The sequence below is a fragment of the Massilia eburnea genome (genome assembly GCF_009720745.1).
Taxonomy (GTDB): domain Bacteria; phylum Pseudomonadota; class Gammaproteobacteria; order Burkholderiales; family Burkholderiaceae_D; genus Rugamonas; species Rugamonas eburnea.
The window spans coordinates 224,160-280,773 of the sequence record NZ_WNKX01000006.1 but is presented as its reverse complement, the minus strand read 5'-3'; the positions used below and the strand labels follow the sequence as shown (position 1 = coordinate 280,773).

52 protein-coding genes and 1 pseudogene (2 of these 53 only partly in view) are annotated in these 56,614 nt (G+C 61.9%); 21 read left to right on the top strand and 32 right to left on the bottom strand.

What is annotated here, in order from left to right; genetic code table 11:
- Nucleotides 1-120: the end of a flagellar biosynthesis protein FliQ gene (gene fliQ / locus GM658_RS10610; RefSeq protein WP_155454004.1), read on the top strand. The gene continues 150 nt to the left of window position 1, outside the view; only the last 120 of its 270 coding nucleotides appear in the window; its start codon lies off the left edge, out of view; it ends in the stop codon at nt 118-120.
- A 3-nt stretch (nt 121-123) separates the two neighbouring features.
- Entirely contained in the window at nt 124-957 is an 834-nt protein-coding gene (fliR, locus tag GM658_RS10605; RefSeq protein ID WP_155454003.1) for a flagellar biosynthetic protein FliR, read from the top strand.
- A gap of 60 nt (nt 958-1,017) precedes the next feature.
- Here fliR and flgL read toward each other — a convergent pair whose 3' ends face one another.
- From flgL to flgG, 6 genes are all read right to left on the bottom strand, one after another.
- Entirely contained in the window at nt 1,018-2,259 is a 1,242-nt protein-coding gene (flgL, locus tag GM658_RS10600; protein WP_308612965.1) for a flagellar hook-associated protein FlgL, read from the bottom strand.
- Between the two features lie 21 nt (nt 2,260-2,280).
- The gene (gene flgK / locus GM658_RS10595) at nt 2,281-4,233 is read right to left on the bottom strand and encodes a flagellar hook-associated protein FlgK (RefSeq protein ID WP_155454002.1); all 1,953 of its coding nucleotides are present in this window, start codon (nt 4,231-4,233) and stop codon (nt 2,281-2,283) included.
- A 62-nt stretch (nt 4,234-4,295) separates the two neighbouring features.
- A complete protein-coding gene (flgJ, locus tag GM658_RS10590) occupies nt 4,296-5,201 on the bottom strand; it encodes a flagellar assembly peptidoglycan hydrolase FlgJ (RefSeq protein ID WP_155454001.1) in 906 nt (301 codons plus the stop codon).
- Nucleotides 5,202-5,211: 10 nt separating this feature from the next.
- Nucleotides 5,212-6,318 (bottom strand): flagellar basal body P-ring protein FlgI, encoded by a 1,107-nt coding sequence (locus GM658_RS10585; protein ID WP_155454000.1) that lies wholly within the window; start codon nt 6,316-6,318, stop codon nt 5,212-5,214.
- 2 nt (nt 6,319-6,320) lie between these two features.
- Nucleotides 6,321-6,974: a flagellar basal body L-ring protein FlgH gene (locus tag GM658_RS10580; RefSeq protein WP_155453999.1), complete on the bottom strand. Its 654-nt coding sequence runs from the start codon at nt 6,972-6,974 to the stop codon at nt 6,321-6,323.
- 15 nt (nt 6,975-6,989) lie between these two features.
- Complete coding sequence (gene flgG, locus GM658_RS10575; RefSeq protein ID WP_155453998.1) at nt 6,990-7,772, bottom strand: flagellar basal-body rod protein FlgG; 783 nt, start codon at nt 7,770-7,772, stop codon at nt 6,990-6,992.
- Nucleotides 7,773-7,937: 165 nt separating this feature from the next.
- Between flgG and GM658_RS10570 the strand changes: the two genes are divergently transcribed.
- The 5 genes from GM658_RS10570 to GM658_RS10550 are packed head-to-tail and all read left to right on the top strand — an operon-like array spanning nt 7,938 to nt 14,800.
- On the top strand, nt 7,938-10,790 hold the full coding sequence (locus tag GM658_RS10570) for a type VI secretion system Vgr family protein (RefSeq protein WP_155453997.1): 2,853 nt from the start codon (nt 7,938-7,940) through the stop codon (nt 10,788-10,790).
- A 1-nt stretch (nt 10,791) separates the two neighbouring features.
- A complete protein-coding gene (locus GM658_RS10565; RefSeq protein WP_155453996.1) occupies nt 10,792-11,664 on the top strand; it encodes a DUF4123 domain-containing protein in 873 nt (290 codons plus the stop codon).
- 17 nt (nt 11,665-11,681) lie between these two features.
- Nucleotides 11,682-12,209, top strand: a complete 528-nt coding sequence (locus tag GM658_RS10560) for a DUF3304 domain-containing protein (RefSeq protein ID WP_211841843.1) — start codon at nt 11,682-11,684, stop codon at nt 12,207-12,209.
- Nucleotides 12,210-12,264: 55 nt separating this feature from the next.
- Nucleotides 12,265-12,813 carry a DUF3304 domain-containing protein gene (locus tag GM658_RS10555; RefSeq protein ID WP_155453994.1) on the top strand — a complete coding sequence of 183 codons (549 nt, stop codon included), beginning with the start codon at nt 12,265-12,267 and terminating at the stop codon, nt 12,811-12,813.
- On the top strand, nt 12,794-14,800 hold the full coding sequence (locus tag GM658_RS10550; protein ID WP_155453993.1) for a T6SS phospholipase effector Tle1-like catalytic domain-containing protein: 2,007 nt from the start codon (nt 12,794-12,796) through the stop codon (nt 14,798-14,800). Before GM658_RS10555 ends, GM658_RS10550 begins: the two co-directional genes overlap by 20 nt.
- Before the next feature lie 9 nt (nt 14,801-14,809).
- Here the strand turns inward: GM658_RS10550 and GM658_RS10545 are convergent, their stop codons facing one another.
- From GM658_RS10545 to flgB, 6 genes are all read right to left on the bottom strand, one after another.
- Complete coding sequence (locus GM658_RS10545; protein WP_170298763.1) at nt 14,810-17,140, bottom strand: EAL domain-containing protein; 2,331 nt, start codon at nt 17,138-17,140, stop codon at nt 14,810-14,812.
- Nucleotides 17,141-17,320: 180 nt separating this feature from the next.
- Nucleotides 17,321-18,064, bottom strand: coding sequence for a flagellar basal-body rod protein FlgF (gene flgF / locus GM658_RS10540; RefSeq protein ID WP_155453991.1), 744 nt, complete (start codon nt 18,062-18,064; stop codon nt 17,321-17,323).
- A gap of 21 nt (nt 18,065-18,085) precedes the next feature.
- Nucleotides 18,086-19,627 carry a flagellar hook protein FlgE gene (locus GM658_RS10535; RefSeq protein WP_155453990.1) on the bottom strand — a complete coding sequence of 514 codons (1,542 nt, stop codon included), beginning with the start codon at nt 19,625-19,627 and terminating at the stop codon, nt 18,086-18,088.
- Nucleotides 19,628-19,651: 24 nt separating this feature from the next.
- Nucleotides 19,652-20,347 (bottom strand): flagellar hook assembly protein FlgD, encoded by a 696-nt coding sequence (locus GM658_RS10530; protein ID WP_155453989.1) that lies wholly within the window; start codon nt 20,345-20,347, stop codon nt 19,652-19,654.
- 2 nt (nt 20,348-20,349) lie between these two features.
- The gene (gene flgC, locus GM658_RS10525) at nt 20,350-20,754 is read right to left on the bottom strand and encodes a flagellar basal body rod protein FlgC (protein WP_155453988.1); all 405 of its coding nucleotides are present in this window, start codon (nt 20,752-20,754) and stop codon (nt 20,350-20,352) included.
- A gap of 2 nt (nt 20,755-20,756) precedes the next feature.
- Complete coding sequence (gene flgB, locus GM658_RS10520; protein ID WP_155453987.1) at nt 20,757-21,173, bottom strand: flagellar basal body rod protein FlgB; 417 nt, start codon at nt 21,171-21,173, stop codon at nt 20,757-20,759.
- A 128-nt stretch (nt 21,174-21,301) separates the two neighbouring features.
- Between flgB and flgA the strand changes: the two genes are divergently transcribed.
- The 4 genes from flgA (at nt 21,302) to GM658_RS10500 (ending at nt 24,481) form a co-directional block, all read left to right on the top strand.
- Nucleotides 21,302-21,985, top strand: a complete 684-nt coding sequence (flgA, locus tag GM658_RS10515; protein WP_155453986.1) for a flagellar basal body P-ring formation chaperone FlgA — start codon at nt 21,302-21,304, stop codon at nt 21,983-21,985.
- A 95-nt stretch (nt 21,986-22,080) separates the two neighbouring features.
- Entirely contained in the window at nt 22,081-22,404 is a 324-nt protein-coding gene (flgM, locus tag GM658_RS10510) for a flagellar biosynthesis anti-sigma factor FlgM (protein ID WP_170298762.1), read from the top strand.
- 6 nt (nt 22,405-22,410) lie between these two features.
- The gene (locus tag GM658_RS10505; RefSeq protein WP_229416849.1) at nt 22,411-22,875 is read left to right on the top strand and encodes a flagella synthesis protein FlgN; all 465 of its coding nucleotides are present in this window, start codon (nt 22,411-22,413) and stop codon (nt 22,873-22,875) included.
- Nucleotides 22,876-22,918: 43 nt separating this feature from the next.
- The gene (locus GM658_RS10500) at nt 22,919-24,481 is read left to right on the top strand and encodes a hypothetical protein (RefSeq protein WP_155453985.1); all 1,563 of its coding nucleotides are present in this window, start codon (nt 22,919-22,921) and stop codon (nt 24,479-24,481) included.
- Nucleotides 24,482-24,577: 96 nt separating this feature from the next.
- On the opposite strand, the gene motD is transcribed toward GM658_RS10500, so the two are convergent.
- The 8 genes and pseudogenes from motD to GM658_RS10460 all read right to left on the bottom strand — a co-directional run bounded on the left by motD (nt 24,578) and on the right by GM658_RS10460 (nt 33,639).
- Nucleotides 24,578-25,339: a flagellar motor protein MotD gene (motD, locus tag GM658_RS10495; RefSeq protein ID WP_155453984.1), complete on the bottom strand. Its 762-nt coding sequence runs from the start codon at nt 25,337-25,339 to the stop codon at nt 24,578-24,580.
- A 1-nt stretch (nt 25,340) separates the two neighbouring features.
- Nucleotides 25,341-26,087 (bottom strand): flagellar motor protein, encoded by a 747-nt coding sequence (locus GM658_RS10490; RefSeq protein ID WP_155453983.1) that lies wholly within the window; start codon nt 26,085-26,087, stop codon nt 25,341-25,343.
- Entirely contained in the window at nt 26,069-26,800 is a 732-nt protein-coding gene (locus GM658_RS10485; RefSeq protein WP_155453982.1) for an RNA polymerase sigma factor FliA, read from the bottom strand. The genes GM658_RS10490 and GM658_RS10485 overlap by 19 nt, the downstream gene beginning before the upstream one ends.
- 17 nt (nt 26,801-26,817) lie before the next feature.
- Nucleotides 26,818-27,618: a MinD/ParA family ATP-binding protein gene (locus GM658_RS10480; protein ID WP_155453981.1), complete on the bottom strand. Its 801-nt coding sequence runs from the start codon at nt 27,616-27,618 to the stop codon at nt 26,818-26,820.
- Nucleotides 27,611-28,975, bottom strand: coding sequence for a flagellar biosynthesis GTPase FlhF (gene flhF, locus GM658_RS10475; RefSeq protein ID WP_155453980.1), 1,365 nt, complete (start codon nt 28,973-28,975; stop codon nt 27,611-27,613). Before flhF ends, GM658_RS10480 begins: the two co-directional genes overlap by 8 nt.
- 269 nt (nt 28,976-29,244) lie before the next feature.
- Nucleotides 29,245-31,374 (bottom strand): flagellar biosynthesis protein FlhA, encoded by a 2,130-nt coding sequence (gene flhA, locus GM658_RS10470; RefSeq protein ID WP_155453979.1) that lies wholly within the window; start codon nt 31,372-31,374, stop codon nt 29,245-29,247.
- 12 nt (nt 31,375-31,386) lie between these two features.
- Nucleotides 31,387-32,526: a flagellar biosynthesis protein FlhB gene (gene flhB, locus GM658_RS10465; RefSeq protein ID WP_155453978.1), complete on the bottom strand. Its 1,140-nt coding sequence runs from the start codon at nt 32,524-32,526 to the stop codon at nt 31,387-31,389.
- A gap of 81 nt (nt 32,527-32,607) precedes the next feature.
- Nucleotides 32,608-33,639 (bottom strand): annotated as a pseudogene (locus GM658_RS10460) (fumarylacetoacetate hydrolase family protein).
- Between the two features lie 87 nt (nt 33,640-33,726).
- Here GM658_RS10460 and GM658_RS10455 point away from each other — a divergent pair.
- Complete coding sequence (locus tag GM658_RS10455; protein ID WP_155453977.1) at nt 33,727-34,134, top strand: DUF2061 domain-containing protein; 408 nt, start codon at nt 33,727-33,729, stop codon at nt 34,132-34,134.
- Here the strand turns inward: GM658_RS10455 and GM658_RS10450 are convergent.
- Nucleotides 34,131-34,577 carry a hypothetical protein gene (locus GM658_RS10450; RefSeq protein ID WP_211841842.1) on the bottom strand — a complete coding sequence of 149 codons (447 nt, stop codon included), beginning with the start codon at nt 34,575-34,577 and terminating at the stop codon, nt 34,131-34,133. The genes GM658_RS10455 and GM658_RS10450 overlap by 4 nt on opposite strands.
- Entirely contained in the window at nt 34,549-35,130 is a 582-nt protein-coding gene (locus GM658_RS10445) for an Rpn family recombination-promoting nuclease/putative transposase (protein WP_170298761.1), read from the bottom strand. Before GM658_RS10445 ends, GM658_RS10450 begins: the two co-directional genes overlap by 29 nt.
- A 162-nt stretch (nt 35,131-35,292) precedes the next feature.
- Here GM658_RS10445 and GM658_RS10440 point away from each other — a divergent pair, with 162 nt between their 5' ends.
- Entirely contained in the window at nt 35,293-35,670 is a 378-nt protein-coding gene (locus GM658_RS10440; protein WP_155453974.1) for a VOC family protein, read from the top strand.
- 9 nt (nt 35,671-35,679) lie between these two features.
- Nucleotides 35,680-36,108: an EF-hand domain-containing protein gene (locus tag GM658_RS10435; protein WP_155453973.1), complete on the top strand. Its 429-nt coding sequence runs from the start codon at nt 35,680-35,682 to the stop codon at nt 36,106-36,108.
- 53 nt (nt 36,109-36,161) lie between these two features.
- Here GM658_RS10435 and GM658_RS10430 read toward each other — a convergent pair whose 3' ends face one another.
- Nucleotides 36,162-36,878 (bottom strand): pseudouridine synthase, encoded by a 717-nt coding sequence (locus tag GM658_RS10430; protein WP_155453972.1) that lies wholly within the window; start codon nt 36,876-36,878, stop codon nt 36,162-36,164.
- A gap of 143 nt (nt 36,879-37,021) precedes the next feature.
- Here GM658_RS10430 and GM658_RS10425 point away from each other — a divergent pair, with 143 nt between their 5' ends.
- Nucleotides 37,022-37,315 (top strand): hypothetical protein, encoded by a 294-nt coding sequence (locus GM658_RS10425; RefSeq protein WP_155453971.1) that lies wholly within the window; start codon nt 37,022-37,024, stop codon nt 37,313-37,315.
- Between the two features lie 130 nt (nt 37,316-37,445).
- Here GM658_RS10425 and GM658_RS10420 read toward each other — a convergent pair whose 3' ends face one another.
- Genes GM658_RS10420 through GM658_RS10405 form a run of 4 tightly spaced genes read right to left on the bottom strand, consistent with a single transcriptional unit; the run spans nt 37,446 to nt 40,498 of the window.
- Nucleotides 37,446-38,447 carry a S49 family peptidase gene (locus tag GM658_RS10420; RefSeq protein WP_155453970.1) on the bottom strand — a complete coding sequence of 334 codons (1,002 nt, stop codon included), beginning with the start codon at nt 38,445-38,447 and terminating at the stop codon, nt 37,446-37,448.
- A complete protein-coding gene (locus tag GM658_RS10415; RefSeq protein ID WP_155453969.1) occupies nt 38,444-38,809 on the bottom strand; it encodes a Rieske (2Fe-2S) protein in 366 nt (121 codons plus the stop codon). Before GM658_RS10415 ends, GM658_RS10420 begins: the two co-directional genes overlap by 4 nt.
- Nucleotides 38,809-39,468 (bottom strand): HAD-IIIA family hydrolase, encoded by a 660-nt coding sequence (locus GM658_RS10410; protein ID WP_155453968.1) that lies wholly within the window; start codon nt 39,466-39,468, stop codon nt 38,809-38,811. The genes GM658_RS10415 and GM658_RS10410 overlap by 1 nt, the downstream gene beginning before the upstream one ends.
- A 10-nt stretch (nt 39,469-39,478) precedes the next feature.
- A complete protein-coding gene (locus GM658_RS10405) occupies nt 39,479-40,498 on the bottom strand; it encodes an RluA family pseudouridine synthase (RefSeq protein WP_155453967.1) in 1,020 nt (339 codons plus the stop codon).
- 569 nt (nt 40,499-41,067) lie between these two features.
- Here GM658_RS10405 and GM658_RS10400 point away from each other — a divergent pair.
- The 4 genes from GM658_RS10400 to moeA are packed head-to-tail and all read left to right on the top strand — an operon-like array spanning nt 41,068 to nt 48,630.
- On the top strand, nt 41,068-44,253 hold the full coding sequence (locus GM658_RS10400; RefSeq protein ID WP_155453966.1) for an Rne/Rng family ribonuclease: 3,186 nt from the start codon (nt 41,068-41,070) through the stop codon (nt 44,251-44,253).
- Nucleotides 44,246-45,607: a chromate efflux transporter gene (chrA, locus tag GM658_RS10395; RefSeq protein WP_155453965.1), complete on the top strand. Its 1,362-nt coding sequence runs from the start codon at nt 44,246-44,248 to the stop codon at nt 45,605-45,607. Before GM658_RS10400 ends, chrA begins: the two co-directional genes overlap by 8 nt.
- Nucleotides 45,608-45,620: 13 nt before the next feature.
- Nucleotides 45,621-46,733: a GTP 3',8-cyclase MoaA gene (gene moaA / locus GM658_RS10390; RefSeq protein WP_155453964.1), complete on the top strand. Its 1,113-nt coding sequence runs from the start codon at nt 45,621-45,623 to the stop codon at nt 46,731-46,733.
- A 7-nt stretch (nt 46,734-46,740) separates the two neighbouring features.
- On the top strand, nt 46,741-48,630 hold the full coding sequence (moeA, locus tag GM658_RS10385; RefSeq protein ID WP_155453963.1) for a molybdopterin molybdotransferase MoeA: 1,890 nt from the start codon (nt 46,741-46,743) through the stop codon (nt 48,628-48,630).
- A 13-nt stretch (nt 48,631-48,643) separates the two neighbouring features.
- Here the strand turns inward: moeA and GM658_RS10380 are convergent, their stop codons facing one another.
- The 3 genes from GM658_RS10380 to GM658_RS10370 are packed head-to-tail and all read right to left on the bottom strand — an operon-like array spanning nt 48,644 to nt 51,270.
- The gene (locus GM658_RS10380) at nt 48,644-49,585 is read right to left on the bottom strand and encodes an ABC transporter substrate-binding protein (protein WP_155453962.1); all 942 of its coding nucleotides are present in this window, start codon (nt 49,583-49,585) and stop codon (nt 48,644-48,646) included.
- Between the two features lie 33 nt (nt 49,586-49,618).
- Nucleotides 49,619-50,878 carry a DNA recombination protein RmuC gene (locus GM658_RS10375; protein ID WP_155453961.1) on the bottom strand — a complete coding sequence of 420 codons (1,260 nt, stop codon included), beginning with the start codon at nt 50,876-50,878 and terminating at the stop codon, nt 49,619-49,621.
- On the bottom strand, nt 50,878-51,270 hold the full coding sequence (locus GM658_RS10370) for a group II truncated hemoglobin (protein WP_229416848.1): 393 nt from the start codon (nt 51,268-51,270) through the stop codon (nt 50,878-50,880). The genes GM658_RS10375 and GM658_RS10370 overlap by 1 nt, the downstream gene beginning before the upstream one ends.
- A gap of 91 nt (nt 51,271-51,361) precedes the next feature.
- Between GM658_RS10370 and GM658_RS10365 the strand changes: the two genes are divergently transcribed.
- Together GM658_RS10365 and GM658_RS10360 are read left to right on the top strand one after the other, a co-directional pair.
- Nucleotides 51,362-52,597 carry a sensor histidine kinase gene (locus tag GM658_RS10365; RefSeq protein WP_155453959.1) on the top strand — a complete coding sequence of 412 codons (1,236 nt, stop codon included), beginning with the start codon at nt 51,362-51,364 and terminating at the stop codon, nt 52,595-52,597.
- Nucleotides 52,594-53,598: a response regulator gene (locus GM658_RS10360; RefSeq protein ID WP_155453958.1), complete on the top strand. Its 1,005-nt coding sequence runs from the start codon at nt 52,594-52,596 to the stop codon at nt 53,596-53,598. Before GM658_RS10365 ends, GM658_RS10360 begins: the two co-directional genes overlap by 4 nt.
- Here GM658_RS10360 and GM658_RS10355 read toward each other — a convergent pair.
- Nucleotides 53,595-56,120 (bottom strand): ABC transporter permease, encoded by a 2,526-nt coding sequence (locus GM658_RS10355; RefSeq protein WP_155453957.1) that lies wholly within the window; start codon nt 56,118-56,120, stop codon nt 53,595-53,597. The two genes, GM658_RS10360 and GM658_RS10355, sit on opposite strands and share 4 nt — an antisense overlap.
- A 3-nt stretch (nt 56,121-56,123) precedes the next feature.
- Nucleotides 56,124-56,614, bottom strand: the 3' end of a protein-coding gene (locus tag GM658_RS10350; protein ID WP_155453956.1) for an adenosine deaminase. Its footprint extends 523 nt past the window's final position; only the last 491 of its 1,014 coding nucleotides appear in the window; the start codon falls outside the window, past its right edge; the stop codon is at nt 56,124-56,126.

The window sequence follows — 56,614 nt, the reverse complement described above, 5'->3', positions numbered from 1 at the left end:
TTCATTCCCAAGCTGGTGGGCGTGTTCGTCACCCTGGTGGTGGCGGGGCCGTGGATGCTGTCTGTCATGGTCGACTACATGCGCCAGGTGCTGACCGGCATTCCATCGTTGGTCTCTTGACCGATGCTGGTCGTCACCTCCGCTGAACTGAACACCTGGATCGCCGCCCTGCTCTGGCCGGCGGCCCGCATCCTGGCACTGATTGCCACCTCCCCTATTTTCGGCAATGCCCGCATCCCGAACGAGCTCAAGATCGCGCTCGGCATTCTGACCGCGCTGGTGGTGTCGCCGACGGTGCCAGCGATGCCCGCGCTCGATCCTGCCGGCTGGGCCGGCCTGTCGGTGCTGGCGCGCGAAATCGTCATTGGTACCGGCATGGGATTTGCAATGCGCCTGGTGTTTGGCGCAGTAGAAATGGCGGGCGAGATTTCCAGCCTGACCATGGGCCTGGGTTTCGCCAGCTTCTTCGACCCCATGTCGCAAGGCCGCTCATCGGCGGTATCGCAATTCCTGGTATGGGTGGTAACGCTCGCGGTGCTCGCAGTGAATGCCCATCTGGTGCTCGTGGAAGCGCTGGCCGAGAGTTTCTACACGCTGCCGATAGCCGCCATCTCATTCCGCAACGACGGCTTCTGGGACCTCGCGCTATGGGGCTCCAAAGTGTTTAGCGCCGGTCTTCAACTATCGCTCCCGATTGTCGCCGCGCTGCTGATCACCAACGTCGCCCTCGGCATCCTGACCCGCGCCGCACCACAGCTGAACCTGTTCGGCATCGGCTTCCCCATCACGCTCGGCGTCGGCTTCCTCACGCTGATGATGACCTTGCCCTACATGAACATGCCGGTGCAAGCCCTGGTCAACGAAGGCATAGAAAAAGCGCGTCAACTGCCGCGCGAATGGGATAGCCGAAGCACCAAGCCCCCGATGCCGGGGAAGCCTCAGTTAGAACCAAAATAAAAGTCGGGGTCAGCTCTGGCAATCGGACAAATGTCCGATTGCCAGAGCTGACCCCGACTTTCAAATCAGATTGAACAGGGACAGGCCAGCCAGGGCTTTGTAGGATTTCTGGGCGGCTTCCAGCGTGGTTTGCTGCTGGGTGAAGCGGGAAATCGCTTCCACCGGATCAAGGTCGACCAGGTCGGAGATCTGGCTTGAGTATTGCAGGTTCAAGTCGTCGCCGGCGCTGTCGAGGTGGTCGACTTCGCTCAGGCGGGCGCCCACCGAGGCGCGCACCGACAGCACATTATCCAGCGAATTGCTGATGTTCTGGTTGGCCAGGTTCAGTGCGTTGGTCAGTGCTGCGCCTGCCTGCGGCGAGCCGGACGGGCCGCGCAGTGCGCTGATCAGGTCGGTCATGGTCTGGAACACCGACTGGTTCTTGCTCGGGTCAACGTTGAAGATATCGCCGTTGGCCGGGACGCCGCTCACATCCATCGACATGCCATCGAATGCAATCGGCTGGCCCGCGACGTATGGCTGGCCGCTCAATACCGCGGTGCCGGTGGTGACGTCATTGACGGTGTAAGTCGTCGTCGAAGGCGCGCCGGCCGCCCCTGGGACCACGGTGAAATTCAGCGTGTAGTTGTGGCCCGTCAGCGCAGCCGTATTTTTCACAACGCCCGGCGAAATGATGCCGGTGCCGCCGCGCGTGTAGTTGTTGGGGTCGACGCTGGTCTGGAAGGTGCCATTGCCGGTCAGGTTGTTCTCAAAGACTGCGGTGCCGGTTTCGCTGGTGGCCAGCGTGCGCGAGGATGCCACTTGCAGCTCGCGCTGGCCCTGGTCGCCGTTGTAGGTGGCGCCGGTGGTAGTGCGGGTGAAGGGCTGGGTGTCGCTCTTGTAGCCGGAGAACAGGTAGGCGCCGGAACCGTCGGTGGCATTGGCCTGGCCCAGCAAGTCCTGCAGGCGGCCATCCAGTTCCTTGGCCAGCGCTTCGCGGTCGGCCAGGGTGAAGCCAGGGTTGCCGGCGGCGACGATCTTGCTCTTCACTTCCTGCAGCAGGTCGTCGGTATTGGCCAGCGTATTGTCGACCAGGGACAGCGAACCTTTGGCGCTGCTGCGGTTGGAAGCAAACTGGACATTCATTTCCTTCGACTGCGACACTTCCAGCGCGCGGGCGGAAGCGACGGGGTCGTCGGACGGGGTCACGACGCGGCGCCCAGTCGACAGCTGCATCTGCGTTTTTTGCAGCTGCGCTTGCAGGGTGTTCAGCTGGCTGACACCGTTGTCGTAAATCGTCTTGGTGGCGATACGCATGACCATGATGCTATTCCTTCAAAAATCCTATTGATTCAGCGACAGCAGGGTATCGAACAAGGTGTTTGCCACCTGCATGATCTTGCCGGCAGCCTGGTAGGCTTGCTGGTAGCGCAGCAGGTTGGACGCTTCTTCGTCCAGGTTGACGCCGGAGACCGAATCGCGCGCGGCCTGGGCCTGCTGCACGGTGGTGTCGGCGGCGGTGCTGGCGATCTGCACTTCGCGCGCCTTGTTGCCGACGAAGTTGACCATTTGTGCATAGCCGGCCTGGAAGGTGGCGTGGCCGCCGTCCAGGATGTTTTTCGATTGCAGGCCTGCCAGCAGCGTACCATTGCGCGCATCGCCCACGCCGCTGCCGGGCGAAACGGTGAACGTGTCGTTATTGGCCGGATTGCCGGTGATGGAAAACTCGATGCCCTGGAAAGTCATCGTGGCGCCATCCGTGTAAGGCACCGGGGTGCCGGCCGGATAGGTCGTCGTGGTGCCGTTGACCGTGACGTCCACCGCCGCAGTCGCCGGGAAGCCGGTGAACGTATTGGCGGCCTTGTTGTAGGTCAGCGTGACCGGTGCAGCCAGCTGGTTGCCCGGCAACAGGTAGTTCGCGTTGACCGCGCCGGCGCTGATCTTGCCGGTGCCGGTGTTGGTGTTCGGTACCGAAGTGCTGATCGGCGCCGCCAGCGCAATCTTGTTCTTGTCCTGCAGCTCGACGCCGAAATCCTGGGCCGCGTTGTAAGTCGGGCGTACCAGGAAGTGGTCGGGACCGCCAGCGGCGCCCGTGATCGAGAAGGCTACGCCATCGATCACTTGCGGCTGGGTTTGCGGGTACGGATTGATCGTGGTGGTGGCGCCATCGCTGGCGCGGGTCACGATGAAGTCGGTGCCGTTGTAGTTGATGTCGTAATCCGAGGTGGTCAGCGCAGAAGCATCAACGATGGTCGCGTCGACTTTCACCGTGCTCGATGGCGAGTTGCGGTTGTCGTAGCCGACGTAGGCGTGGATATCCTTGAAGAAGTTGCCGCCCATCTGGCCGTTCAGGTCCACGCCCAGCTTGTGCTGGTCGTTGAAGGCATCCGCCAGGCCTGCCGCCACTTTGCCGAGGTTGGCATTCGCTACATCGAGGCCGCTGTTGCGGAAATCGATCAGGCCGCCGAGCTGGCCGCCGGTGATCACGCTGTCCGGCAGCGGTGAGAATTTGCCCTGGGTCTGGTAGCCGACCACGATGCGTTCCGGGTCGAATGGCGAGTTCTGCGTCGCCAGCTCCTGCGCGCGGTTGCCGATCACCAATGGCTGGCCGGTGCCGAAGGAAATATTCAGCATATTGTTTTCGCCCGGACGCACGGTCAGCGCGACCTGCTTGTTCAGCTCAGCAATCAGGGCGTCGCGCTGGTCCATCAAATCGTTCGGCAGCGCGGAGGGATCGACGGACAAGCCGGCAATCGTATTGTTCAGGTCGGCGATGCGGCGCGCGAAGGAATTGACTTCGTTGACGCTGGCGGTAATGCCGGAGTTGACGCCTTGTTGCATTTCCTTCAGGCGGCCGGCGATGCCGTTGAAGCGCGAAGCCAACGATTGTGCAGACGACAACATCGCCTGGCGCGTCGCCGTCGATTGCGGGTTGGCATCGGCGGTCTGGACGCTTTTGAAGAAATCCTGCAGCGCCGGCGACAAGCCGACCGTGGTGTCGGCCAGCAAGTTGTCGATCTGGTTAATCTGGTTCGAATACGTCTCGAGCGAAGCCTGGTTGGTCTGTGCGCCCAGCAGTTGGCGGTTCAGGAAATCGTCGTAGACGCGCTTGATCTGCGCCACTTCGGTGCCGGTGCCGATGAAGCCGTCGCCGGTCTGCAGCGGCGGCGTGGTGCCCTGCACGACCACCTGGCGGTTGTAGCCCGTCACATTGGCGTTGGTAATGTTGTGCCCAGTGGTGGCCAGCCCCGCCTGGGCAGCCAACAAACCACTTTTACCGATGCTGAGTAAGGACATATTGATAATTACCTTCGCTAGATATTCAGTTTACGGCACATCCGGACAAAACTTGATGTTCGTCAGGCAAGAGTGCGCTGGATAATGCCGGCCAGCTTGGTGGCATAGTTGGGATCGGTGGCGTAGCCGGCCTTCTGCAGGTGGCGTGCAAAGCCCGCCGCATCGGTGCTGCCAGCGGCGGCCAGCGCTTTTTCATAGCGTGGATTGCTGCTCAGCAGGCGGGCATAGTCCTTGAAACTGTCGGCGTAGCTGTCGTAAGCACGGAATTTCTCGACGCGGGTTTGCGGTTTGCCGTTGACGTATTCGGTTGTGGCCGTTTCGACAACACGGCCTTTCCAGTCGGGACCGGCCTTGATGCCGAACAGGTTGTGGCTGTTGGTGCCGTCGCGGCCCTTGATTTCGCGGCGGCCCCAGCCCGATTCGAGCGCGGCCTGGCCCAGCATGAACTTGGCAGGGATGCCGGAGGTGCGGCTGGCCTCTTCGGCGTCGCCGGCCAGCTTGTCCTGGAAGGCGCGCACGTGGGCCGGCTTGCCGGCGTTACTGGCGGCAGCCATGGCGGACGCGCCGCCGCTGGCTTCGATTGAGCGTTGCAGCTTGGCCTGTTCCATCAAGGCGCGCGCCATGGCAGGGTCGGTCGGCACGCCATCTTGCGGCGGCAGGGTCTTCGACAACTGGCGCACCAGCACGTCGGCCAGGCCCATGCCCTTCTTGGCGATGCTCTGGCTGGTTTGCTGGTCCAGCATGGTGGTGAACATCTTGGTTTGCTGGCTGTCCATCATGCCGTCTTGCGGCGTGGCGTCGCGCATGCTCTTCATCATCATGTTGACGAACATGGATTCGAACTGTGTCGCCGCAGTCTTCAATGCTTCGGGCGAACCGGCGCGCGCCGACTGGCGCAGCTCGGACATGCCCTTGCTGTCGATGGCAAGGTTCGAGCTCAGGTCGGTGGGAGCGGTGCGCACGATCATGGCTGCATCCTTAAATGATTTCCAGCTCGGCGCGCAACGAGCCTGCTGCTTTCATCGCCTGCAGGATGGCCAGCAGGTCTTGCGGCGAGGCGCCGATCGCGTTCAGGGCCTTGACCACTTCGGCCAGCGAAGCGCCCCCCTTGAGCATGATGACCTTGCCGGAGTCTTTCTTGATGTCGACGCTGCCCTGCTGCGAAACGACAGTCTGGCCTCCGCTCAGTGCGTTCGGTTGGCTGACCTGGGTGTCGGCATTGACGGAGACGGACAGGTTGCCGTGCGAGATGGCGCAAGTCTCCAGCGTGACTTCCTGGTTCATCACCACCGAGCCGGTGCGCGCGTTCATGATGACTTTGGCAGCTTGGCGCGCCGGGCGCACGTCCATGTTTTCCAGGTCGCCGATGAAGGCCACGCGTGCATCGCTCGATGATGGGGCTGTCACGCGGATGGTGCGGCCGTCCTGGGCATAGGCCACGCCGGCGCCGTATTTATCGTTGATGGCCGTGACCACGCGGCTGGCGGTGGCAAAGTCCGTGTTGTTCAGTTCGAGGCGGATCTGGCCGCCCTCGCCCAGCGTGGTCGGCACGGCGCGTTCCACCGTGGCGCCGCCGGAAATGCGGCCGACCGACAGGTGGTTGACGACGACGGCTGCGCCACCGCCCGGCGCCTGCGCGCCAACGCCGCCCACCAGCACGTTACCTTGCGCCATGCCGTACACCTGGCCGTCCGCACCTTTCAGTGGGGTCATGAGCAGCGTGCCGCCACGCAGCGATTTGGCGTTACCCATCGAAGACACGGTGACGTCGATCTGCTGGCCAGGCTGTGCAAATGCCGGCAGGCTGGTGGTGACCATCACGGCAGCTACGTTCTTGAGCTGCAGCGTAGTGCCGGCCGGCAGCGCAATACCCATCTGCTGCAGCATCGATGCCACCGATTGCACGGTGAACGGGGTTTGGGTGGTCTGGTCGCCGGAGCCGTCCAGGCCCACGACCAGGCCGTAGCCCATCAACTGGTTCTGGCGCACGCCGGCGATGCTGGCCAGGTCTTTCAGGCGTTCAGCCTGCACGGCTGGAGCCAGGATCATTGCGGCACACAGGGCCAGGAGTTTGAAAGTCTTCATGGTCAGAATGGCAGCAGGCTGAGGAAGAAGCGCGACAGCATCGACTGTACTTCCGCTCCGTCGATATTGCTCTTGGTGCGGTATTCGACGCGCGCATCGGCGATGGAGGTGGACGCCACCGAATTGCCGTTGATCGAGTCCGGGTTCACCATGCCGGAAATGCGGATGTATTCGGTGGCCTTGTTCATGCCGACCTGCTTTTCGCCGGCGATGATCAGGTTACCGTTCGACAGCACTTCCACCACGGTCGCGCCGATGGTGCCGCGGAAGCTGTTGCTGAGGGATTGGCTGTCGGCGTCCGCGAACTTGTTGTCGGAACTGGTGGCGATATTGGTGCCAAATTTGCCCTGGAGCAGGCCAGGCACACCGAAGTTGACGCTGCCGGACTTGTTGCCGGCGCTGGCGCCGTTCTTGACGGCGGAAGTGCTTTCCGTGATGACGACATTGATCACGTCGCCCACATGACGCGCGCGGCGGTCTTCGAAGGCCGGACGATAAGTGCTGGCCTGGTAGATCGAGCCATTTGTCACCGCTGCAGGCGGATAGGAAGGCGGCAGCGGGCGCGCACTGGTCGGCCCCTGGACGATGGAAGTCGGCGCGCCGGCACAGGCGGATAACAGCGTGGCGGCGAGGACGGAGACAGTGGCGTTACGCATGGCTGGCTCGCTCGATTACAGCTGCGTCAAGCGCTGCAGCATCTGGTCGGAGGTCGTGATCGCCTTCGAATTGATTTCGTAGGCGCGCTGGGTCTGGATCATGTTCACCATTTCCTCGACCACGTTGACGTTGGAGGTTTCCACGTAGCCCTGCAGGATCACGCCGGTGCCATTGGTGCCCGGCTGGTTCTGGGTGGCGGCGCCGGACGAGCCGGTTTCCACATACAGGTTCTCACCCTTCGACTCCAGGCCGGTGGGGTTGATGAAGGTGGCCAGCTGGATCGCGCCGATCTGCTGCGGCGCCGCCTGGCCCGGCAGCGTGACCGAGACGATGCCGTCGCGCCCGACCGTGATGCTGGTGGCATTGATCGGGATGGTAATGGCCGGCTGCAGCACGAAGCCGCTGGACGTCACCATCTGGCCATTGTTATCGCGCTGGAAGGAGCCGTCGCGGGTGTAGGCGGTGGTACCGTCCGGCAGCAGTACCGGGAAGAAGCCGTTGCCGTTGACCATCAAGTCCTTGTCGTTGCCGGTCGATTGCGGGTTGCCCTGGGTGTGGATGCGTTCGATGGAAACCGGACGCACCCCAGTACCTACTTGCATACCGGAAGGCAGTTGGGTCTGCTGCGACGAGGCCGCGCCGGGCTGGCGGATGTTCTGGTAGAGCAGGTCTTCAAACACTGCACGCGACTTCTTGAAGCCATTGGTGCTGACGTTCGCCAGATTGTTGGACACCACGTCCATCTGGGTCTGCTGCGCTTCCATGCCAGTCTTGGCAATCCACAGTGATCGAATCATTTGCCTGCTCCAAAAACGGTTTTCCTATGCAGGCATTATCCAGTGGGCCGGGTCAAGTCAAAGCTTGGATCTGGCCGGTTTTCACCCGCCTATTCAACCGTGTGGCAAGAATAATTCACCTCTGCTATTGTTTGCGTTTTGCTAATTATTGCCTTGCAGATAGATATGAGGACTGAACTCCTGGCCCAGGTGGCGGCCTCCCTCGCCCAATTCACCAGCGAAAGCCGGCTCTATGAGCTCAGCCTTAAGAAGGATGGGGACTACGGTTCCGGCGGATTGCTGGTGGAAGCATTCCTGACCGACGACTGCCTGCAGGAAATCACGACGCGTGACGTCATCGTGCTGTCGACCAGCGCCGCCATTCGCCCCGCCGAGCTGCTGGGCCAGCAAGCCACCCTGAAGGCCAGCCTGGCCGATGGCAGCCGCACGGCTTTCCACGGCTATATCAGCCATGCCGCCATGCTGGGTAGCGAGGGCGGCTTTGCACGCTATCGTCTGCGCCTGTCGTCCTGGCTCTGGCTCGCGACACAAACGCGCAATAGCCGCGTGTGGCAGGACAAGGGCGTGGCCGACATCGTCGATGCCGTGTTCTCCGATTACGCGCCCTACGCCAAATGGCAATGGAGCGACGACGCACGCTCTTTGCTCGACGCCCTGCCGGCCCGCAGCTACTGCTGCCAATACCGCGAATCCGACTACGATTTCGTGCGCCGCTTGCTGACGGAAGAAGGCGTCGCCTGGCGCTTCGAAGACGGCGAGGAGGAGCAAACGCTCATACTGTTCGCCGACAGCAGCCAGAAGTCGGCCACGCCGGAAGACGCCAGCAGCGCCGCGGGTCACGGCCTGCGCTACCACGCCGCGCGCGCCGGTGAAAAATTCGACACCATCCAATCGCTGCACACCATGCGCCAGCTGGTGAGCGGTGCGGTTGCCGTCATCAGCTACGACTACAAAGCCAAGGCCGCTGTCGGCGCCACCGTGCCGACACGCGTTAATGACCTGGGCAAAAATGCCCCTCTGCTGGAAAGCTACGACTACCCCGGCCAATACTTCTACACGGACAGCGCCGAGGCCGAGCGCTACGCCACACTGCACATGCAACTGCTGGAGGCACGCAGCCAGCAATGCCAGGGCCGTTCCACCGTGCGCACACTGCGCGCGGGCACCCGCTTCACCATGACCCAAGGCGCCCTGTTCGGCGCCGACGAAGACCCAAGCTACATCACGCTGCGCGTGCTGGGCGTAGGCGTCAACAACCTGCCGACGGCGGCCAAGCGCGGCCTGGCGGAACTGTTCGGCCCTATCCCCGAGTTGCTGGAAACACTCGCGGCGCCAGTACGCGACATGCCCGAAGACTTCCGCACCACGCTGGAAAAAGCTTCTTCCAGCGGTTACGCCAACAGCTTTACCGCACTGGCGGCGGAAGTGCCTTGGCGCCCCGCCCATCACGGCGGTGAAGGCCGCCAGCACGCCAAGCCCACCGCCATGGGCAGCCAGAGCGCCATCGTTGTTGGCGCGGACGGCCAGGAATACGCACAGGGCAACAACGAAATCTACTGCGACCGGCTGGGCCGCGTACGCATCCGCTTCCACTGGCAGGAGAGTGCCGATGCGACGTGCTGGGTGCGCGTGGCGCAGCGCTCCGCCGGCGGCGGCATGGGAAGCCAGTTCCTGCCGCGCATCGGGCAGGAAGTGCTGGTGCAGTTCCTGGAAAACGATATCGACCGCCCGATCATCATCGGCGCCCTGTACAACGGCCAGGGCGAAGGCGGCATGCCGCCAACGCCGGGCGGACAAGTGGCAGCGAATGATGGCCAGCCCTTCGCCAGCGCCCACGACCACGCGCCTTCCGGCCAGGGCAATCTCGCCGCCGGCAACAGCCCGGTATGGCACGGCCTCGCAGCGGGCAGCGGCGACCACCGCAACGCCTCCGCGCAATGGGGCGTGCGCAGCAAGGAATTCGGCGGCAACGGCTACAACCAGCTGCTGTTTGACGACACCGACCAGCAAGGCCGCATCCAGCTGCGCAGCACCCTCGCCGCCACGGAACTGAACCTCGGCCACCTGGTGCACAGCGCCGACAACTACCGCGGCAGCCTGCGCGGGCAAGGCGCCGAACTGCGCACCGACGCATATGGAGCAGTGCGCGGCGGCGCCGGCCTGCTGGTGAGCAGCTACGCCCTGCCCCACAACGCCAGCCAGCGCGGCCTCGCAGGCGACAATACTCCCGGCATCGCGATGCTGAAACAGGCCGTCACGCTTGGCGAAACCTTCCACGACGCGGCCACCAAGCACAAGACCGTCGGCCTTGCCGCGCATGCCGGCGCGACCGGCGACAAAGACGAAGAGCCGCCGCTCAAGCAGCTCCTGACCTCCGTCTCCGGCATGGTGGGTTCCGACAGCCTGGATGCAGCGCTGGCCGACGCAGGTGAACGCAATACCAAACCTGAAGCAGGTAAGCTGCCGCATTCCGTCGCCCCAATCGTCGCTATCTGCGCCAAGGATGGCATGTCGATGAGCGCCGCACACGACCTGCAGATCGTCGCCGGCAAGGTAGCCACGGTCATGAGCGGAGCCGACACCCAGCTCGCCACAGGCGGCCAGATGCGCCTGCACACGCGCCAGTCCATCGGCATGCTGGGCGGCGCCGTGAAGCCTGGCGAACAAGACCTCGGTCTGCAGATGATCGCTGCCCGCGACAACATCGACGTGCAGGCGCAGGCCGGCACCATGTCCGTCATGGCGCGCGACACCATCAACGTGAAGAGTTCCAACGCCCATATCGATTGGGCCGCCGCGAAGAAGATCAGCCTTTCGACCGCAGGAGGCGCGAACATCACCATCGATGGTGGAAACATCACGGTGCAGTGCCCCGGCAAGATCGAGATCAAGGCGGGCAAGAAGTCCTTCGTCGGCCCTGCAAAGCAAGATTATGTGATGCCAGATCTTCCAGCATCGGTGTGCATACCGTGCCTGCTAAAGGCACGTGCACAGGGTGCGCCTTTCGCAATGAAATAACATGCTGGCACTCTCTGATCTTGAACAGATTTATGCGAGCCATTGCAGGCATGGTGAGGAACGGCTCTACCTGCTGGCGGACCACGCAGGATTGCCCGAGCTTTCTCATAAGCTGCGAGCAAACGGTGTCTCATGGACCAATCTCCTGGGCGATGACAAGCGGCCAGCGCTAACTGCTGCCTCGCCATTACTGTTTGAAGTGAGCTTTTCCAACGGACGGCTAGTCAAGCGCCAACTAATGCAACGCCTGCACGATATTGGTCAGCATTCGTTTAGCCTGCTGATGATTGCAACACCGTTGGAGCCTCAAGTGCTTGCAAAGTCGCTCGCCAAACGCATGGACGGCATTTTGAGCGAAGGTGAAGAGATCGTCCTCAGATTTTTTGATACCAGGGTGCTTCCGCAATTGCTTGAAGTGATGAATGAGCACGAGCAACGCATTTGGCTGTCTGTCGCAACTGGCTGGTGGTACAGCAATCGCGATGGTACGACGGCCCACATTTCGTCGGAATTCCAGCCCCAAGACGCGCATCTCGCACCGCAATTGATTTCTGACGAACAGCTTTCGTACCTATTGGAGGCGAGCGAAATCGACCAGATTGCATATCTGCTTGAGAGCAACCTCCTGGAACAATTTCACCGCATGTGCCCCATCGAGCGATATCGGCTTTTACAAAGCAAAATAACCGCGGCACGCGCGCTGCGGCTAGCGAATCTGGGGGACCTAGCACTCTTTTGTGGTCTTGCGTTCCTTCACGGTGCTCAATTTGATACACAAGCACCGTGGTGCGACATCCTGGCCCGCGTAAGAGATGGCGAGTTAACATTGGACCAAGCGGTTGAACTGGTCGATCAAAGAGAGGAACTGCATTGAAAATAATTCGATTCGCATTGGCATTGCTGCTTTTTCATGCGCTTTGCGCCTGCAATGCCAATTCGTCCACCACATCAAGCAAGCCTGCCAAGAAGGACAGATATGACTTGTCCATTAACGGATATAACTACACGTCTCGCTACATTGATCAGTTTTCCGTCAATGGAGCAGGCGGTGGCAACATTCAGGCTAGTGGCCCTACGAGCGGCGGAGGCGGCAGCGTTTGTTGCGCAACCTACTACGCTGATGTGCCAGGCCTCAAATACAAAGTGCGCTGGCAATCCGATGCATGCCGTTATGTCTCGTTCGTCTCGGACAGCGGCGAGAATGTGTGGTCCCATCACTTGTTCTATAAGGAACGGGAGGTAACGCCAGTTGTCCGTGCTGTAGGCAAACCTGCGTTCATGGAAGTTCACATCTACCCGGACGATCATGTCGAGACGTTTATCACCAATACGTTGTCGGCCCCTCGCCTTAAACTCAACAAAGAACGAAGCGACAAATCGGAATACCCCAGGTGTCCTAATGACCAAAAACCAGAATAGCAATTCGGCTGTTGGCGATGTTGTCGCAAGTGTGTGAACAGGTAAAGGTGGATCAGTGAAAATTCCTCGAACTCTGCTGGCTCTAGTCATTGCTTTATTGGCGACTGCATGCAATGCGAATTCGTCAAATGACACCGGCAAATTGGCAAAAAAAGAAAAATACGGGCTCACAATTGTCGGATATAACTACACCTCGCGATACATCGACGAGTTTAGCGTCGATGGTCAAGGTGGCGGCAATCTACATGTAAGCGGGCCAAATGGTGGTGGTGGCGGCTTAGCATGCTGCGCGGCATTCTGGCCAGCAGTAAAAAAGGCGACAGTGACGGTACGTTGGCAATCGGACGCTTGCCGCTATCTTGACTCAGTCGATGACGATGGTACAAAACATTGGCTGCATCACAGTTGGTACAAAGAGCGCGAGGTGCCAGTTACTGTTCACGTGAATGGCGAGCCGGCGTATATGGAGATTCACATCTACCCGGATGACCGCGTGGAGGCCATTGTCACCGACGCCATTTCCGAGCCGCGCCTAAAGCTCAACAAAGAACGCGAAGACCGAACCGAATATTCCAGGTGTCAGAATGACAAAGAGCCCAAATAAAGAATCGTCCGTCGGAGACTCCAAAGCACCAGCCTTAGCGCCCCACGAAGATACGCTTCGATATGCTGCCGACAGTGCGAAAGACGTACCGGCGACACGCGCGGATCCTGCGCTAGCTGCCTCCGTTAATGGGACACTGGCTTCTGCACTAAACGGCCACACTGGCAATGTATCCCCGGGAAGTTGTTTGCAGACGCTATGGTTTAGCTTCTTTTTTGACGGTACTGGAAACAACTTGGACGCTGACGTTGGTACTAAAAAGCACAGTAACGTGGCAAAGCTATTCAGAGCACACCGAGACATTGATACAAAAATTGGTATATACCCAATATATGTTCCAGGTGTCGGAACATATTTTAAAGACGTGGGAGACGACGGTGGCACTACGTTAGGGCTTGGTACCGGCGACAAAGGTGATGTTCGCGTTGAGTGGGCCCTCAAGGAATTTGACCGCCTGTTGGCTCCGCATGCTGCGAGGGCGAAAAACCCATCAAATGCGATCACTGAAATCAACTTTTCCGTGTTTGGCTTCAGTCGAGGGGCTGCTTTAGCAAGGGCCTTCACCAATGAACTTCTGAAGCAACGCTGCAAAGAACACGGGCAGGTATGGAAAACCCAGTCAGGCGGATATAGAGTCCGCGTGCGATTCCTAGGTTTGTTCGATACTGTAGCTTCAGTTGGACTGCCTATGAGTACCAACAATGTCGACAGCCGTTCGATCCCATTTGGTTATAAGACCAAAGTCTGGTGGCGCCTGGATGAAAAAGACATCCGTCCGGAGGAACTGGCATTCGAAAAAAATGCGTCTCCTGGTGCCGACCCTTCGCCTGGACGATTTGACGGGCATGTAGCCTATGGCGGAAAAATGGCGATCCCAGAGATGGCTGAAGAAGTTCGTCACTATATCGCTGCACATGAAATTCGTAACTCATTTCCAGTTGAGAGCGTTTGCACTTTCAAGGACGGGCGACTTCTGAAGCCAGCCCACTTTTACGAATACGTGTATCCCGGCGTTCACTCAGATGTCGGCGGAAGTTATCTCCCTGGTGAAGGAGGGCGAAGCAACAGTTCGATCAATAAGCTCGGCCTGATCCCCTTACAGCATATGTACGATGCGGCCGTCAATGCGAAAGTCCCTTTACTGCCGAGGTCGGCATGGGCGGCACGCCAAAAGGACGATTTTGAAATGGGTAAAGCGATCGTTGACTCCTTTAACCATTACCTCAGCAAGGTGCCAAAATCGAATTCATTGGGCCAAATTATCAATGCCAACATGGGGCTGTATTACGCATGGCGGTTCCGTGATATCAGGCGCAAACTGGATGGAAATAAGGAGGAAGCAACGACCATCGCGAAGAATGAAGTCGGGTTCAAAGCCGACGGTGAGAAGCTTGATACTGAGATTGATGCGCTGGAAAAGAAAGACCATGCCGCACGATCGAAACTTGATGCTTTACTTCAGCGGCGCCAAGCGATAATCCAAAGTAATTATGGTAATCCGAATGTGAATGAAAAGCTCGCTGAAACTGACGAGGAGATCAAAGCCGCTGGTCTGCTGCGCGAGAAAACTCGAGATGCGGTGTTAAGAGCCAAGGCAAAGAAAGATGCTTTGCCGTCTGTGGGCGAACTGAGTGAAGCAATCCAATATTACGATGAGCGCCTTTTGAAGGACGCGAAAACAATCTACGACAAATACCGACCTTCGTTTTGGTCGAAGCACGTCGATGAAAAACAACGTCGGAAGCTTCGCCCTCACTATCAAGCCATGATGACCGCATACGAGAACGAATTCATTCACAATAACGGACTCAAGGATGAAAAAATCATCGACTTCTTCGATAACTACGTACATGACTCGCTTTCCGGGTTCGCCAAAGATGCCACGATGCCATCGGACCCTCGCGTAGTGTACGTAGGCGGAGATGAGAAGTTCAAATATGCGCTGAACGAACATGACAAGCAACGACAGGAGCTGGAAGCCGCGTAGCCTACTTCGCTAACTCACCGCATCAGCAGCCTGCGCAACGTGCAAGGGCTGCGGCCGCCCCACCCCGTAACCTTGCGCGAAATCGACGCCCATAGCGCGCAGGCATGCCAGCACCGCGTCGTCCTCAACAAATTCGGCGATTGTCTGCTTGCCCATCACATGCGCAATCTGGTTGATCGATTCGACCATCGCGCGTTCGGTCGGGTTGTGCAGGATGCCGCGAATGAAGCTGCCATCGATCTTCACGTAATCCACCGGCAGGTGCTTGAGGTAGGCGAAGGAGGACATGCCGGCGCCGAAGTCGTCGAGCGCGAAACGGGCGCCTTGCGCTTGCAGGTCCTGGATCAAGGTGGCGGCTTGCGCCAAGTTGGCCACGGCCACAGTTTCCGTGATTTCGAAGCACACGTTTTCCAGCGGCACGCCGGTCACGCGCTGCTGCTCCAGCACAAATTCCAGCAAACCCTCGTCGCATACCGAAGCGCCGGACAGGTTAATGGCCCAGCTGGTGCCGGGCGGCTGTTCGGCCAGCGCGGCGAAGGCGTGGAAGATCACCCAGCGATCCAGCAAGGGCATCAGGTCATAGCGTTCGGCGGCGGGGATGAAGGCCATTGGCGGCACCAGGCCGCCGTCGTCGTCCAGCATGCGCACCAACACTTCGGCGTGGGGGCGCAGGCCCGGGCGCAGCGGGGCGATGGTTTGCAGGTGCAGGCAGAAGCGGTCGTTCTCCAACGCTGCGCGGATGCGTGAGACCGCTTCCATTTCCGTCTGCCGCACCGACAGTTCGGCATCGTCGTCGCTGTACAGGTGGATGCGGTTGCGGCCTTTCTCCTTCGCCATATAGCAGGCAGCATCGGCGGATTTCATCACTTCCTTCAGGCTGCTGCTGCGGCTATCGAGCAGCACTACGCCGACGCTGACACCGATGCGGTAGCTGCGCACGCCCCAGGCGAAGTGTAAGTCGACTACGGCCTTGCGTACCTTCTCCGCCACGCGCAGCGCATCGCCATGGCTGCACTGGGTCAGCATGATGCCGAATTCGTCGCCGCCCAGGCGGCCCACGATGTCGCGCTCGCGCAGCGTGGCCTGCAGCAGCTGGCTTACTTGCTTGATCAATTCGTCGCCGGCCGCGTGGCCGCTGGTGTCGTTGACGATCTTAAAGCGGTCCAGGTCCAGGTACAGCACGGCGTGTTCCCCGCCGCTGCCCTGGCGCAGGGCGGTCAACAGCTCGCACAGGCGGCGTTCGAACTCGCGCCGGTTCAGGATGTCGGTCAGCTCGTCGTGCGTGGCCTGGTAGGACAGCTGGGCAGCGTGGCGGCGCGCTTCGCTGGCGTCGTGCAGCACGATGACCTGGCCGATGGCCGTGCCGTCCGGTGCGTGGATGGGCGCCAGCGAGCGGTCGACCGGTAGCCGGCTGCCGTCGGCTGCCACGAGGTGCAGGGCCTTATCCTCGCCTTCCATGCGGCAGACTTCTTCCAGCGGACGGCCAAGGATGGAGGATTGCGGCATACCCAGCATCTGTTCGGCATTGCGGTTGCAGTAGCTGACGCGGAGCGCGCTGTCGGTGGTGATGACGGCGTCCGCGATTGAGCCGAGCGTCACCTGTACCAGTTCTTTTTCGGCGAAGGCTTCGGCCTCGCTTTGGCGCAGTTGTTGCAGCAGGCGCTCTCGGCGCGCGAAGGAGCGGCGAAGGTAGCCGTGGCCGCTCCAGGCCAATAATGTCGCGGCCAGCAGCAGAACGGCCAGCAAGGCATTCGACACCTGGCGCGCGGCGTCGTTGATGGCTGCCGCAAAGCCGATGGCGAGTGGCGTCAAGCGGCGGTCGATTTCCTGGATTTCCAGCAGCACCACGGGGGCGCGTCGCTCGGCTGGCGTCATCGCATGCACTTCCAGGCCCAGGTCGCGCAGGCGCAGCAGGTGCTGGTCGCTGTGTTCCCAATAGGAGATGGCGCGCGCCATCAGGTAGATATCTTTGCAGTAGCGGTAGAGCCAGACCATGCCGCGCACGTCTTCGTCGGCGTTACGGCCGCCGAGGAAACCTTCGCGTACGACTTCCCAATCCATATTGGGCTGGTCCATTTCGCGGCGGGCGCGCAAGTCGGAGAGGGGCACGTCCAACTCGGACTGGAACTGGGCGTAATCCTGCTCGTCGGCGGTGACCAGATAGCGCTGGAGCGAGGCGATGGCCGCCTTCTGGCCCTTGGACCAATGACTTTCGCCGCTGACGTATGCGCGCAAGGTAGCCGCCATGGACAGGCTGAACACCGCTACCAGGGTGAGCGCAGCCACGGCCAGCGCAAATGGCAGGACCACGGCAGCATAACGTTCCTCGCGAGGAGCCATGATTTCGACTGCTGGGCTGAAAGATTCAATGATGGGGAATCCGAGCGCCGCACGCAAGCCGCAATTCCACAGCGTTGCCAATGGGCAACAAAATTGCAGCAATATTAATTTAACGCCAATATTTGCTGAGCACGTGTCCCGTTTCGGGTGTGACCCCATGGTGGGACACGGCCTCGGCAATTAGTTCAGGGCTAAGATTTGCGTGGCTTTGGTGGCGTTGGCTTCGGCGTTCTTCAGCAGGCTCATCTGCGTTTCGAAAGAGCGTGCCAAAGCAATCATATTGACCATGGCGTCGATCGGATTGACGTTGCTGCCTTCCAGCGTGCCGTCGGCCAGGCGTACGTTCTGGTCGGGGTCGGCGGGCAGGCCGCTCTGGTTGCGGAACAGGCCGTCGTCGCCGCGCACCAGGCCTTTCACGTCGGGGTTCACCAGCTTGATGCGGCCGAGCACATTCGATGGCCCGGGCTTGGTCTGGGTGGTGTCAATGGCGGAGACCGTGCCGTCGGCGGCTATCGCTACTTCGGTGTCGGGCGGGACGGCGATGGGACCGTTCTCGCCGACCAGGGTCAGGCCGGCGGAGGTTTGCAGCATGCCATTGGCGTTGACCTTCAGGCTGCCATTGCGGGTGTAGGCTTCCGAGCCGTCGGTGGACTGCACGGCAATGAAGCCATCGCCGCGCAGGGCTACGTCGAGCGGGCGGCCCGTGGTCTGCATGGTGCCGGCGCGGAAGTCTGAGCCGACCGTGTTGTCGACGACGAAGGTGCGTGTCGGCAGGCCTTCCGCCACCACAGGCACCGCGCGGAAGGAGTCGAGCTGGGCGCGGAAGCCGGTCGTGGTGGCATTCGCCAGGTTGTTGGACGTCGTGGCCTGCTGCTCCAGGATATGGCGCGCTCCGGTGGCAGCTGTGTAAATGAGGCGGTCCATCGCTTAGCTCGCTTTATCCGGTTAGCGCAGGTTGACCAGGGTTTGCAGCACCGAGTCCTGCGTCTTGATGGTCTGCGCATTGGCCTGGTAGACGCGCTGCGCTGTGATCATGTCCACCAGCTCTTTGGTCAGGTCGACGTTGGACGATTCCACCGACGAGGAGCGCAACTGGCCGTTATTGCCTTCGCCCGGCGTGCCGATCTGCGGCTGGCCGGAGGCCGAGCTTTCGGCCCATGCGTTGTTGCCGAGCGGGATCAGGCCGTCCGGGCTGGCGAAGTTGGCCAGCACGAATTGCGCCAGTGGACGCGATTTGCCGTTGCTGTACTGGCCCACGATCACGCCGCTCGGGTCGGTCGAGAAGCGCTGCAGGCTGCCGGAGGAGTAACCGTTCTGGGTCGATTCCTTTTCGCTGGTTGGCGAGCCGTACTGGGTGGTGCCGACGAAGTTGGTTGAAATCGTCATCAGCAAGTCGGCGCCGTTGTCCGGGAAGATCGGCAGGTTGACAGAAAATGGCAGGGTCTGTGGCGGGGTCAGCAAAGCCATGCGCGCCGCGCTCAGGTTGCCGTTCTGGTCGAATGCCAGGGTGCCGACTTTTACTGCCGGCACTTCGATGGCGGCCGCCAGTTTTTCATTGATGATGTCAGGGTTGTTGCCGGGAATGGCGCCGACGTCGGTTGGCGGCGTGTACACGGCAGCCAGTTTTGCCAACTGGGCTGGGGTGGCGCCGGCCGCAGTTGCTGCGGCGGTCATGGCGGCGCCAGCCGCTGCCGAATATTGCTGTTGGGCCGTCAGCATGCCGGCCGCATTGCCGGCCGCCGCTGCCGCGTCATACGCGGCGCGTGCTGCGATCGAGGCCGGATCGGTCAGAACGGCTTGCGCGACTTTCTTGGCGTCGACTTCGACGCCGTCGCTGCCGGCGTAGACGTCCCAGACGCCGCTGCCTTTGTTGACGTAGAAGGTCGACATGGTGTGGGCGTTGCCCAGGCTGTCGAACACGTCCATCACGGTCTGCTTGGTATAGGTCAGCGGGTCGGTGGCGTCGAACGGCACCTTGGTCGGCACCGGCGAAGTGGACGACAGGTTGATCTTGAAGTTGGCTTCGGTGGTTTCCACCGGGGTCAGGTCGGCGGTGTCGATCTTGATCGGCACGGGTGCGCCAGCCAGGATCACGCCATCCTTGTTGGACAGATAGCCGGTAATCGCATTGCCTTGGGCATTGGTGATGATGCCGTTCTTATCGAGCAGGAATTGGCCATTGCGCGAATACTGCACTTCGCCGCTTGGCGCCACGGTGCGGAAGAAGCCGCCGCCGTTGATCGATACGTCCAGCGGGTTATTGGTGGTTTCGATATTACCCTGGGTGAATTGCTGGGCGATGCGCGAGATGCTCACGCCGATACCCGGGTTGTTGCCCGCCACGCCGTTCAGGGAGTTGGCATACAGGTCGGCGAATTGCGCCTGGGATCCTTTGAAGCCCACCGTGCTCGCATTGGCGATGTTGTTGCCGATAACATCGAGCGACTTACCTGCGGCATTCAGACCGCTGAGACCTTGTTGAAACATGGTATTTCCCCTATCAGGTTGGGCTTACAAAACTTGTTTGATGTCGTTCATGGTCAGCTGGCCGAGCGCTGGCACGTTCAGCTTGACGCCGCCGGCGCCGGTGGACACGCTGGCCACGGTGCCGAAGCTCAGTGCCTGCACGCCGGTGTCGGCCTTGCCACCCACGGTGCCGCTGACGTCGACGGTGTACATGCCGTCCGGTGCGGTGGTGCCGTCGTCCAGCTTGCCATCCCAGGTCAAAGGCAAGGTGCCGGCGTCGACCGCCTGCAGCGACAGCGAGTGCACCACTTTGCCGCTGGAATTCTTGATGTCGATCTGCAGCGTATCCACCGCATTGGCGAGGTCGATGCCGAACAGGCCCTTGCCGCCAGCCAGTTGCATGTTCTTGCCGGGCGCCAGCACGCCATGGTTGATCAGGTTGGTCGCCTGCAGCGAGGCGGAGGTCGCATAGTCCGACTTGAGCGAGTTGATCGTCTCATTCAGCTTGTTGATGCCGGTGACGGTCTGCAGCTGCGCCAATTGGCTGGTGACCTGCGCGTTATCCAGAGGATTCAGCGGATCCTGGTTTTTCAGCTGCGTAATCAGCAGCGTCATGAACTTATCCTGGTCGGCCGATACGCTCTTGTCGGAAGAGCCATTGTTGCCGCGGGTATTGACCGCGTTAAGCAAGGCTTGCGAAGGCGCGCCGCCGCCGGTGACTGGGGTGTTGGTGATGGCCATGGTTACTGTCCGATCGTCAGGGTTTTCAGCAGCATGGTCTTGGCTGCATTCATGGTTTCTACATTGGTCTGGTAGGAGCGCGAGGCGGACAGCATGTTGACCATCTCGTCGACCACGTTCACGTTCGGCATCGTCACGTAGCCTTTTTCATCGGCCAGCGGATGCTTGGGGTCGTAGACCTGGCGCATCGGCGACGGATCTTCTACTACCTGGCTCACGCGCACCGCGGTGGCGGCGCCGTTGGCGGTCGGGGTTGCTTCGAACACGACCTGCTTGGCGCGGTAGGCTTCGCCGCTGGCGGAAGTCGCGCTGTCGGCATTGGCCAGGTTGGAGGCGGTCACGTTCAGGCGCTGGGCCTGGGCGCTCATGGCCGAACCGGACACATTGAAAATACTGAACAAGGACATGGTTAGCCTCCCTGGATCGCGGCCAGCAGGCCTTTGATCTGGCCATTGATAAAGGTCACGCCTGCTTCATAGCGCAGTGCATTGTCGGCAAAGTTGTTACGCTCGACATCCATATCGACCGTGTTGCCGTCCACGGCGCCCTGCGCCGGGTGGCGGAACAGCAGCGGCGTGCCGTCGGGCAGCGCGTTGCCGTCCTGCGGCCCGCTCGGGAAATGCTTGGCGGCGGTCGTGTTCAGCGGCTGCGGTGCGCTGGCGCGCTGCAGGGCAGCCTGCAGGTTGGCGGAAAAGTCGATGTCGCGCGCCTTGTAATTGGGCGTGTCGGCATTGGCAATATTCGAAGCCAGCACGGCCTGGCGCTTCTCGCGCAGGCTGAGGGCCGTTTCGTTGAACTGCAGGTAGTTGTCGAGTCTGCCTAACATGGCGCTTCTCCGCTTGATGACAGGTTCGATGATACGGAGCAATGCTGCCACTTGATCGGAAGAGAAAGGCGGGGTTTTTGCCCTTATTCGCGGCTTGCCGGTTTCGCGCGAGGGCTAAGATGGCTAGCATGAAACATATTCTCATCACGGCGTCCCTGCTCGCGGCAGGTGTTGCCAATGCCGCCGAACGCATGGAGCCAGCCGCTGTGCGCCAGGTGGCCGAACAATTCCTGCAGGTGCAGACCGCCGGACTGCCGGGCAAGGTCACTGTCAGTGTCGGTGCGCTCGACCCGCGCCTGAACCTGGCGCCCTGCCCTGCGCCGGAAGCCTTCCTGATGCCGGGCGCGCGCGCCTGGGGCAAGACCACGGTGGGCGTGCGCTGTGCGGCGCCTTCGGCATGGACGGTATATATTCAAAGTACGGTATCGGTGCTGGGGAATTATGTCGCTGCCGCAGCGCCGCTGGCCCAGGGCCAGGCTATCGAAGAGGCACAGTTGGCGGTAATGCAAGGCGAATTGACCGCCCTGCCCGCCGGGATCGCAACCGACAAGGCACAGTTGGTCGGCAAGACCAGTAGCCTGTCCATTTCCGCCGGCACGCCGCTGCGGGTGGACATGGTGAGGGCCAAGCCGGTCATCCTGAATGGCCAGCTGGTGAAGCTGGTCACCAAAGGCAACGGTTTCTCTGTGTCGGCCGAGGGCAAGGCTGCCGGTTCGGCAGCCGAGGGCCAGGTGGTCGCCGTGCGGACCGGTAATGGCCAGCAAGTCAGCGGGATTGCCCGCCAGGGCGGCCTGGTAGAAGTAGCTTTTTGAACAAGTTTCACGATGCCAGCTAAAGTTTGGCCGAAGGTTGCCGTAAAAGACTCGTATGCCGGGGTAAAGTACTCCAACCAGACGAGGATAAAGCTGTGAAGATCAACGATACATTGAAGAACACGCCGGGCTTGCCAAGTTCGCCCGCGACGAGCTCGAACGCGCGCGGCGCGGACAAGGCCGCCGCAGCAACTTCGACCGCACCACAGGCAGGTACCGACAATGTGCGCCTGTCCGCGCAAGGCCAGGCGATGGCGGCCAGTGGAGCTGCCGCCAGCAACGCCGTGTTCGACACCAAAAAAGTCGAACGCATCAAGATGGCGATTGCTGACGGCCAGTTCCAGGTCAATTCGGAAAAAGTGGCAGACGGTTTGCTGGACACGGTCCGCGACCTGCTGAACGCACGTAAGCAACGCTAAGGAAGCATGATGGCCGCTGTCTCCCCTAAACACAGCCTGCAGGCTGAGTTGAACAAGATCACGGAATTGCTGGATATCCTGAAACAGGAACAGCAAGACCTGGTCGCGGCGGACATCGACCACCTGACTTCGCTGACTCCGCAAAAGTCGGCCCTGGTCAATGAAATGGCCACGCTGGCCACCGGGCGCCACAACGCCCTGGCCGAAGCGGGCTATCCAGCAATGGAACTTGGCATGGAATCGTGGCTGGAAGCCGCGAATGACGATGCTGCCAATATCCTGTGGCAGCAGTTGCTGGACCAGACGCGCGAAGCAAAAGAACTGAACCGCCTGAATGGCGTGCTGATCAACAAGCACCTGGGCCACACGCAAGGCGCACTGCAGGCGCTGCGCCCACAGCAGACAACCGTCTACGGCCCAAGCGGCATGACTTCCGGCGGCGGCACCCGCCGCGGCTTCATCGCCGGTTGAGATTTCGCAACCGGCGAGCCGCCGGTTATTGCATAATGTGCAAATGCGCACATTTCTCCCAGGAATCATTCTAGCGGGCATTACGGCCCAAGCCGGAGCCACGTCCATCCATTCCGCTCTTGGCAGCGAAAATTTCGGACTTCAGTCCGCCAGCCAATTCCGTCTGGCCGATGGCCACTGCGATGGTTGCGGCCAGAAGCAAGCCCTCTGGTATTTCCAGGACGAGGTCATCGCCCTGCCCTCCGCGAGCGCCACCGATGCGCCGGGTCTGGTCTGGGTCGGTTCGCCGCAACTGGTGCCCCAAGCGCGTTTCGACGGCGAGTTCCTCCATACGGCCGACGGCAGCACGCTGAACCTGCGCCTGGCGCCCAAGATCGCCACCAACCGCTCCTATTTCAACGCCAGCTCGGAAGCGTTCTTTCGCCAACGGGAAGTACGTGTGCGCGGCCAACTGGATGAAAAGAGCGGGCAGTTTGTAGCGCGGACCATCTGGCCGAGCGACTTCGTGATCGATTCCGGACCGCCGCTGCAGCCGCTGGCCGGGGACGATAACCTGCAAGGCTTTGTGCGGCATGCCAATGGCGGCGCCCGCAGCGGCTATGCGGTACGCAAGGTGTGGCAGCGGCCAGGCGCCGCATCTCCCGCCCTGGCCGGCAAACCAGTGCTGGCAATCGTGCTGAGCGGCGCCCAGGGTGACGACGATGAAGCCTTCGGCGGCCATTTCGCCATCGCCACCGGCAAGCTGGGCCAGAAAGGTGAATGGTCGGACTGGCTGGTGAATAACTTCTACAACCTCGATTCGTTCAGCGAAAAAGGCATCGTCGCCTCGGCGGTGCCAATGGATAACTACCTGATGGACTTGAACAGCGGCCAGCAGTATTACCGGCCGTCGTACATGCTGGTGGCGGTGCTGGATGATGCGCGCACGGCGCAAGCCTTCCAGGGCAAGGTGAACCAGGTTTACCGTGAGTTTTATGCCCACCATTTCAGCTACAAGCACGCCGCCGACAATTGCGCGGGGATCAGCGTGGATGTGTTGCGCAAGCTGGGCTGGCAGTGGCCGTTCCAGGGGCCGACCAATCGTTTGAAGGCGCTTGGGGCCTTTGCCTACATGGGCGCGAAGGAGATGAGCTTTGCCAGCGGGCGCAAGGCATACGAGTATTTCACCGAGGAGCAGACGCGCTTGCACCCCGCAGTGGCGTTTGACGCGCTGGGCAGGGATTTGCTGGCGATGCTGGTTGGCGACCCCGGGCGCGAGCTGAGTGGTTTTGAACAGCAACTGAAATCCGATGTGGCAGCGGTGATGCTTGTGCGGATTCCCCAGGTGCCTTCGAGCCGTGCGTTCGGGTCCGCGCCCGCGTATTCGATCGATGAATTCATGGCGCGGGCGCCAGCGGACCGCAGCAAGTGGCAAGTGGTGCCGACGGAACCGAGGCCGTTTCCGGAGGCGTTGATGGATGCGCAGGCGCGGGCGAATATGCGCTCGTCGGCTTGGCCGGTGGCGGGAGTGCTGGCTTTGCTGGGCGCGATCGGGACGGCCTGGAGTTGGCGACGCAGGCAGCGTTTGCGGGCGGAGATGGCGCATCCGGAGCGGCTGCGCGCCTGAACCCGGTAAACCCGGGTCAGACCCAAGGGTCTGACCCTGTCAGCGAGGCGTGCGGTGGAAGGGTCTGACCCTTGGGTCTGACCCAGAATTACCGGGTTACTGATTTGGAATTTCGGTAGCGGGATCGGGGATGCCTGACAAAATCGTCACCGCCACCCTGCGATTCCTCGCCCGCGACTCCGGGTCCGTATTCGGCGCCACCGGCTCATTATCCGCATGCCCCACCGCCGTCATGCGCGACGGCTTGATCCCCGCCTCAATAAACAAGCGCACCACCGTCCCAGCCCTCACCGCCGACAACTCCCAGTTCGACGGATACGCCGCATTCCTGATCGGCACATTGTCGGTGTGCCCCTCCACCTGCACCGCATGCGGATCATCCTTCAGCAAGGAGGCCACCGCCGTCAGCGCCTCACGCGATTCCTCGGTCAAGCTTGCATCGCCGGCGCGGAACAGCACCGACGCATTGATCTCCACGCTCACCCCGCGGCTATTCTGCGTCACGCGCACCTTGCCTTCCTTGACCAGCGGAGCCAGCGTGCTGGCCAGATCCTTGGCCAGGCGAGTCATCTGCTCCTTCTCCTTCTTGATCGCCTCATTGCGCTTGCGCGTGGCCGGATTCGGGATCGGCAAACTCTGAACCTCGGTATTGGTCGGGACGGCGGAACCGGCGCCGCCAAACGCATCCCCTAAAGCATCGGAAAACACCTTGTACTTGCCGAGGTTGACGGAGGAGACCGCATACATCACCACAAAGAACGCGAACAGCAGCGTGATGAAGTCGGCGTAGGAAATCAGCCAGCGTTCATGGTTCTCCGGTTCGTCATCGAATTTGCGGCGCGCGCGGCGGTTCTGCATATCACGGCTCCCGCATCAGGGTCGCGATCCGCTCGTCGATAACGCGTGTGAAGTCGCCCGTGGCGATGTCGTACATCACCGCCGCCGTCAGCTCCTGCAGGTAGACCTGGCGCGTGACGATGGTCTTGAGCTTGTTGGCGATCGGGTAGAAGAACAGATTGGCCAGGCCGACGCCGTAAATGGTCGACACAAACGCGACCGCAATGCCGGAACCAAGCTTGTTCGGATCGGTCAGGTTTTCCATCACATGGATCAGGCCCAGCACGGCGCCCAGGATGCCGATCGTCGGCGAATATCCCGCCGCCGACTCCCAGATGCGCACCGCCTGGCGTTCCGCCGTTTCGAAGGCAGTGATTTCCATGTCCAGCATCTGGCGCATCTTGTCCGGATTGATGCCGTCGACGATCATGCGCAGGCCTTTGGCGACGAATTTGTCCTTGGCGCCGAGCATGGGGCGCTCCAGCGCCAGCAGCCCGTCGCGGCGGGCCAGCATGCTCCAGTTATTGATGTCGCGCGCCAGTTGGGCGCGGCTGTCCGGCGGCGGTTTGAAGACCCAGCGGATCATCGACAAGCCACGGCGCAAGGTCGGCACCCGGGTTTGCAGCATGACAGCGCCGAAGGTGCCGATCACCACGATGGCGAAAGCGGCCGGCTGCAGCAAGGAAGTGATCTTGCCGCCTTCCAGCCCCTGGCCGACGATGATGCCGGCCAGCGCCAGCAGGACGCCGGCTACGCTGGACCAGTCCATGCCTGCTCCCGCAGCGAGGCACGCAGGCGCGCCACGGCTTGTGTGTGCAATTGCGATACGCGAGATTCGGACACGCCCATCACGGCGCCGATCTCTTTCAGGTTCAGCTCTTCCTCGTAGTAAAGGCCCATCAGCATTTTCTCACGTGGTGGCAGCGCATCAATCGCATCGATCACAGCCTGGCGGAAGTCGGTGTCGAGCAGCGCGCGCAGCGGATCGGCATCTTCATCATGGGCGTAGCGGTCGAGGAAGCTGTCGTTGCCGTCTTCCTCGTGAAAATCTTCGTAGTACACCAGCTGGTGGCCGCCGCCTTCGGACAGCATTTCCTGGTAATCGGCCAGCGACAGCTTGAGCGACTTCGCCACTTCCGACTCGGTCGGCGGGCGGCCCAGGCGCTGCTGCAGCGTGGCCATCGCGTTTTCAATTTTCCGCATGTCCTGCCGCATCGAACGCGGCATCCAGTCGGAGGAGCGCAATTCATCGAGCATGGCGCCGCGGATGCGCATCACCGCGTAAGTCTCGAACTGGGCGCCGTGCGTTTCTTCATACCTGTTAATAGCGTCGAGCAAGCCGATCATGCCTGCCTGTACCAGGTCATCCACTTCCACACTGGGCGGCAATTTTGCCTTCATATGGTGAGCCAGGCGCTTGACCAACGGCATGTGCTCCGTCAGCAAGGAATCCTTGTCCACCTTCCCTTTGACCGTGTACATAAAGGTTCTAATTCTTTTCAGGCTCTAAAATGGTTGCAGCTCCCCATCGCAAAACGCCCTGCCAGCTGGCGGAAGGCCACTGAAGCCCCGGCCAATGGGAAGGCGTCCACCACCGCACGTCCCAGCCGGGCTGCACGCTGCAGGTATTCGTCGGCCGGGACAGACCCCATGGAAACGAGGTTGACTGCCAGGTAACGGCTTGCCGCATGCGCCATATTATCGTAAACCACCCTTGCTTCGGCCTCCGAAGCGCCGGTGACCAGGATGCCAAAGGGGCGGCGGCCCAGTTCATGGTTGAGCCGCTTGATCATCATATAAGCATTTTTGATGGAAGTGGCGCTGTTCGACACTTGCACCACGATCTCGGAACTCGCCATCAGCGGCACAGGGAAGGCCTCGCCGTCGAATTCGCCATCCACCAGCACGATGCCGGACTGGCTGGCCAGCACGCCGAAGGCTTTCGCCAGGCGGCGCCCTTCTTCGGGCCCGCGGCGCGCTTCGCCACGGGTCATCGACACCACGTTGAAGCCTTGCGGTGCAGCATGCAGCACCTGGTTCAGGCCGCAGCGCTGGCGCGCCACGTCCAGCAGGCTGGTGCCGTGGTCCAGGCCAAGGCGGGACACCACGCCGTGGGCGCTGGCGCAAGCATCGACGACCAGTACGTCGTTGCCGGCCTGCGACAGCGAAGCGCCCAGGTTAACCAGCATGGCGCCTTTGTCGTCCTGCGGCGTGGCCGAGAGGAAGGTGATGATGCGTGGCCGGGGACCGGCCAGCATCCGGCGCAGGCCTTCGGCCTGGTCGAAGTCGAAATTAGCCAAGGCGTACCTCGCGCAGCATTGGATCCTGGGCGGCGCCAGCTACCAGCAAGGGCAGTTCGGCATCGCCGTATTTCGGGGCGGATTGGCCGCCGAAGGCGCGCTCCACCAGCGCAACCGGATCGGCCAGGTGCAGGTCTTCCGGCACGCGCTGGCCGTTGGACGCGTAGTACAGGCGCAGCTTGTGTCGGATCACCACGTCCAGGGCGGAGCCGATGGAGGCCGCCTCGTCCAGCTTGGTGATGATGGCCCCGGCCAGGCCGCTGCCCTGGTAGGCGCGCACCACTTCGGACAGGGTTTCCTGGGTCGAGGTGGCGTTCATGCACAGGATGCGCTGCACATTGGTGCCGACGCCCTGCAGCATGGCGACCTGCTCGGCCACCATCTGGTCACGCTGGCTGACACCAACAGTATCAATCAGCACGGTGTGCTTGTTTTTCAGTTCGTTGAGGGCGATGCGCAGGTCGGCTTCGTCCTTCACCGAGTGCACCATCACGCCCAGGATCTTGCCGTAGATGCGCAGTTGCTCGTGGGCGCCGATACGATAAGCGTCGGTGGTGATCAGGGCCAGTTTTTCCGGACCGTGGCGCATCACGCAGCGCGCCGCCAGCTTGGCGGTGGTGGTGGTCTTGCCGACGCCGGTCGGACCGACCAAGGCGAATACGCCGCCCTGTTCCAGCAGCGCATCTTCGTTGTTCATGGCGTTGATATTACGGGCCAGGACGGTGCGGATCCATTGCAGGGCTTCGGCGCCATCGCGGGTGGCTGGCAGCTTGTCTGTCAGGTAGCGCGCCAGGCTGGCGGAGAAGCCGGCGGCCAGCATCTCGCGCAGCACGACGGTCTTGTGCGGTTCGCGCTGCTGGGTATTGGCGAAGGCCAGTTCGTTGAGCTGGGTTTCCATCATGCCGCGCATGGCGCGCAGTTCGCTCATCATGCTGGTCATTTCGGCGGCGGCGCTGGCTTTGGCGCTGGCGACGGCTTCGGCCACCATGCTTGAAATACGTTCCATGTCGATGGCGGGTGCTGGCGCCGCAGCCGGACGGGCCGGGGCGCGCGGCACGGGCTGCGCCTGGCGCGGGGCGGTACGCAACACCGGGGCTGCGGGATGGGCGACCAGCGATGGCGCGGCTTCGGCAGCTGGGGAGGCTGGAGCGAGGTCCAGCTGCGGCGCCGGCGCGGACATCGGGGAGTCTGGGGAGTGCGGGGCCAGGGCGGCGGCATCGTCGCCGGCCAGGGCCAGGATTTCCACCGCGCCGTCGACAGCGCGGTTGGAGAGGATCACCGCATCCGGGCCGAGCGCTTCGCGCACTTTGCGCAGCGCTTCACGGGAGGTTGGGGCGGTAAATTTTTTGACGTTCATTTCCAGCTACTCCTGCTGATTATTTCGCACATGGTCAAATTATTGACGATGCAGGGTAGAAACAAACTGGGGAATAGCTTGGGAAATGCCTCTTAATTCAAAACCCGGCAAACCAGGGTCTGACCCAAGGGTCAGACCCTGAATGATCTCGCGGCCGCGGGTTGGTTCTAGGCCGTTGATCTTCGTCGAGAGTCAAAGGCCTGGAACCGAACCGGCGGCAGACGCACAGACAGGGTCTGACCTTTGGGTCGGACCCTGGTTTACCGGTTTTACTGCGCGCCAACCAGCGCCGTCACCCGAATCGTCTTCGACTCCGGAATCTCCGCATGCGACAGCACCTTGAGTTGCGGCAGCGCCCTGCGCAAGAACTTGGACAGCAACGGCCGCAACGGCCCCGGCACCAGCAATACCGGCGTCACGCCCAGCGCTTCCTGCTGCTGGGTCGCCGCCGCAGCCTGCTGCGCGATGGTATCCGCCAGCCCCGGCTCAATACCCGCCGCATCCGTCCCACCGCTCGCCATGGCCTGCATCAGTAAGCGCTCCAGGCGGTTATCCAGCGTCATCACCGACAGCTCGCCACCACCCGGGAACAGCTGCTGCACAATCGCCCGGCCCAGGGCCACGCGCACCTGCGCCGTCAACTCGTTCGGATCCTGCGTGTGCGGCGTAAACTCGGCCAGCGTCTCAATAATGGTGCGCATGTCACGGATATGCACGCCTTCCGCCAACAGGTTTTGCAGCACCTTCTGCAAGGTCGACAGCGACAGCATCTTCGGCACCAGGTCTTCCACCAGCTTGGGCGCTTCTTTCTCCAGGTGATCCAGCAGCGCCTGCACTTCCGCGCGCCCCAGCAGTTCGGAAGCATGCGAAGTGATCACGTGGTTCAGGTGAGTCGCCACGACAGTGCCAGCGTCTACCACGGTGTAGCCCATACCTGTAGCCTGGTCGCGCAGCGAGGCATCGATCCAGATCGCCGGCAGGCCGAAAGCCGGATCGGTCGTCACCATGCCAGGCAAGGTGCCGTTCGCCATGCCTGGGTTGATCGCCAGGTACTGTCCATTGAACGCCTCGCCGGTCCCCACTTCAACGCCTTTCAGCGTGATGCGGTAAGCGGAAGGCTTAAGTTCCAGGTTGTCGCGGATATGCACCGGCGGCGCCAAAAAACCGACTTCCTGCGCGAATTTCTTGCGGATGCCCTTGATGCGCTTGAGCAGCTCACCGCCCTGGGTCTTGTCAACCAGGGGGATCAGGCGATAGCCCACTTCCAGGCCCAGGGTATCGACAGCCAACACGTCCTGCCAGGTCGCCTCTTCCTGCTCGGGCGCAGCCTGGCCGGCCGCTGCGGCGCCGCCGGCAGCGCCGCCGCCCGGCCCGGCCGCCTCGCGCGCCTCGGCCATCTCCGCCTTTTCTTTCGCCTGCTTCTGCAGCATGTAGCCGGAGCCGATCAGGGCCGACGCCAGCAGGATGAACACCAGGTTAGGCATACCGGGAATCAGGCCCAGGCCGCCGATGATGCCGCCGGTGATGAACAGCACCTGCGGCTTGGCAAACAGCTGGCTGATCACCTGGGTGCCGATATCGGTTTCCGATGCTACGCGCGACACCACGATACCGGCCGCGATCGAAATCACCAGCGAAGGAATCTGCGCCACCAGGCCGTCACCGATCGCCAGCAGCACATAGTTTTTCAGCGCATCGGCAAAGCCCATATCGTGCTGGATCATGCCAACCAGCAGGCCGCCCACCACGTTGATCACGGTAACCAGGATGCCGGCCACCGCGTCGCCGCGCACGTATTTCGAAGCACCGTCCATGGCGCCGTAGAATTCCGCTTCCTGCGAGACCTCGTTGCGGCGGCGCTTGGCTTCCGGCTCGCCGATCAGGCCCGCGTTCAGGTCGGCGTCGATCGCCATCTGCTTGCCAGGCATTGCATCCAGGGCGAAACGGGCGCCCACTTCGGCGATACGGCCCGCACCCTTGGTCACCACCACGAAGTTGATGATGGTCAGGATCACGAACACCACGATACCGACCGTGTAATTACCGCCGATCAGGAAGTGGCCGAAAGCCTCGATCACCTTACCTGCCGCATCCGGGCCGGTGTGGCCTTCGGTCAGCACCACGCGGGTCGATGCCACGTTCAAGGACAGGCGCAGCATGGTCGACACCAGCAGCACCGTCGGGAAGGCCATGAAGTCGAGCGGCTTGACCGTATACAGGCTGGTCAGCAGGACGATGATCGACAGCGCGATATTGAAGCTGAAGAACAGGTCGAGCACGAACGACGGCAGCGGCAGGATCATCATCGCCAGCAGCATGATGATCAGGATCGGCGCAGCCAGGGCCTGTCCGTTACCGGCAATTCCCCTCATCCATGGCGGCATGTTCAACGCGTTCATTCTATTACTCCGTTATTGTTGCTTGTTCAGTGGGTCCATATCGTCCGGCACATCGAGCTTGCCCGGACGGTCCGGGTAGCGCAGGCCCGGACGATAGGCCTTGATCTGGTACACATAGGCCAGCACTTCCGCCACGGCGGCGTACAGGCGTGGCGGGATTTCGTCGCCGATCTCGGTATGCTTGTGCAGGGCACGCGCCAGCGGCGGCGCTTCCAGGATGGCGACGCGGTGCTCCTTGGCCAGTTCGCGGATCTTGGCCGCCACTTCGTCGGTGCCTTTGGCCACCACGCGCGGCGCGCCTTTCGCACCCTCGGCGTATTTCAGCGCCACGGCATAGTGGGTCGGGTTGGTTACCACCACGTCCGCGGTCGGCACTTCCTGCATCATGCGTTTCTTCGCCATTTCGCGCTGCAGCTGGCGGATCTTGCCCTTGATCTGCGGGTTGCCGTCCGATTCCTTGGATTCCTGGATCAGCTCCTGGCGCGTCATCTTCATCTTGTTCGCGTAATGCCACATCTGGTATGGCGCATCGATGGCGGCGATGAAACCCAGCGCGCCGACAATCACCATGAAGCTGAAGCCCAGCATATTCATCACGTGTGCACTGCCCGCGTTCAGCGGCTCGCTCAGCAAGCCGATGGCTTCCTGCTGCTGGCGCGAGATGACCATCCAGGCCACCACGCCCACGATGACCGATTTGATGATGGCCTTGACCAGCTCCACCAGCGAATTGGTGGAAAACATATTGCCGATCCCCGTCAAAGGGTTCAGCTTCATGAAATTGGGAGTAAATGCCTTGGCCGAAAACAGCCAGCCGCCCACCAGCAGCGGCGAAGCCAGGGCCACGATCATCACGGCCACGCCGATCGGCAGGCAGGCCAGCATGACGTTCACCACATCGACCAGGATGCGGGTGGTCAGGATATCGGGATTGAAGACTTGTTCGCGCGTCAGCGACAAGCCGGAGCTCAGCATGCGGCTCAATTCGCGCACCAGGCCGGAACCTGTCATCCACAGGCCGGCGCCCGCTGCCATCAGGACGGTAAAAGTGGCCACTTCGCGTGACCTGGGCACATCCCCTTCTTCACGCGCCTGCTCGAGGCGCCTCTGTGACGCGGGTTCTGTCTTTTCTGCGTCGCTGTCCTCAGCCATTGACCGCTCCTGTTATCGACCGTGCCATTATCGCTGCGGCCGGGCAAGAGCTATCGATGGAAAAGGCGGGGAATTCCCTCTTTACTCGGCGGGGTCCGCTGCCGGCTGCGCTTCAGGAACAGCCTTCGGCCGGCCCAGTTGCCAGACTTGCTGGTCGATGGCGCCGAAGATGGACTTGCCGTCCGCATCCAGCATGTCGATCTTGATGGTGTCGCCGAAGGACATGAACGATGTTGTCGGTTTGCCATCGGCGATCATTTCCAGGCAGCGCTTTTCGGCGATGCAGGAATAGCCCTTCTTCGCATCTTTGTTAGAGACGGTGCCGGAACCGACGATGGTGCCGGCGCGCGCATTGCGGGTCTTCACCAGGTGCGAGATCAATTGGGCGAAGTTGAATACCATGTCGACACCCGCATTCGGCTGTCCCACCAGCTTGCCGTTCCAGGTGGAGCGCAGCGGCAGGTGCACTTTGGCGTCTTTCCACGCCTCACCCAGTTCGTCCGGCGTCACCGCCACAGGCGAGAAGCTGCTGGCCGGCTTCGACTGGAAGAAGCCGAAGCCTTTCGCCAGCTCCTCAGGGATCAGGTTGCGCAGGGAAACATCATTGACCAGCATTAGCAGGCGGATTTGCTGGAAGGCCTGGTCGGGTGTCGCCCCCATCGGCACATCGTCAGTGATAACGGCGACTTCCGATTCGAAGTCGATACCCTATTCTTCATGTTTCAGCTCAATGTCGTCGCAAGGACCGATGAAGTCATCGCTGCCGCCCTGGTACATCAACGGATCTTCCCAGAACGAAGCCGGCATTTCGGCATTGCGCGCCTTGCGCACCAACTCGACGTGGTTGACGTAGGCGGAACCGTCGGCCCACTGGTAGGCGCGCGGCAGCGGCGCCATGCATTCTTTCGGCTCGAAATCGAAGCTGCGGCGTGCCTTGCCATCGTTTAGCTGGCGGTACAGCTCGTCCAGCTGGGGCGAGATGAAGGACCAGTCGTCGAGTGCCCGCTGCAGGCTGCGGGCAATGCCGTCGGCGACCACGGCAGACTTCAAGTCGCGGGAAACGACAATCAACTGGCCGTCGCGGGTGCCGTCTTTCAGGGTAGCTAGCTTCATGGATTGCTATCGATTCGGTAGAGATAATCAATTTTACCTCCTGGTTGAGAATCATTACTATTTGCTCAACCAAGAAAGGATTCGAGTATGGCAATCGCAGCAAAAAAACTCAGCCAGGTCACCACGCACATGGGGATTGCGTTCGGCCTGATGTACGTGCTGACTGGATCGATGGCCTTCGGCGGGCTCGCGGCGGTGCTTGAACCTGTCATCAACGTGGTGCTGTTGCCTTACCACGAACGAGCCTGGCACGCGATTCGCTCACGCCATCCCGCCCGCCGCCTGGCGCTGCTGGCGGCAGAAAAATTTTCGCAGACATTGATGCACGCCGTCGTTTCATTCGGCGCCGTCTACGCTGCGACCGGCTCGCTCGCCTTTGGCGGCTTGGCAGCGGTACTGGAACCGATCATTAATGTGATCGCACTGCCCTTACACGACAGGCTATTCGACCGCCACGTCCTCCAGGTGGCGCCTGCGAACGAAGTTCCGGCTTAATCGCGCAATTCAGGCGGCACCACATCGGACAATAGCTGGCCAATCCATGTGTTCAAGCTGGGAAGATCGGCGTGCTCGAGCCGATCAGTCGCCGCGCAAGAAAGTTGAATGCACCTCCGCTCGAGAATAAGCCGAATCATTTCCTGACAGGATTGCTGGCGCCCCTCTTCCCGTCCTTCTTGACGGCCAGCCTCCCGAGCCAGTCTTCGGCCATGCTTACGACCTTCCCACATGCCCTTGATACGCATTTCCCTTCCGTGCGCTGCTTTAAAATATTCAATGAAGCACTGCGATTGTTGGTCAAACATTTCGATCACCTCCCCCAACGTAGACGCCGGCGGCAACGCCGGGCACTTTGTTTCCGACCAGACTTTTAACTCTACCAAAGCATCAATAGCCTGAACCAGTTGTTGATTAGATTGACGTTCGCGCCATAGGTTCAATTTTTTCGAGCAAGCTCCTAAATTTTTCAGGATGCTTGACCTGGTTCAGAGCCAGCAACAGATAGACAATATTCGACTGATCCACGATGGACTCGACATCAATCAAGAGGTAGCTAAATTGCGATTCGAAGGATTCCAGCCCCGGTGGTAAAAGAGAAACTGTCGAAACGATTGTTTTAACGTGCCAGGGCCGCTGCCCCGTGTAGAGCACAATTGGTAGGATTTGCGCTGCTTGTACCTTACCTTGCTTGGCCAATTCTTCAGATAGCAGCGCTGTGTATGCATGCATGCGCTCCGCCATCAACAAATCTGGACGCGACTGGAATTCCACTAGCAAATAAAGATCATCATTTCGTACGCGCTCCAGGCGCCAGACCAAATCGTCATGACGCTGAGTGCCTGTTGCGCTCACGTAGCTTGCGTTAACGCGCTCGAACGCTTTCAGGGGCACCGCGCGTGCCCAGCGTTGTTCCACGGCCGCACACAGCAATTCCTTCGCCATTTCGGGAAAAGTGAAGATTTGTTTGCAGCTCGTATCGCTGAGGAGTGCCATGCATTGAAGTCTACGTGTGCGGACAAGGGCAAGATTTGGCGCCGCGCAAGGCATGGAGCCTTTTCATGCGCTCCGCAAGCGAAGATCGGCGTGCGCCAGCGAACTGACGCGGCGCTGCTGGAGGCCTAGGCTCCAGTGGTCAATCACTCCAGGAGGCGCACCATGCTTGCCGACAAAGACGCGATTGCAATGATTGCGGTGAAAGACCTGTGCGCAGCGGCCAGGTTTTATGGAGAAATTCTCGGCCTGGAACAACTCGACAGCCCGGAGGAGCAAGTGCTCATTTTCCGCAGCGGCGCAACCAGGCTCAATGTCTATCGCTCGGAGTTTGCTGGGACCAACAAAGCGACCACAGTAATGTGGAACGTCGGAAGCGAGCTTGAATCGATTGCAGCACAGCTCAAGTCCAAGGGCGTGGGGTTCGAGCACTACGACATGCCAGGCTTGAAGCTGCAAGGCGATATCCATGTCGGCGAACGCATGAAGGCCGCATGGTTCAAGGATGTCGACGGCAATATCCTGAGCATAGTCAACGGATAGGAGAGCAATATGAATATGAAAGCACTTACGCTGATTGCGGGCGCGCTGTTTGCGCTTCATGCATCTGCAAATCCGGAAATTGACAAGCAATTTTCGGCGATGGATACCGACCATGACGGCAAGGTTTCTGCAGCCGAGCACGCCGCTGGCGCCAAGGCCATGTTCGAAAAAATGGACGCGAACCACAATGGCAAGGTTACCGCTGCCGAGATGACAGCTGCCCACGCGGAAATTACGGGCCAGTCAGCGAAGAAGTCGGATATGCCGGCGGCGGACAAGATCAAGGCCATCGATGCCGATGGTGATGGCGTTCTCTCCGCTGATGAACATGCCAAGGGGTCGGCGGCAATGTTTGCGAAGATGGATACCAATAAGGATGGCTTCCTGAGCAAGGAAGAAATGGCCGCCGGACATGCGACGATGATGCGCAAACCTTAGAAAGCCGGCAACCCGGGCCTGACCCGCGGGATCAGACCCGACTGCTCAAACAATCAGGTGGGGGTCAGCAGGGCTAGCTGCTCAGGTGTGAGGTAGCACCATTCGCCTTCTTGAAGGCCGAGAGAGCTCAATTCGAGCTGGCCGATGGCAGAGCGGTGCAAAGCGGTGCAGTGGTTGCCTGCGGCGGCGAGCATGCGCTTGACCTGGTGGTACTTGCCTTGCTCGAGCACGATTTCAAGCTGGTTGTCGCCGCGCTTGATGCAGGTGACGGCCGCCAGGGGCGCAGGCTCATCGTGCAGTTGCACGCCGGCCAGCAGCTGGGCAACCAGCTCCTCGGTCACCGGCTCGGCCGTAGTGGCCTGGTAGACCTTGGGCACGTGGCGCTTGGGCGAAGACTGGGCATGGATGAAGGGCCCGTCGTCGGACATCAGCAGCATGCCCGTGGTGTCATGATCGAGGCGGCCAACTGGCTGCACTTCGCGCCAGGTGAACTGTTCGGGTAGCAGGGTCAGCACGCCGGGATGATGACTGGGCTTGCGCGAGCATTCGTAGTCGGATGGCTTGTACAGCGCGATATAGAGGTGTTCGCGATAGACCCACTCCTCGCCGAACACTTCCAGTACCAGGCGCTCGGTTTCGATCGTCGCTTTATAGTTGTCTTGCACTTCGCCGCCGATCGACACGTCACCGTCTTCGATCAGGGCGCGGCAGTATTTTCGGGTGCCGAAACCTTGCGACTGCAGGATTCGGTCCAGGGATAATTTACTCATGGGGCGGGATTTTACCGGATTTACGCTACCGCAAAGCATCCTATTGATGCAGATCAAAGGGCGTGCCGTTCGAGTTGGTACACTTAAATAGCATTAGGAATCTACTGAACGGGCTATAGGAATTTCTTTGGGAGATCTCAGCAATGAAGTTCAATATCAACCGCAAGTCGCTGGCACAGGCCCATGCCGCGTCGCTGGAAACCAAGCTGGCCGTTGCGCGCTGGACCGGGCAGGCAGGCGCGATGCCGCAAGCGCTGTGGCGGCAGAGCCGTCAATCGGAAATGGTGGAATGGCTGGTGCATGGCGGCTTCGCGGCCGAAGACCAGAGCACCGAAACGAAAACAGCGGCCATGGGCCGCCGTTCTCTTGCCTCTCAAAGAGACAGTGACGAGGAATGTAAATTCACTCAACTCCGCATCCGTGATGCGGCTGCGTAGTCTGCCTCAAGAATTGATTGCTTATTCGCCCTCCCCTTGAATCGAACTACACCGTCAATATAGTCCACGTCGGGGAAATGGCAAGGCAAAATCTAGGCATAAATGCCAATGTTGACTGCTGAGCTAGCTCTTAGCGCAGGGTCGGTCTGGCTGCATCCGCCGCAGCCTTGATCGCGCCATAGCCGACTGCTGCGCCAAACTTCTTCAGCACGCGTTCCGGCAAGTTTTCATGCTGGGTATAGTCGACAATATCCTCAGCCTTGACTACGTCGCGCGCCACACTGTCCACACTGCCCAGGTCGTCAGCCAAGCCCATCTCGATGGCCTTTGCGCCAGTCCAGTACAGGCCGGAAAACATGTCCGGCGTTTCCTTCAGGCGCTTGCCGCGGCCGGTACGCACCACGTCAATGAATTGCGCGTGAATCTCTTTCAGCATGCTCTGGGCGTGCTGCTTCTGCTTTTCGGATTGCGGGCTGAACGGATCCATGAACCCCTTGTTTTCACCGGCCGTCAGCAAACGGCGTTCGACGCCCAGCTTTTCCATGGTACCGGTAAAGCCAAAGCCATCCATCAGCACGCCGATCGAGCCGATGATGCTGGCCTTGTTGACGTAGATGCGGTCGGCCGCCGACGCGATGTAATAGCCGCCGGAAGCGCAGATTTCATCCACAACAACGTACAGCGGCTTTTGCGGATAGCCCTGGCGCAGGCGGTGGATCTCGTCCACGATCATGCCGGCCTGGACGGCGCTGCCGCCCGGGCTGTTGATGTGCAGGACGATGGCGACCGAGCCGCTGTCTGAGAAAGCCTTGTTCAGTGCAGGAATGACAACATCTGCAGCACCGCTGCCTTCGGATTCAATACTGCCTTCAATTTCGATCAAGGCTGTATGGCGGCCCAGCGATTCGGCATCCCCGCCCATCAGGTTGACGCCGAAGTAGCTGGCCACCGCGAAGAAAATAATGGCCAGCATCGTCACCTTGAAGAAAATGCTCCAGCGGCGATTGGCGCGCTGCTCCTTCAGCGTGGCGAAGACCAGCTTTTCCAGCACCTCGCGTTCCCATTTGATGGGTGGATTCTCAGCCGGCGGCGGGGCTGGTGGTGGCGGATTGTTCTCGTTGTTATCGCTCATGGTCTTGGGCCTACGTAGTCATCAGGCTGCCAGTAAATGTTTTCGTCGTGCTCGCTCACTGCGATGGGTCGCAGGCGCCCGCCGCGGCATGGGCCGCCGGCGCATTGCCCATTTTCCGGCATATAGATCGCGCCGTGCGTGGAACACATAATATATAAGCCGCTCGATTCGAAGAATTCGCCCTCGGCCCAGTCCAGCTCGATAGGCACGTGTGCGCAACGGTTCAGGTAGCCGTAGACCTTGCCGCCGTAACGCACCACGAAGCCAGTGGTGTCTTCACCGCCGGCGCGCAGCGGGAAGCGGATACCCTTGCCACCTTCCAGCAGCGCATTCGCTTCGCAGACCAGGATTTCCGCCGTCATTACGCGTTCTCATTCAGCCATTGGTGCAGCTGCGGCACCGTGCGGGCCGAGTACACCGGGTTGCAGGCGGCCAGCTGGTCCAGCGGATGGGCGCCATATTCGACGGCGATGCCAGACGATCCCGCATTTTGCGCCATCATCAGGTCGTGCGTAGTGTCGCCGATCATGACCGTGCGGCGCAGGTCCTGGCCCAGTTCGCGGGTCAGCTCCTGCAGCATGGCGGGGTGCGGCTTGGAGAACGTCTCGTCAGCACAGCGCGTGGCGTCGAAGGTCGAGAGCAGGCCGGCCGCATTCAACGAGCGATTCAGGCCGACCCGGCTCTTGCCGGTGGCGACCGCCAGGAAATAGCCTTGCTGTGACAAATCCTGCAACATTTCCGGTACCCCCTCGAACAAGGTCAGTTCATGGTCCTTGGCCAGGTAATGGTAGCGGTAGCGCTCCGTGATGCGCGGATAAATCTTCGGGTCGAGGCCGGGCATCGCCACTTGCATGGCTTCTCCCATGCCGAGGCCGATGACGTGGGCGGCCTGCTCCCGGTTCGGGATTGGCAGGCCCAGGTCCTTGGCGGCGGCCTGGATGCATTTCACGATGGTGGCAGTGCTGTCCATGAGCGTGCCGTCCCAATCGAAGACGATCAGGTCAAATTGCTTGCGCGGCATTATTTTTTTCTCAATTCAATGGTTTCCCCAAGCTTACCAAGAATCGCTGGCATTCGGCGGCCAAAGGCGCATTCAAGGTCATCGGCTTACCCGTTTCCGGGTGGGTAAACGTAATCTGGTGGGCGTGCAGGAACATGCGTTTCAGCGCGCCACGCCTTTCGGTGGCCTTTTGCAGCGCTTTGTTCAGCGCGAAATCGCCGTATTTATCGTCACCTGCAATGGGGAAGCCCGAAGATTGCAGATGAACGCGAATCTGGTGGGTGCGGCCCGTTTTCAGTTCGGCTTCCAGGAGTGCAAAGCCGTCGAACTTCTGCAGCAGGGTGAACACGGTGTGCGAGGCCTGGCCATCGGCTTGCACGCGTACCCGGCGCTCGCCGTCGGGCAGGGTGTATTTATGTAATGCCAACTTGACGTGCTGGCGCTTGTTCTTCCAGTCGCCCACGGCCAGGGCCAGGTAGCGCTTGTCGGTCAGGCCGTCGCGCATCTGGTCGTGCAGGTTGGTCAGGGCGGTACGCTTCTTGGCAATCAACAGCAGGCCGGAGGTTTCGCGGTCCAGGCGGTGCACCAGTTCCAGGAACTTGGCGTCGGGACGGGCGGCACGCAGCTGCTCAATGACGCCGAACGATACGCCGGAGCCGCCGTGCACGGCTATGCCGCACGGTTTATTGATCACCAGCAGGTTGGCGTCTTCGAAAATCACTTCGAATTCGGCGGCCGGGACGGTTGCCTCTTGCCTTTCAGCAATTCGAATCGGCGGAATGCGCACCAGGTCGCCGGCATGCAGGCGGTACAGCTGGTCGATCCGCCCCTTGTTCACCCTTACTTCACCCGAGCGCAGGATACGATAGACGTGACTCTTCGGTACCCCTTTGCAAACACGCAACAGGTAGTTATCGATCCGCTGACCGGCCTCTTCTTCAGTGATTGTCACGAATTGTGCTTGCGGCAGGACCTGTTGGGGGGAAGCGGAATCGGCTTTTTGCGACTTGTTTTGGCCCGACTTCCCAGAATTTCTCTCTAAGTCCTTCATTTTGAATATATAATCGTTTTGCCGCAGTTTTAATTGCTGCACGTGTAAAGAATTAAACGTACATTTTACACAGGGGCGTATCCACTGGCCTCGCCAAACGCAAATTCAGTGGGGAAAAATTGTATACGCACATCCGTGCGCCGATCAGGGTCGCAACCACTGTTGCCATCGGCTCGAGCGCTCGTGTGCTGAATTAGACTGGCTGGATTGTTAGGATAAGTCCGGTGAGCAAGCACTACAGTCGTTGCTCGCTGGTTGATGAAGTGGATAACGCTTGCCGTTTCGCCAAGGCACCATACAAGATGCCCTGGCCCGACGATGTGCGCACGCCTGCATTCTCCCGCCACCCGGCAACGCTCGGGCCGTTGGATGATGTTGCACGCAGTGCGCAAACTCGGCATGACGATCGGCTTCATGCGCCCAATGCGGCGGCAGCGCTTCGCGCAGCTGCGCCGCATGACGAGGCATTTCCCCCTACAGCCTCCTTAATTCACGCGTATATCCTTGTACTTCGCCGTCCTCCACGGAGGCGGCTTTGACATGGCCTAATGGTCGCGGAGTTAATAAAAATGAAACGCATGTTGTTTAATGCTACGCAGCAAGAGGAGCTGCGCGTAGCCATTGTCGACGGTCAGAAACTGATCGATATCGACATCGAGACCGCCGGACGAGAGCAGCGCAAGTCCAATATCTACAAAGGCGTCATCACTCGAATCGAACCCTCCCTCGAAGCTTGCTTCGTCAGCTACGGCGAAGACCGCCACGGCTTCCTCCCCTTTAAAGAAGTTGCCCGCTCTTATTTCCGCGAAGGCGTCGACGTGCGCAATGCATCCGTCAAGGAAGCGCTGCGCGAAGGCCAGGAAATCATGGTGCAGGTGGAGAAGGAAGAACGCGGCAATAAAGGCGCGGCGCTGACCTCCTTCATCTCGCTGGCCGGCCGCTACCTGGTGCTGATGCCGAACAACCCGCGCGGTGGCGGTGTATCGCGCCGTGTGGAAGGCGAAGAGCGCCAGGAACTGCGCGAAACCATGGACAAGCTGGACCTGCCGCAAGGCATGTCGGTGATTGCCCGTACCGCCGGCATCGGCCGTACCGTGGAAGAGCTGCAGTGGGACTTGAACTACCTGATGCAACTGTGGCGCGCCATCGAAGGCGCGTCCAAGGCGGCCACCGGCGCCTTCCTGATCTACCAGGAATCGTCGCTGGTGATCCGCGCCATCCGCGACTACTTCCAGCCTGATATCGGCGAGATCCTGATCGATACCGACGAGATCTACGAACAGGCGCACCAGTTCATGTCGCACGTGATGCCGGACATGGTGCACCGTGTGAAGCGCTACAGCGACGACGTGCCGCTGTTCTCCCGCTTCCAGATCGAACACCAGATCGAAACCGCTTATTCGCGCACCGTGCCGCTGCCTTCCGGAGGCGCCATCGTGATCGACCACACCGAAGCCCTGGTCTCCATCGACGTCAACTCGGCCCGCGCTACCCGCGGTTCGGACATCGAAACCACCGCCTTCCACACCAACTGCGAAGCCGCCGACGAAGTGGCGCGCCAGCTGCGCCTGCGCGACCTGGGCGGCCTGATCGTCATCGACTTCATCGACATGGAGGTGTCGAAGAACCAGCGCGAAGTCGAACAGCGCCTGAAAGACGCCCTGCACCACGACCGTGCCCGCGTCCAGATGGGCAAGATTTCCCGCTTCGGCCTGATGGAACTGTCGCGCCAGCGCCTGCGCCCTTCCCTGTCGGAAGGCTCGCACGTGACTTGCCCGCGCTGCTCGGGCACCGGCCACATCCGCGATACCGAATCGTCCGCCCTGCAGGTGCTGCGCATCATCCAGGAAGAGGCGATGAAGGAAAATTCCGCCGCCATCCACGTGCAGGTGCCAGTCGACGTGGCTGCCTTCCTGCTCAACGAGAAGCGCGGCGAAGTGCTGAAGATCGAGACCCGTCACCGCATCACCGTGATCCTGATCCCGAACAAGCACCTGGAAACCCCGCACTACAAGCTGGAACGCATCAAGCACGACGATCCACGCCTGGAAGACCACGCTGCGTCCTACACCATGGCCGAAGCTGCCGAGACCGACATGTCGTTCTCCAAGCGCCATAAGGAAGAAGCCAAGCCGCGCCAGGAAGCCGTCGTCAAGACCATTACCCCAGAGCAACCAGCTCCGCTGGTGGAACACAAGCCGGAAGCTGCCAAGCCAGCCGCCGCGCCACGCGCCGCAGCCGCTCCAGCTCCTGCAGAAAAAGGTTTCTTCGCCAAGCTGATCTCCTTCTTCACCGGTGGTGACAAGGAAGAGCCAGTGCAGCCGAAGGCGCCGGTCATCGTCACCAAGGCGCCAGCCAATGGCGACCGCGGCGACCGCAAGGATCGCGGCCAGCGCGGCCGTAACCGTAGCGGCAAAGGCGGCCGTGGCGAGCGCGAAGACCGCGAACCAGGTTCCCGTCCGGGCGCCGAGGAAGCCAAACCGGCAGCAGAAGCCCGCAAGCCGCGCGAACAGCGTGAGCCGCGCGAGCCACGTGAACCACGCCAGCCGCGCGAGCCACGCGAGCAGCGCGAAGGCGCCGAGGCAGCACCGCGTGCAGAACGTGAACCGCGCGAGCAGCGCGAGCCACGCGAACCGCGCCAGCCACGCCAGCCGCGTGAACCACGTGCAGAGAAACCTGTTCCAGCAGAAGCCAAGGCCGAGGAATTGGCATTGGCAGCAGCAGGCGTCGGTCCAGTAGGCACCGGCACCGGCGCGCCCGAAACGCCAGTACTGGTAAAAGCCGCCGGCAACACCGGTCCAGAGGGTGAAGAGCACGAAGGCGCAGAAGGCGGCGATGAGCCACGCCGCCGCCGCCGCCGCGGTGGCCGTAACCGTAACCGCCGTGAGCGCGAAGGCGCCGAGGGTGTGGAAGGTGCGGAGGGCGTGACCGAGGCAACGTTCACTGTTGCTCCGGCTGAGGGCGAAGTTGCCGACGCCGCTGTTCCGGCCGCAATTGAAACCGCTGCGCCTGTCGCCGTCAGCGCAGCCGTTGAACCGGCAGCTAGCGAGGCTGCCAGCGCTGCTGCCGAGGTTTCCGCCGCCCCGGCTGCTGCACCCGCAGCTGCCGCAGCGCCTGTTATTGCCGAGCCAGCGCCTGCGGCCCCTGTTGCAGCCGCTCCCGTGACTGCAGCTCCTGTTGAAGCTGCACCGGTCGCCGCCACTCCTGTCGCCGCTGCGCCAGTTGAGGCTGCGCCAATCGCTGCGCCGGTCCAGCCGGCTGCCGTCGACCTGCCAGTGGCCGCACCTGCCGCTGAACCAGTCGCCGCGGCGCCAGCTTCGCCGCAAGCCGTGCTGCCGTTCTCGGAGCCGGCGCCTGCCGCTGCAGCTGCCGAACCGGCAACCGCAGAAGAAGTCGCCGCCGACGTGGTTGAACCAGCTGCCGCCCAGGTAGCAGCCGCTCCGGCCGCCGCACCTGCTGCCGCAGCCCCGGCTGCGACTCCGGCTGCCCCGGCGCCTGCTCCAGCGCCGGCTGTCGCCGCACCGGCACCTGCTGCTGCTGCAGCGCCAGCCGCCGCCAAAGCCGACGTCGACGCCATGCTGGCCGCAGCCGGCCTGTCGATGGCCGTAACCGATCCTGCGAAGGTACGCGCCGCGCAGGAAGCAGCTGCCGCCGCCGCCACCGCCCAACCGATCCGCGTGCCACGCGAGCGCAAGCCGCAGCCACCGGTCGCCAGCGAGCCGCTGGTGCAGGTTGAAACGAAGGTCAATGGCTAATCAGCCTGGCGCTGACGAAAAAGGGAAGCCTAGCGCTTCCCTTTTTTACGTCCCACTGCGGGAAGCCTTCCTGTACTGGCTCAAACTGGGCTTCATCAGCTTTGGCGGGCCCGCCGGCCAGATCGCCATGATGCACGCCGAACTGGTCGAGCGCCGGCGCTGGATCTCCGAACACCGCTTCCTGCACGCCCTGAATTACTGCATGCTGCTGCCCGGCCCCGAGGCAACCCAGCTCGCCATCTACATCGGCTGGCTGATGCACCGGACGGCAGGCGGCATCATCGCCGGTGTGCTTTTCTTGCTCCCCTCCCTGTTGCTGCTGATCGGCCTGTCCTGGATTTACATGGCTTACGGCAGCCTGCCCGCCATCGCCGGGATCCTGTATGGGATGAAGCCCGCCGTGGTGGCGATTGTCCTGGCCGCAGCCTGGCGCATCGGTACCCGCACGCTGCGCAACCGCCCGCTGATGGCCATCGCCCTCGCCGCTTTCATCGCCATCAGTTTTATCGAGCTGCCCTTTCCCGCCATCGTCGGCGCCGCCGCACTTCTCGGATGGATCGGCGGCCGCCTGCGCCCGGACCTGTTCGCATTGGGACGCGCAGCGCACAGCCCCAGCCAGGCGCGAGCCGCTCACGCCCCTGCCCTGATTGACGACGACACCCCGACTCCACCCCATGCCCGATTCAGCTGGGCCGGACTGGCACGCGTCACCGCCGCCGCCCTTGTCCTGATGGCAGGCGGCTGGCTGCTGCTGGCATGGATTTTCGGCTTCGACCAGACCTTGGCTCAAATGGGCTGGTTCTTCACCAAGGCGTCCTTGATGACCTTCGGCGGCGCCTACGCTGTGCTGCCCTATGTCTACCAGGGCGGGGTCGAACGCTTCCAATGGCTGGCCGCCGCGCAAATGGTGGATGGCCTGGCGCTGGGCGAAACCACGCCCGGCCCGCTGATCATGGTGGTCGCCTTTGTCGGCTTTGTCGGCGGCTGGACGCACCAAGCCATCGCCGGCCCCCCCGGCCTGGCCGGCGCCGCCGGCGCCATGGTCGCCGCCTGGTTCACCTTCGTGCCATCGTTTATTTTCATCCTGGCCGGCGGGCCGCTGGTCGAATCAACCCGCGGCGATATCCGCATGACCGCCCCGTTGACCGCCATTTCCGCCGCCGTCGTCGGCGTGATTGCCAGCCTGGCACTATTTTTCGGCATTCACGTCTTCCACCCAGCCGGCCGCTGGGAATGGCCGGCCGTCGCTATCGCCGCCGCAGCCGCCATAGCCTTGATGCAGTACAAGCAAGGGACAATCCGGGTATTGCTGGCCTGTGCGATTGCTGGCATCGTGCTATCGTACTGGGTGTAACCGCGCACCCAGCATGACTGAAAAAATCATCCTCCTGAACGATGGCCGCAGCCAGGCGCCGGCCGTCCCGGCAACACTCGAGGCGCCGACCGGCAGCCTGCGGGACCAGTTCGCCCGTCCGCTGCACGACCTGCGCATTTCCATCACCGACCGCTGCAACTTCCGCTGCGTCTACTGCATGCCGAAGGAAGTGTTCGACAAGGATTACCAATACCTGCCGCATAACGCCCTGCTCACGTTCGAAGAGATCACGCGCATCGCCCGCCTGTTCGTTGAACACGGCGTCGAGAAAATCCGCCTGACCGGCGGCGAACCATTGCTGCGCAAGGACCTGGAACGGCTGGTCGGCATGCTGGCCGAACTGCGCACCGTGCACGGCAAGCCGCTCGACCTGACGCTGACCACCAATGGCTCGCTGCTGGCGCGCAAGGCGCAATCGCTGAAAGACGCCGGCCTGCAGCGCGTCACCGTATCGCTCGATGCGCTGGACGACGCCATCTTCAAGCGCATGAACGACGTTGATTTCGCCGTGGCCGACGTGCTGCACGGGATCGACGTGGCGCATAAAGTCGGACTGGGCCCGGTGAAAGTGAACATGGTGGTCAAGCGCGGCATGAACGAGCAGGAGATCCTGCCGATGGCGCGCCATTTCAAAGACTCGCCCGCGATCCTGCGCTTCATCGAATTCATGGACGTGGGCTCGTCCAACGGCTGGAATATGCACGACGTGATTCCATCAGCGGAGGTGGTGCGCATGATCGGCGCTGAAATGCCGCTGGTTCCCGTCGATCCGAACTACACAGGCGAAACGGCCGAACGCTGGCGCTATGCCGATGGCGGCGGCGAGATCGGCGTGATCTCCAGCGTCACGCACGCCTTCTGCAAGGATTGTTCGCGCGCCCGCCTCTCGACCGAGGGCAAGCTGTACACCTGCCTGTTCGCCACGCGCGGCCACGACTTGCGCGCGCTGCTGCGCGAAGGCCGCAGCGACGCCGAGATTTCGTCCGCCATCGGCGCGCTGTGGCGCGTGCGCGGCGACCGCTATTCCGAACTGCGCACCATCAATACCGAAGGCCTGGCGCAAGGCCGCGACGGCAAAGTCGAAATGTCCTATATCGGGGGTTAAGCTGGCGATGGAAAACAGCATCAGTGCATTGATACTGGCGGGCGGCCGCGGCACCCGCATGGGCCGCGTGGACAAAGGCTTGCAGCCATTCCGCGGCGGCACGCTGGCCTCCCATGTGCTGCAGCGCCTGGCCCCGCAAGTGGCCAGCGTCACCATCAACGCCAACCGCAACCTCGGCGCCTACAGCGCGCTGGGCGTGGAGGTGCTGCCCGACGAACTGGAAGGCTACGAAGGCCCGCTGGCCGGCCTGCAGACCGGCCTGCGTCATTGCCCTACCGATTTGCTGCTGACCGCGCCCTGCGATTCGCCCTTCTTGCCGGCCGACCTGGCGCAACGCCTGTACGAAGCCTTGAACGCGCAAGGCGCCGACCTGGCAGTGGCATCCACGCTGGAAACCGATGAAGACGGCAAATCGCGCACGCAGGTGCACCCCGTCTTCTGCCTGGTGCGCAAGAGCGCCCTGCCCGCCCTCGACGATTACCTGAAAACCGGCTCGCGCAAGATGGATGGCTGGTACAAGGCGATCAAGGTAGCGGAAGTGCTGTTCAGCGATGCCGCCGCATTCCGCAACATCAATACGCTGGCCGAACTGCAAACGGAAGAAGAAGCCGGCGCCAATCCTTCGCTGAAGGAAGTGGCCAGCTGCCTGTCCGGCTACGACCCGGATGCGCTGCCTGTGCGTAACGCGCAGCGCATCATCCGCGACTTCATCCAGCCGGTGCGCGGCATCGAAAAGGTCGCACTGCGCAGTGCGCTGGACCGCGTGCTGGCAGCGGACATCGTCTCGCCCATCAACGTCCCCGCGCACGATAACTCCGCCATGGATGGTTTCGCCTTTGCCGGCAGCCAGCTCAAGGCCGACGCGAATACCACACTGCAGGTCATTGGCACCGCCTACGCCGGCCGCCCATCCGCGCTCAAGCCCGGCCCCGGCGAATGCGTGCGCATCATGACCGGCGGCGTCATGCCGGATGGCTGCGACACCGTGCTGCCGCAAGAACTGGCGGCGGACATGAGCGACGTCGCCGTGACGATCGCGCCGAATTCCGTACGCACCGGCGACAACCGCCGCTTCAAGGGCGAAGACCTGGCCGCCGGCAGGCCTGCCCTGCGCAAGGGCAAAGTCATCCGCCCGGCGGACCTTGGCCTGGTCGCCTCGCTCGGCCTGGCCGAACTGCCGGTGCAGCGCCGCCTGCGCGTGGCCTTCTTCTCCACCGGCGACGAACTGCGCTCGATCGGCGAAGCGCTGGCCGAAAGCTGCGTCTACGACAGCAACCGCTACACCCTGTTCGGCATGCTGCAGCGCCTGGGTTGCGACATCGTGGACATGGGCATCGTGAAAGACGACGCGGCATCGCTGGAAGAAGCGCTGCGCACCGCCTGCGAATGCGCCGACGCCGTGATTACCTCCGGCGGCGTCTCGGTCGGCGCGGCCGACTACACCAAGCAGGTGATGGCGACGCTGGGCGACGTGCACTTCTGGAAAATCGGCATGCGCCCCGGGCGCCCGATGGCCTTCGGCCGCATCCGCTCCAGCGGCCACAGCGCCTACCTGTTTGGCTTGCCCGGCAACCCGGTCGCCGTCATGGTGACTTTCTACTTCTTCGCCCGCCACGCCCTGCTGCGCATGATGGGCGCCGACTCGCCCGGCGACCAGCTGCTGCAAGCGCGTTGCGCCAAAGCGATCCGCAAAAAGCCCGGCCGAACAGAATACCAGCGTGGCATCCTCAGCACCGCCCTCGACGGTACGCGCGAAGTGCGCATCACCGGCTCGCAAGGCTCCGGCATCCTGCGCTCGATGTCGGAAGCGAACTGCATGGTGGTGCTGCACGACGAGCAAGGCAATGTCGCCGAGGGTGACCTGGTGGACGTGATCGTTTTCGAAGGCCTGGTCTAGCGCGGGGACGGCGCTAAGGGACGAGTAAAGTCTGGATTTCCGGATTCCGGAAGTTGTCCCGCGTGACCAGGACCGTCTCCGTCAGGATGGTTTGCTCCTTGAACGGCGCCCCCCGCGCAGCCGCTACCGCCGCTTTCATCGCGAGATAACCCATCTGGCGCGGATCCTGTACCACCAAGCCGTCGATTTCCTGCTTCCCCAGGCCTTCCAGCAAAAAATCAGTCGTGTCGAAACCGACAAATTTCTTCCTGCCCACAAGGCCCGCCTGACGCAGCGCCCGCAGCATGCCGTCGCTGGTCGATTCATTGACGGCAAAAATTCCATCGACGCGCGGGTGCTTTTCCAGTAACAGCACTGCGCTGCGTGCCGCCTTGCCGCGCGTGCCGCCGCCATATTCATCGGCGATGACCTGGATGCGCGGAGCATGCTTCTTCATGTAATCAAGAAAGCCATCGGCCCGGTCGTCCGTCGATGCGCTGCCCTGGATGGTACGCAAAACTGCTACCGAGCCTTCCCGGTTCAGCAAGCCGGCCAGGCGTTCCGCCGCCAACCGGCCCGCCGCGTAATTATTGGTGGTGATGAGATTGCTGTGTGCTTTGCCGTCGAGCGCCGAATCGACAGCCACGATTTTGATTCCCAGGGCGGCGGCCTGCTCGACAGAAGCAAGCAGGCGGCTGCGATCGGTCGCCGCGATGATGATGGCGTCGACGCCCGGCTTGGAATAAATGTGCAGGATATCGATCTGCGAATCGATATCGTCGTTGTGCGCCGGGCCGCGCCAGGTCAGCTTGACATGCCCATCTTCGCGCATGGCGCGTTCGACACCCTGCCGCATGAAAGTCCAGAAAACCTGGTCGCGCGACTTTGGAATAAAGACAATGTCCAGATCCTTGGCCAGCACTGGGCAGATTACCAGCGCAATGCAAGCCAGCAAGAATGAAAACCAGCGTTTCATGATCCTGCTATTTTACGCCTCAGCCGTCTCCTCCTAGTTGGCGCTGCCGGCGGCATCCTCTTCAGTTTCCGTGCCATCCTGGGAGCCCAGCATCAGCAGGGCGGCTTCCGCCGGCAGCGCCTCAACGGACTTGAGCTTGCGCGCCATCTGGCGGCTGCGCACTTCGGCGTTTTCAATATTGCGGGCGGCGCGTTCCAGGGTTGACTTGGTTGCGGCGAGGACATCGCCGAATTTGGCGAATTCGGTTTTCACAGCACCCAGCACTTGCCATACCTCGGACGAGCGTTTTTCCAGCGCCAGCGTGCGGAAGCCCATTTGCAGGCTATTCAGCAGTGCGCTCAGCGTGGACGGGCCGGCGATGCTGACGCGGTTCACCCGCTGCAGTTCGTCGGCCAGGCCGGGACGGCGCATCACTTCCGCATACAGGCCTTCGGTCGGCAGGAACAGGATGGCGAAATCGGTGGTGAGCGGCGGCGAGACGTATTTCTCGGCGATGGTTTTCGCCTCGCCTCGCACGGCGCGTTCCAGTTCGCGGCCTGCCGCGGCTACGCCTTCGGCATCGGCGCGGTCGGCCGCTTCCAGCAAACGTTCGTACTGCTCTTTCGGGAACTTGGCGTCAATCGGCATCCATACCGGCGCCCCGCCCTCTTTCTGGCCCGGCAGCTTGAGCGCGAATTCGACACGCGCATTGGAGCCAGGAATAGTCTCGACGTTCTTGGCGTATTGTTCCGGCGTGAGGATCTGCTCGAGCAGCATTTCCAGCTGGACCTCGCCCCAGGTGCCGCGCGTTTTCACATTGGTCAGCACGCGTTTCAGGTCGCCCACGCCCAGCGCCAGCTGCTGCATCTCGCCCAGGCCCTGGTGCACGCGCTCCAGGCGCTCGGACACCTGGCGGAACGATTCGGTCAGGCGCGTTTCCAGCGTTTCATGCAGCTTTTCGTCCACCGTCTTGCGCATTTCTTCCAGTCGCTGGCCGTTATCGGCCTGCAGCTCGCGCATCTTGGTTTCCAGCGCCACCCGCACCTCCAGCAGCCGGCGCGTGTTCGATTCGGTCAGCACTTCGATCTGGCGCCGCATGGTTTCCAGCTGCTGCACGGTGGCGCCATGGGACTGGGCCAGCATATTGCCCATCTCCTGGCGCTGCGCCTGGGCCGTGGCCTGCAACTGCAGGCGCACCTCGCGTTCGACGCGGTCCAGCTGGTCGGCGACATCGCCGCCGCGGCTGCGCAACAGGGTAACGATTTGCAGGACGATGATGACGGCGGCCAGCGCCAGCAGGATGGTCAGCTCCATCAATCGGCCTTGTTCCGCATCCAGTCGGCGGTCTGGTAGAAGGACTCCATCAGCCGCAGGCGCAGGTCTTCGGCAATGCCGACATCCTGCATCGCCCACGCCATGCAGCGCAGCCACTGGTCGCGCTCACTGGAACCCACCGCGAAAGGCAGGTGGCGGGCGCGCAGGCGCGGGTGGCCGAAACGTTCAATGAACAGGTCGGGTCCGCCCATCCAGCCGCTCAGGAACCAGAACAGCTTGTCGCGCGAGCCGTCGGTGCTCGGCGGGTGCATGGCGCGGATGCCGGCGAATTCCGGCTCCAGCTCCATCAGGTCGTAAAAACGGTCAACCATCTCGCGCAGCTTGGTGGCGCCGCCGATGACTTCGTATAAGGTGCGTGCTTCATCATTCATGGCTCCATGATAGCGCATGGTCGTATTGATGTGGATCAAGCTTCATGCCGATTCTGCGCAAATTACTCCCGCAAACCGCCATCATGGCCAGATGATTCGACGCCTGATCCGTACCAAGCTGCACGCCCGCAGCGCCGAGGAAATCGCCGACCTGCGCCTGGCCGCATTGAGCTGGCTGGGCATTATTTGCTTCCCGCTTTATTTCGCCTTCTTTGGCTGGCTGCTGCCGCAGCCTTATGAAAGCCTGGCGGCGCGCGTGGTCGGTACCGCGCTCGCCCTGGGTGGGCTGCTCGCCCGGCGCCTGCCCGCGCGCCAGCGCGAGCGCTACACCCTGGTGCTCATGACCTACGAACTGCCCTTCTTTTGCACCTTCATGTTCCTGATGAACGGCGCCAACGTCACCTGGTCGCAAGTGATGCTCGTGATGCTGGTGGCCCTGTTCCATTTCGACTTCCGCATCGCGCTGCGGGTGGCGGCGGTCGGCATGACGGCAGCAATAATGCTGGCGGCGGCAATGGGCGCCGACGGTGCGCTGCTGTCGACGTCCGTGCTGCAGCTGCTGCCGGTGCAGCTGTTCCTGGTCGGCTGGATGTTTGTGTTTTCGCAGAGCCGCAAGGCACTGGAGGAAGAAAAGCTGGACGGCCTGGGCGAGGGCTTGGGCGCCGTGGCGCACGAAATGCGCACGCCACTGGCCAGCCTGGATGCCAATGTCCGTGGCTTGTCGCGTATGCAACAGCGCGCCGGCCAGGAAAATCCCGCCATGCGCCAGGCGCTGGGGCGCATGCAGTACGAAGTGCGCCACATGAACCACATGATCGACCTGTTCCTGCTCAGCGCGCAGGCGGTCAGGCAGCATCTGGACCCGCACGAAAGCGTATCCATGCTCGATACGGTGGAAGCTGCGCTGCGGCGCTACCCGTTCACCGGCGAGGCCCAGCGCCAGCTGGTGGCGCTGCAGGTGCGCAGCGATTTCCGCTTTGGCGGCCAGAATGAACTGGCCATCATGCTGCTGCTGAACCTGCTGCGCAATGCGCTGCAGGCGGTGCAGCGCGCCGGCAAGGGGCGGGTCAGGATTGTCATCGACGGCTGCCGGCCATTGCCACGCTTACTCGTGATCGATACGGGCTGCGGTATTGCGGCGCAACATCTGCCGCAAATTTTCCAACGCTTCTTCACATATCCAGAGCATAATGGCGCCGGTATCGGCCTGGCATTGTGCCGCCAGGTGATGCAAGCGTGGGCGGCGCGGCTTCATTGTGTCTCCCGCGAGCACGCATATGCTATCTTTGTGCTTGAATTTCCCTTACAAGCCAGCCGTTTAACATGAAACTGCCCGTTTACGCCCACCCAACCATGACCGTCCTGGTGGACGACAGCGATACTTTCCTCCACAGCCTCGTATTCCAGCTCGACCCGATGCAGGCCAGCGTGTGCTTCCACGACCCGCTGCAGGCCCTGGAATGGTTCAAGGCCAATGCCGGCAGCAGCGAGCTGCCGCTGCAGGTGGATTTCGACAATCCCAACCAATCGGCCGAGCAGCGCAACGTGGCGGTGGACCTGGAGCGGATTTACCGCATCTCAGGCCAGCGCCAGCGCTTCTCGATTCCATCCGTGCTGGTGGTGGACTACTCGATGCCGCAAATGAACGGCGTAGCGTTCTGCCAGGCGATCCAGCACCTGCCATGCAAGAAGATCCTGTTCACCGGCCAGGCCGATGAAAAGATCGCGGTGGACGCCTTCAACCGAGGCCTGATCGACCGCTACATCAAGAAAAGCGCCGACGACGCGCTCGACCGGCTGGAAGAGGAAGTCGCAGCATTGCAGAAGGCCTTCTTCCAGGAGCAGTCGGAAACGCTGCTGGACATGCTGGTGCTGCATGAATTCAGCTTCCTGCGCTGCGGCGCACTGGCGCAGGTGGTGCAGCAGCTGTACCAGGAACACGGCTTCGTCGAACACTACCCCTTCCCCAGCCCGAGCGGCATCCTGTTCTTCAAAGCCGACGGTTCGGCCCAGCTGATGGTGGTGGAAACGGAGCGCGGTTACGAATCGCAGGTAGAAATGGCACGTGACAGCGGCGCCCCCTGCTCGCTGGTGCAAGCACTGGAAGAAAAGCGCATGCTGCCATTCTTCCCGCCGGACGGGATGTATTCCGACGAAGTCGGCCAGCACTGGCACCGCTACTGCAAACCGCCGCAGGTGTGCCGCGGACTGGAAACCTACTACTGGGCACTGTTCGAAATCGAACCCGCCCTGCTCGACATCGCCCCCACCCCCTACGCAGAATTCCTGCGCCAGCACACCCCGCCCCTCGCGGCTTTCTCCTTTTAAGCTTCGCGCAGCGTTTGCAGCGGCGGCTGCTTGAGGACGTTGCGCAGGCCCAGCCAGCCGCCAATCACGGCGCAGATGGCGCCTGCCAGCAGGCCGGCCAGCCATACCATCGGGCTGAAGGTCCAGGCGAACTTGAACTGGTAGGTGGCAAGGCCCCATCCCATCAGGCCGGCGCCGGTCGCGGCCAATAGTCCCCCGAGGCCGCCCACCAGCATGAACTCGATCAATTGCGCTTGCGAGAGCTGGCGGCGGGTAGCGCCCAGGGCGCGCAGCAGGCCGGCTTCACGGCGGCGTTCGTCCTGGGAGCCCATCAGCGCTGCATACAGCACCAGCACGCCGGACAACAGCGTGAACGCGAACAGGAATTCCACCGCCTGGATCACCTGGTCCAGCACCGATTGCACCTGGCGCAGTACGCCGCCCACGTCGATGATGGTCAGGTTGGGGAATTCCCGCGACAGCGCATTGCCGGCGGCGAGTCCCTCCTTCGGCAGGTGGAAGGCGGTAATCCAGGTCTGCGGCGTGTCGGCCATGACGGCTGGATTGATGATGACGAAGAAGTTCACCCGCATCGAGCCCCACTCCAATTTGCGCAGGCTGGTGATTTTCACATCCACCGGCGAGCCGGCGATGTCGAAGCGCATGGTGTCGCCCATCTTCAGGCCCAGCGTCTTGGCCAGGCCTTCTTCCACCGAGGCTTCGCCGGCGCTGCCGTTCATCTCCCATTTGCCAGCGGTGACCTGGTTCTGCGGCGGTATGCCGGTCATCGTCGACAGGTTGAATTCGCGTTCGGCCAGCCCGCGCGCGCGTTCGTCAGTGTAGGTCTGGCTGGTGATGACTTTATCGTTCACTGCAACCAGCCGGCCGCGGATCATTGGGAACATCGTCACTTCCTTCACGCCTGCCTGCTTCAGGCGGGCGGCAATCGCGTCCTTCTGGTCCGGCTGGATGTTGATGATGAAGCGGTTCGGTGCATCCGGCGGCATGGTGTTGCGCCAGGCGGACATCAGATCGCCGCGCACCACTGTCAGCAGCAATAGCGCCATCAGCCCCAGCGAGAGCGACACGACCTGCACCACGGTCGCACCGGGCCGGCGCCGCAGCGAGGTCACGGCGAAGCGCCAGGCCTGGTGCGGGAAGGCGTTGCGCAAGGGACGCAAGGCCTGCAAGCCGAGCCAGCCCACCAGCGCGAACACGCCATAGCCAAGCAGGAAGCCGCCGCCGGTCACGCCGGCCAGCTTGAGGTCATTCGATTGCCACAGCAGCAATGCGCCGAAGGCGGCGATGCCCAGGCCATACGTTGCCAGCGCGGCTGGCTTGGGCGCGGCAGCTTCGCGCCGGATCACGCGGTTGTGCGGCACGTTCCGCAGCTGCAGGACAGGCGGCAATGCGAAACCTGCCAGCAGCAGCATGCCGGTGGCCATGCCTTGCAGCGCCGGCAGCACGCTTGGCGCCGGGATGTCGGCGGCGACCAGGCTCCCCAGCAGTTGCAGCAGCACGTAATGGGCGCCGAAGCCTGCTAGCACGCCCAGCGCGCTGCCGGCCAGGCCGACGAGCAGGAATTCGACCAGGTAAATCAAGGTCACCTGGTTTTGCGTCAGCCCCAGGCAGCGCAGCATGGCGCAGGAGTCGAGGTGGCGCTGCATGAAACGGCGCGCGGCCATCGCCACAGCCACGGCGGCCAGCATGGCCGACAGCAGGCCGACCAGCGACAGGAAGCGGTCGGCCCGGTCCAGCGTGGCGCTCATTTCGGGACGCCCTTCTTCCAGCGATTCGATGCGCACGCCGCGCACATTGTCTTTCTTGATCAGGGCGCGCAGCCAGTCGCCGTATTCCTGTGCCGGCCTGGAGCTTGCGCCAGGGCCGGCCACCATCAGCCGGTATCCAACGCGCGAGCCATCCTGCACCAGGTTGGTTGCGGGAAGGTCGGACAGCGCAATGAACACGCGCGGCGCGAAATTGACGAAGCCTCCGCCGCGGTCGGGCTCCGCTGCGATCAGCTGCGCGACGCGGAACTGCTTGTCGCCCAATTGCAGCGTACCGCCGACCGCCACGTCCAGCGCGTTTGCCAGCGCCGGGTCGATCCACGCCGTGCCGGCTTCCGGCGCGGCTGGCGCGGGTGTTCCGATGCTTTCATTGGCTTGCGCCAGATCGGTGTTGACTTTGACGCGCCCGCGCAGCGGATAGCCCGGGCTGACCGCCTTCAGCGTCACCAGCACGGATCGCGCCGCATCGCTCTGCCCTGCCTGCGCCATACTGGGGAAGGCCTGCGTGTCGGCCACCAGCAAGCCGCGCCGCTGCGCTTCTTCGCGCCATGCGGCGGGGATCGCGTTATCGGCGACCACCACCAGGTCGGCGCCCAGCAATTGGTGCGCATCGCGGTTCAGGCCAGCACGCAAACGGTCGATAAAGAAGCCGGCGGCCGACAGCGCCGCCACCGCCACGACCAGCGCCACCAGCAGGAAGCGCAGTTGCCCGGCGCGCCAGTCGCGCGCCGTCATCCTCAGGGCTTGTCGAAACATGCGTTAGACCACGTTGAAAGCAGAGAAATAGGTATCGACTTCGTCCAGGTACTTCTGTTTTTCCTGCGCCGGCAGGAAGGAAGCTTCGAAGCTGTTGCGCGCCAGCTGGTGGGCGTGGGCCAGGCCGAGCGGCAGCGCATCGAAGACGGCAACGAAGTTGTCGTTCATATAGCCGCCGAAGTAGGCCGGATCGTCCGAGTTGACCATGGCTACCAGGCCGGCGTCGAGCAGGTCCAGCAGGTTGTGGTCCTTCATCTGGTCGAACACGCGCAGCTTGGTGTTCGACAGCGGGCAGACAGTCAGCGGCATGCGCAGCGCCGCCAGCCGGCGGGTCAGCGCAGGATCTTCCAGGCAGCGCACGCCGTGGTCGACGCGTTCCACCTTGAGCAGGTCGACAGCGGTTTCGATATAGGCAGGCGGGCCTTCCTCGCCGGCATGGGCCACCAGGTGCAGTCCCAGGTCGCGGGCGCGCGCGAACACGCGGGCGAATTTTT

Excerpts from the sequence above, each read along its gene's own strand:
- GM658_RS10565 (WP_155453996.1), top strand. The coding sequence starts at position 10,792 with ATGCTGGCACTCTCTGATCTTGAACAGATTTATGCGAGCCATTGCAGG.
- GM658_RS10490 (WP_155453983.1), bottom strand. The coding sequence starts at position 26,087 with ATGGACTGGTCCAGCGTAGCCGGCGTCCTGCTGGCGCTGGCCGGCATC.
- flhF (WP_155453980.1), bottom strand. The coding sequence starts at position 28,975 with ATGAACGTCAAAAAATTTACCGCCCCAACCTCCCGTGAAGCGCTGCGC.
- flhB (WP_155453978.1), bottom strand. The coding sequence starts at position 32,526 with ATGGCTGAGGACAGCGACGCAGAAAAGACAGAACCCGCGTCACAGAGG.
- flgG (WP_155453998.1), bottom strand. The coding sequence starts at position 7,772 with ATGATTCGATCACTGTGGATTGCCAAGACTGGCATGGAAGCGCAGCAG.
- moeA (WP_155453963.1), top strand. The coding sequence starts at position 46,741 with ATGGAAAACAGCATCAGTGCATTGATACTGGCGGGCGGCCGCGGCACC.
- GM658_RS10420 (WP_155453970.1), bottom strand. The coding sequence starts at position 38,447 with ATGAGCGATAACAACGAGAACAATCCGCCACCACCAGCCCCGCCGCCG.
- motD (WP_155453984.1), bottom strand. The coding sequence starts at position 25,339 with ATGCAGAACCGCCGCGCGCGCCGCAAATTCGATGACGAACCGGAGAAC.
- GM658_RS10535 (WP_155453990.1), bottom strand. The coding sequence starts at position 19,627 with ATGTTTCAACAAGGTCTCAGCGGTCTGAATGCCGCAGGTAAGTCGCTC.
- GM658_RS10545 (WP_170298763.1), bottom strand. The coding sequence starts at position 17,140 with ATGGCTCCTCGCGAGGAACGTTATGCTGCCGTGGTCCTGCCATTTGCG.
- GM658_RS10530 (WP_155453989.1), bottom strand. The coding sequence starts at position 20,347 with ATGGCCATCACCAACACCCCAGTCACCGGCGGCGGCGCGCCTTCGCAA.
- flgA (WP_155453986.1), top strand. The coding sequence starts at position 21,302 with ATGAAACATATTCTCATCACGGCGTCCCTGCTCGCGGCAGGTGTTGCC.
- GM658_RS10380 (WP_155453962.1), bottom strand. The coding sequence starts at position 49,585 with ATGAAACGCTGGTTTTCATTCTTGCTGGCTTGCATTGCGCTGGTAATC.
- GM658_RS10430 (WP_155453972.1), bottom strand. The coding sequence starts at position 36,878 with ATGAGTAAATTATCCCTGGACCGAATCCTGCAGTCGCAAGGTTTCGGC.
- chrA (WP_155453965.1), top strand. The coding sequence starts at position 44,246 with ATGGCTAATCAGCCTGGCGCTGACGAAAAAGGGAAGCCTAGCGCTTCC.
- GM658_RS10365 (WP_155453959.1), top strand. The coding sequence starts at position 51,362 with ATGATTCGACGCCTGATCCGTACCAAGCTGCACGCCCGCAGCGCCGAG.
- GM658_RS10455 (WP_155453977.1), top strand. The coding sequence starts at position 33,727 with ATGGCAATCGCAGCAAAAAAACTCAGCCAGGTCACCACGCACATGGGG.
- GM658_RS10580 (WP_155453999.1), bottom strand. The coding sequence starts at position 6,974 with ATGCGTAACGCCACTGTCTCCGTCCTCGCCGCCACGCTGTTATCCGCC.
- GM658_RS10505 (WP_229416849.1), top strand. The coding sequence starts at position 22,411 with ATGATGGCCGCTGTCTCCCCTAAACACAGCCTGCAGGCTGAGTTGAAC.
- GM658_RS10570 (WP_155453997.1), top strand. The coding sequence starts at position 7,938 with ATGAGGACTGAACTCCTGGCCCAGGTGGCGGCCTCCCTCGCCCAATTC.
- flgL (WP_308612965.1), bottom strand. The coding sequence starts at position 2,259 with ATGGTCATGCGTATCGCCACCAAGACGATTTACGACAACGGTGTCAGC.
- GM658_RS10550 (WP_155453993.1), top strand. The coding sequence starts at position 12,794 with ATGACAAAGAGCCCAAATAAAGAATCGTCCGTCGGAGACTCCAAAGCA.
- GM658_RS10405 (WP_155453967.1), bottom strand. The coding sequence starts at position 40,498 with ATGAAGGACTTAGAGAGAAATTCTGGGAAGTCGGGCCAAAACAAGTCG.
- GM658_RS10585 (WP_155454000.1), bottom strand. The coding sequence starts at position 6,318 with ATGAAGACTTTCAAACTCCTGGCCCTGTGTGCCGCAATGATCCTGGCT.
- GM658_RS10445 (WP_170298761.1), bottom strand. The coding sequence starts at position 35,130 with ATGGCACTCCTCAGCGATACGAGCTGCAAACAAATCTTCACTTTTCCC.
- flgB (WP_155453987.1), bottom strand. The coding sequence starts at position 21,173 with ATGTTAGGCAGACTCGACAACTACCTGCAGTTCAACGAAACGGCCCTC.
- GM658_RS10485 (WP_155453982.1), bottom strand. The coding sequence starts at position 26,800 with ATGTACACGGTCAAAGGGAAGGTGGACAAGGATTCCTTGCTGACGGAG.
- moaA (WP_155453964.1), top strand. The coding sequence starts at position 45,621 with ATGACTGAAAAAATCATCCTCCTGAACGATGGCCGCAGCCAGGCGCCG.
- GM658_RS10360 (WP_155453958.1), top strand. The coding sequence starts at position 52,594 with ATGAAACTGCCCGTTTACGCCCACCCAACCATGACCGTCCTGGTGGAC.
- GM658_RS10425 (WP_155453971.1), top strand. The coding sequence starts at position 37,022 with ATGAAGTTCAATATCAACCGCAAGTCGCTGGCACAGGCCCATGCCGCG.
- flhA (WP_155453979.1), bottom strand. The coding sequence starts at position 31,374 with ATGAACGCGTTGAACATGCCGCCATGGATGAGGGGAATTGCCGGTAAC.
- GM658_RS10440 (WP_155453974.1), top strand. The coding sequence starts at position 35,293 with ATGCTTGCCGACAAAGACGCGATTGCAATGATTGCGGTGAAAGACCTG.
- fliR (WP_155454003.1), top strand. The coding sequence starts at position 124 with ATGCTGGTCGTCACCTCCGCTGAACTGAACACCTGGATCGCCGCCCTG.
- flgJ (WP_155454001.1), bottom strand. The coding sequence starts at position 5,201 with ATGATCGTGCGCACCGCTCCCACCGACCTGAGCTCGAACCTTGCCATC.
- GM658_RS10355 (WP_155453957.1), bottom strand. The coding sequence starts at position 56,120 with ATGTTTCGACAAGCCCTGAGGATGACGGCGCGCGACTGGCGCGCCGGG.
- GM658_RS10370 (WP_229416848.1), bottom strand. The coding sequence starts at position 51,270 with ATGAATGATGAAGCACGCACCTTATACGAAGTCATCGGCGGCGCCACC.
- flgK (WP_155454002.1), bottom strand. The coding sequence starts at position 4,233 with ATGTCCTTACTCAGCATCGGTAAAAGTGGTTTGTTGGCTGCCCAGGCG.
- GM658_RS10375 (WP_155453961.1), bottom strand. The coding sequence starts at position 50,878 with ATGGAGCTGACCATCCTGCTGGCGCTGGCCGCCGTCATCATCGTCCTG.
- flgF (WP_155453991.1), bottom strand. The coding sequence starts at position 18,064 with ATGGACCGCCTCATTTACACAGCTGCCACCGGAGCGCGCCATATCCTG.
- GM658_RS10415 (WP_155453969.1), bottom strand. The coding sequence starts at position 38,809 with ATGACGGCGGAAATCCTGGTCTGCGAAGCGAATGCGCTGCTGGAAGGT.
- GM658_RS10400 (WP_155453966.1), top strand. The coding sequence starts at position 41,068 with ATGAAACGCATGTTGTTTAATGCTACGCAGCAAGAGGAGCTGCGCGTA.
- flgC (WP_155453988.1), bottom strand. The coding sequence starts at position 20,754 with ATGTCCTTGTTCAGTATTTTCAATGTGTCCGGTTCGGCCATGAGCGCC.
- GM658_RS10435 (WP_155453973.1), top strand. The coding sequence starts at position 35,680 with ATGAATATGAAAGCACTTACGCTGATTGCGGGCGCGCTGTTTGCGCTT.
- GM658_RS10410 (WP_155453968.1), bottom strand. The coding sequence starts at position 39,468 with ATGCCGCGCAAGCAATTTGACCTGATCGTCTTCGATTGGGACGGCACG.
- GM658_RS10500 (WP_155453985.1), top strand. The coding sequence starts at position 22,919 with ATGCGCACATTTCTCCCAGGAATCATTCTAGCGGGCATTACGGCCCAA.